This window comes from Paenibacillus sp. HW567 (assembly GCF_000374185.1).
GTDB lineage: Bacteria > Bacillota > Bacilli > Paenibacillales > Paenibacillaceae > Paenibacillus_AQ.
In genome coordinates this window covers 1,199,917-1,257,587 of the sequence record NZ_KB910518.1, presented here as the reverse complement: position 1 = coordinate 1,257,587, position 57,671 = coordinate 1,199,917, and the positions used below count along the sequence as shown (strand labels likewise).

45 protein-coding genes and 1 pseudogene (2 of these 46 only partly in view) are annotated in these 57,671 nt (G+C 48.8%); 9 read left to right on the top strand and 37 right to left on the bottom strand.

Features of this window, described 5'->3' with window-relative positions; translation table 11 throughout:
* The 6 genes from B212_RS30835 to B212_RS0105510 form a co-directional block, all read right to left on the bottom strand.
* On the bottom strand, positions 1-1,776 hold the 5' portion of the coding sequence (locus B212_RS30835) for a glycoside hydrolase family 95 protein (protein WP_019909465.1). It extends 537 nt beyond the left edge of the window; 1,776 of the gene's 2,313 nt are visible here — the first part of the coding sequence; its start codon is at positions 1,774-1,776; the stop codon falls past the left edge of the window.
* Between the two features lie 159 nt (positions 1,777-1,935).
* Entirely contained in the window at positions 1,936-3,912 is a 1,977-nt protein-coding gene (locus B212_RS0105530; RefSeq protein ID WP_019909464.1) for a hypothetical protein, read from the bottom strand.
* Positions 3,913-4,450: 538 nt separating this feature from the next.
* Positions 4,451-6,070, bottom strand: a complete 1,620-nt coding sequence (locus B212_RS0105525; RefSeq protein WP_019909463.1) for a response regulator transcription factor — start codon at positions 6,068-6,070, stop codon at positions 4,451-4,453.
* A 123-nt stretch (positions 6,071-6,193) separates the two neighbouring features.
* Positions 6,194-7,930 (bottom strand): sensor histidine kinase, encoded by a 1,737-nt coding sequence (locus B212_RS0105520; RefSeq protein WP_019909462.1) that lies wholly within the window; start codon positions 7,928-7,930, stop codon positions 6,194-6,196.
* Between the two features lie 104 nt (positions 7,931-8,034).
* Positions 8,035-8,880: a carbohydrate ABC transporter permease gene (locus B212_RS0105515; RefSeq protein ID WP_019909461.1), complete on the bottom strand. Its 846-nt coding sequence runs from the start codon at positions 8,878-8,880 to the stop codon at positions 8,035-8,037.
* The gene (locus B212_RS0105510; RefSeq protein ID WP_019909460.1) at positions 8,877-9,842 is read right to left on the bottom strand and encodes a carbohydrate ABC transporter permease; all 966 of its coding nucleotides are present in this window, start codon (positions 9,840-9,842) and stop codon (positions 8,877-8,879) included. Before B212_RS0105510 ends, B212_RS0105515 begins: the two co-directional genes overlap by 4 nt.
* Positions 9,843-9,979: 137 nt before the next feature.
* Here B212_RS0105510 and B212_RS33695 point away from each other — a divergent pair, with 137 nt between their 5' ends.
* Entirely contained in the window at positions 9,980-10,156 is a 177-nt protein-coding gene (locus tag B212_RS33695) for an AarF/UbiB family protein (RefSeq protein ID WP_084673392.1), read from the top strand.
* 32 nt (positions 10,157-10,188) lie between these two features.
* On the opposite strand, the gene B212_RS0105505 is transcribed toward B212_RS33695, so the two are convergent.
* Entirely contained in the window at positions 10,189-11,334 is a 1,146-nt protein-coding gene (locus B212_RS0105505) for a hypothetical protein (RefSeq protein ID WP_019909459.1), read from the bottom strand.
* Between the two features lie 286 nt (positions 11,335-11,620).
* Between B212_RS0105505 and B212_RS0105500 the strand changes: the two genes are divergently transcribed.
* Complete coding sequence (locus tag B212_RS0105500) at positions 11,621-12,457, top strand: class I SAM-dependent methyltransferase (protein ID WP_019909458.1); 837 nt, start codon at positions 11,621-11,623, stop codon at positions 12,455-12,457.
* Positions 12,458-13,255: 798 nt separating this feature from the next.
* Here the strand turns inward: B212_RS0105500 and B212_RS0105495 are convergent.
* Positions 13,256-13,690 carry a MarR family winged helix-turn-helix transcriptional regulator gene (locus B212_RS0105495; RefSeq protein WP_019909457.1) on the bottom strand — a complete coding sequence of 145 codons (435 nt, stop codon included), beginning with the start codon at positions 13,688-13,690 and terminating at the stop codon, positions 13,256-13,258.
* Positions 13,691-14,647 (bottom strand): quinone oxidoreductase family protein, encoded by a 957-nt coding sequence (locus B212_RS0105490; RefSeq protein ID WP_019909456.1) that lies wholly within the window; start codon positions 14,645-14,647, stop codon positions 13,691-13,693.
* 418 nt (positions 14,648-15,065) lie between these two features.
* Here B212_RS0105490 and B212_RS35875 point away from each other — a divergent pair.
* A pseudogene (locus tag B212_RS35875) lies at positions 15,066-15,194 on the top strand (hypothetical protein); the annotation flags it as partial.
* Between the two features lie 57 nt (positions 15,195-15,251).
* Here B212_RS35875 and B212_RS0105485 read toward each other — a convergent pair.
* From B212_RS0105485 to B212_RS0105470, 4 genes are all read right to left on the bottom strand, one after another.
* A complete protein-coding gene (locus B212_RS0105485) occupies positions 15,252-16,136 on the bottom strand; it encodes an SDR family oxidoreductase (RefSeq protein ID WP_019909455.1) in 885 nt (294 codons plus the stop codon).
* A 159-nt stretch (positions 16,137-16,295) separates the two neighbouring features.
* Positions 16,296-17,255, bottom strand: a complete 960-nt coding sequence (locus B212_RS0105480) for an AraC family transcriptional regulator (RefSeq protein ID WP_019909453.1) — start codon at positions 17,253-17,255, stop codon at positions 16,296-16,298.
* 216 nt (positions 17,256-17,471) lie between these two features.
* Positions 17,472-18,803: an ABC transporter substrate-binding protein gene (locus tag B212_RS0105475; protein ID WP_019909452.1), complete on the bottom strand. Its 1,332-nt coding sequence runs from the start codon at positions 18,801-18,803 to the stop codon at positions 17,472-17,474.
* A 137-nt stretch (positions 18,804-18,940) separates the two neighbouring features.
* Positions 18,941-20,263, bottom strand: coding sequence for a glycoside hydrolase family 30 beta sandwich domain-containing protein (locus B212_RS0105470; RefSeq protein WP_019909451.1), 1,323 nt, complete (start codon positions 20,261-20,263; stop codon positions 18,941-18,943).
* A 299-nt stretch (positions 20,264-20,562) separates the two neighbouring features.
* Between B212_RS0105470 and B212_RS0105465 the strand changes: the two genes are divergently transcribed.
* Together B212_RS0105465 and B212_RS0105460 are read left to right on the top strand one after the other, a co-directional pair.
* On the top strand, positions 20,563-21,417 hold the full coding sequence (locus tag B212_RS0105465; protein WP_019909450.1) for an AraC family transcriptional regulator: 855 nt from the start codon (positions 20,563-20,565) through the stop codon (positions 21,415-21,417).
* A gap of 57 nt (positions 21,418-21,474) precedes the next feature.
* Positions 21,475-22,293 (top strand): AraC family transcriptional regulator, encoded by an 819-nt coding sequence (locus B212_RS0105460; RefSeq protein WP_019909449.1) that lies wholly within the window; start codon positions 21,475-21,477, stop codon positions 22,291-22,293.
* A 23-nt stretch (positions 22,294-22,316) separates the two neighbouring features.
* Here the strand turns inward: B212_RS0105460 and B212_RS0105455 are convergent, their stop codons facing one another.
* The 12 genes from B212_RS0105455 to B212_RS0105400 all read right to left on the bottom strand — a co-directional run bounded on the left by B212_RS0105455 (position 22,317) and on the right by B212_RS0105400 (position 35,156).
* Complete coding sequence (locus B212_RS0105455; protein ID WP_019909448.1) at positions 22,317-22,478, bottom strand: hypothetical protein; 162 nt, start codon at positions 22,476-22,478, stop codon at positions 22,317-22,319.
* Positions 22,479-22,528: 50 nt separating this feature from the next.
* Positions 22,529-23,689: a glycoside hydrolase family 27 protein gene (locus B212_RS0105450; RefSeq protein WP_019909447.1), complete on the bottom strand. Its 1,161-nt coding sequence runs from the start codon at positions 23,687-23,689 to the stop codon at positions 22,529-22,531.
* A 179-nt stretch (positions 23,690-23,868) separates the two neighbouring features.
* Entirely contained in the window at positions 23,869-25,164 is a 1,296-nt protein-coding gene (locus tag B212_RS0105445) for an ABC transporter substrate-binding protein (RefSeq protein ID WP_019909446.1), read from the bottom strand.
* A 95-nt stretch (positions 25,165-25,259) separates the two neighbouring features.
* A complete protein-coding gene (locus B212_RS0105440; RefSeq protein ID WP_019909444.1) occupies positions 25,260-26,090 on the bottom strand; it encodes a carbohydrate ABC transporter permease in 831 nt (276 codons plus the stop codon).
* 11 nt (positions 26,091-26,101) lie between these two features.
* Positions 26,102-27,013, bottom strand: coding sequence for a carbohydrate ABC transporter permease (locus B212_RS0105435; protein ID WP_019909443.1), 912 nt, complete (start codon positions 27,011-27,013; stop codon positions 26,102-26,104).
* 62 nt (positions 27,014-27,075) lie between these two features.
* A complete protein-coding gene (locus tag B212_RS0105430) occupies positions 27,076-28,380 on the bottom strand; it encodes an ABC transporter substrate-binding protein (protein WP_019909442.1) in 1,305 nt (434 codons plus the stop codon).
* Positions 28,381-28,589: 209 nt separating this feature from the next.
* Entirely contained in the window at positions 28,590-30,182 is a 1,593-nt protein-coding gene (locus B212_RS0105425) for a helix-turn-helix domain-containing protein (protein WP_019909441.1), read from the bottom strand.
* On the bottom strand, positions 30,179-31,978 hold the full coding sequence (locus B212_RS0105420; RefSeq protein ID WP_019909440.1) for a sensor histidine kinase: 1,800 nt from the start codon (positions 31,976-31,978) through the stop codon (positions 30,179-30,181). Before B212_RS0105420 ends, B212_RS0105425 begins: the two co-directional genes overlap by 4 nt.
* A gap of 158 nt (positions 31,979-32,136) precedes the next feature.
* The gene (locus B212_RS0105415) at positions 32,137-32,634 is read right to left on the bottom strand and encodes a CcdC protein domain-containing protein (RefSeq protein ID WP_019909438.1); all 498 of its coding nucleotides are present in this window, start codon (positions 32,632-32,634) and stop codon (positions 32,137-32,139) included.
* Positions 32,634-33,170, bottom strand: a complete 537-nt coding sequence (locus B212_RS0105410; protein WP_019909437.1) for a hypothetical protein — start codon at positions 33,168-33,170, stop codon at positions 32,634-32,636. The genes B212_RS0105415 and B212_RS0105410 overlap by 1 nt, the downstream gene beginning before the upstream one ends.
* A gap of 124 nt (positions 33,171-33,294) precedes the next feature.
* The gene (locus tag B212_RS0105405) at positions 33,295-33,972 is read right to left on the bottom strand and encodes a response regulator transcription factor (protein ID WP_019909436.1); all 678 of its coding nucleotides are present in this window, start codon (positions 33,970-33,972) and stop codon (positions 33,295-33,297) included.
* Between the two features lie 20 nt (positions 33,973-33,992).
* Positions 33,993-35,156: a sensor histidine kinase gene (locus tag B212_RS0105400; protein WP_019909435.1), complete on the bottom strand. Its 1,164-nt coding sequence runs from the start codon at positions 35,154-35,156 to the stop codon at positions 33,993-33,995.
* 252 nt (positions 35,157-35,408) lie between these two features.
* Here B212_RS0105400 and B212_RS0105395 point away from each other — a divergent pair, with 252 nt between their 5' ends.
* From B212_RS0105395 to B212_RS0105385, 3 genes are read left to right on the top strand one after another with little or no spacing between them, the layout of a single operon-like run.
* Positions 35,409-36,326 (top strand): ABC transporter permease subunit, encoded by a 918-nt coding sequence (locus B212_RS0105395; protein ID WP_019909434.1) that lies wholly within the window; start codon positions 35,409-35,411, stop codon positions 36,324-36,326.
* On the top strand, positions 36,323-37,291 hold the full coding sequence (locus B212_RS0105390) for a carbohydrate ABC transporter permease (RefSeq protein WP_019909433.1): 969 nt from the start codon (positions 36,323-36,325) through the stop codon (positions 37,289-37,291). The genes B212_RS0105395 and B212_RS0105390 overlap by 4 nt, the downstream gene beginning before the upstream one ends.
* 41 nt (positions 37,292-37,332) lie before the next feature.
* Positions 37,333-39,096, top strand: coding sequence for a hypothetical protein (locus B212_RS0105385; RefSeq protein WP_019909432.1), 1,764 nt, complete (start codon positions 37,333-37,335; stop codon positions 39,094-39,096).
* A 115-nt stretch (positions 39,097-39,211) separates the two neighbouring features.
* On the opposite strand, the gene B212_RS0105380 is transcribed toward B212_RS0105385, so the two are convergent.
* Positions 39,212-39,994 carry an alpha/beta hydrolase gene (locus tag B212_RS0105380; RefSeq protein WP_198015832.1) on the bottom strand — a complete coding sequence of 261 codons (783 nt, stop codon included), beginning with the start codon at positions 39,992-39,994 and terminating at the stop codon, positions 39,212-39,214.
* Between the two features lie 32 nt (positions 39,995-40,026).
* Positions 40,027-41,544 (bottom strand): carboxylesterase/lipase family protein, encoded by a 1,518-nt coding sequence (locus B212_RS0105375; RefSeq protein WP_019909428.1) that lies wholly within the window; start codon positions 41,542-41,544, stop codon positions 40,027-40,029.
* Between the two features lie 278 nt (positions 41,545-41,822).
* On the opposite strand from B212_RS0105375, the gene B212_RS0105365 reads away from it, so the two are divergent.
* Complete coding sequence (locus B212_RS0105365) at positions 41,823-42,614, top strand: helix-turn-helix transcriptional regulator (protein WP_019909426.1); 792 nt, start codon at positions 41,823-41,825, stop codon at positions 42,612-42,614.
* A gap of 17 nt (positions 42,615-42,631) precedes the next feature.
* Here the strand turns inward: B212_RS0105365 and B212_RS0105360 are convergent, their stop codons facing one another.
* From B212_RS0105360 to B212_RS0105315, 10 genes are all read right to left on the bottom strand, one after another.
* Positions 42,632-44,146, bottom strand: a complete 1,515-nt coding sequence (locus tag B212_RS0105360; protein ID WP_019909425.1) for a glycoside hydrolase family 43 protein — start codon at positions 44,144-44,146, stop codon at positions 42,632-42,634.
* A 19-nt stretch (positions 44,147-44,165) separates the two neighbouring features.
* Positions 44,166-45,602 (bottom strand): glycoside hydrolase family 43 protein, encoded by a 1,437-nt coding sequence (locus B212_RS30830; protein WP_019909424.1) that lies wholly within the window; start codon positions 45,600-45,602, stop codon positions 44,166-44,168.
* Between the two features lie 164 nt (positions 45,603-45,766).
* Complete coding sequence (locus B212_RS0105350; protein ID WP_019909423.1) at positions 45,767-47,284, bottom strand: response regulator transcription factor; 1,518 nt, start codon at positions 47,282-47,284, stop codon at positions 45,767-45,769.
* On the bottom strand, positions 47,277-49,085 hold the full coding sequence (locus B212_RS30825; RefSeq protein ID WP_019909421.1) for a sensor histidine kinase: 1,809 nt from the start codon (positions 49,083-49,085) through the stop codon (positions 47,277-47,279). The genes B212_RS0105350 and B212_RS30825 overlap by 8 nt, the downstream gene beginning before the upstream one ends.
* A 24-nt stretch (positions 49,086-49,109) precedes the next feature.
* Positions 49,110-50,636, bottom strand: coding sequence for a response regulator transcription factor (locus B212_RS0105340; protein WP_019909420.1), 1,527 nt, complete (start codon positions 50,634-50,636; stop codon positions 49,110-49,112).
* A 121-nt stretch (positions 50,637-50,757) separates the two neighbouring features.
* Positions 50,758-51,669 (bottom strand): carbohydrate ABC transporter permease, encoded by a 912-nt coding sequence (locus B212_RS0105335; protein WP_019909418.1) that lies wholly within the window; start codon positions 51,667-51,669, stop codon positions 50,758-50,760.
* A 13-nt stretch (positions 51,670-51,682) separates the two neighbouring features.
* Positions 51,683-52,669: an ABC transporter permease gene (locus B212_RS0105330; protein WP_019909417.1), complete on the bottom strand. Its 987-nt coding sequence runs from the start codon at positions 52,667-52,669 to the stop codon at positions 51,683-51,685.
* 99 nt (positions 52,670-52,768) lie between these two features.
* Positions 52,769-54,436, bottom strand: a complete 1,668-nt coding sequence (locus B212_RS0105325) for an extracellular solute-binding protein (RefSeq protein ID WP_019909416.1) — start codon at positions 54,434-54,436, stop codon at positions 52,769-52,771.
* Between the two features lie 258 nt (positions 54,437-54,694).
* Entirely contained in the window at positions 54,695-57,118 is a 2,424-nt protein-coding gene (locus B212_RS0105320; RefSeq protein ID WP_019909415.1) for a glycoside hydrolase family 31 protein, read from the bottom strand.
* A 78-nt stretch (positions 57,119-57,196) separates the two neighbouring features.
* On the bottom strand, positions 57,197-57,671 hold the 3' end of the coding sequence (locus B212_RS0105315; protein ID WP_028530622.1) for a family 43 glycosylhydrolase. 953 nt of this gene lie beyond the right edge of the window; 475 of the gene's 1,428 nt are visible here — the last part of the coding sequence; the start codon falls outside the window, past its right edge; its stop codon occupies positions 57,197-57,199.

Here is a 57,671-nt window from a genome sequence, read left to right as displayed (position 1 = left end):
GAACAAATGCGAGATATGCCGGTGGCCCGGCTCCACTTCCTCATAGTCGATGCTCCACTCCTGGATTTGACCGTACTTCCCGATGGCGGGCTGTGGAATCCGCTCCAGCGCGCTGCGCAGGGTCTCCCCGAATTCAAGGTCGGCTTGCAGGATTTCTGTACTCTCTATACAGCGGGCAAAAAGCTCACGCGTGATCTGGCTATCCATAGAAGCGCCGTAGCATAATGCTCCCGACTCCCCGCTTGGCAGGACGTAATAGTTCTCAGGAGACGAGGAAGGACAAGTGACAAGCGCTCCGCTTGGATCTTCCACCAGAAAATCAAGCAGGAACAGAGCCGCCTCCTTCATAGTCCCGTAGATATCCTCAAGAAACTGGACATCTCTTCCGTATTCGTAGTGGTCCCATAAATGCAGGCACAGCCAAGCCGCCCCCATCGTCCAAAAGGTAGAAGTAACACAGACATCCTGCGGGGCGGTATCTGCCCAAATATCGGAATTATGATGGGCCATAAATCCCCGGCAGCCGTACATCACCTTGGCAGTTTCCCGGCCCCGCTCCCGCAGCCTCCCGATAAAATCAAATAACGGTTCATGACATTCGGACAGATTACAGCTTTCCGCAGGCCAGTAATTCATCTGTGTATTGATGTTGATCGTATATTTGCTGTCCCATATCGGGAGCATGTCCTTGTTCCAGATGCCCTGAAGATTAGCCGGCAGCGCGCCCGGACGGCTGCTTGAGATCAGCAGATACCGGCCAAACTGGAAATACAAACTGACAAGCTCCGGGTCATCCTTTCCACTGCGGATTCGGTCCAACCGGCGGTCCATAGGCAGCTCAGACACCGACGAATGATCTTCACTGCCCTGCAACGTTAACTTCATCCGGCTGAACAGCTTCCGGTAATCCACGATGTGATCCGCAAGCAATTGTTCGTAAGCTTTGGACGCCGCAAGCTCAATCCTCCGCACGCATTCAGCTTCCATTTGTTCCTTCGGAACCCGAAAATCCGTGCATGCCGAGACCAGGATCGTCGCTGCGTCCGCTTGATCCAGCACAAGCTGCCCCCCGCTATAGGAAAGGCGGCCGCCTTCTGCCAGCACCCGGATGGCGCAGGCAAAACGGATGCCCTCCTCTCCGCCGCTTCTGCCGCGAATAATCATGTCTCCTTGCTTATTTACACCTATCCGGTCCAGATAAGCGTGAAATCCGACAGGGCGCTTCAGGCTACCCGACCACCGCGAAGGCCCCAGGACCGAACCTCTGCCAAACAATAACTTGAAGGACAGATTACCCGGCACACTTGCGGTCAGGCGAACCGCAAACACCTGATCCGGGTAACTTGAGAAGTATTCGCGGCGGTATTCAACATGGCGGGCGGTATATTTTACACGGGCAACTCCTTGCTCAAGGTCCAATTCCCTCCGGTAATCGTCCATACTCTCCTCTGAATCGCAGCTATCCAAGTACAGATCGCCCAAGGCCTCATAATGGCGCTGCCCATCCGGCACCCCAATCAGGACTCTCGCTGCCAGTTCCTCCGCTTCCTGAATCTGTCCCGATAACAAGAGGCTCCTAATCTCGCTCAAATGCTCCTTAGTGTCGGGGTTGTTTCTGTCCATCGGTCCGCCGTACCAAAGACTGTCTTCGTTCAGTTGAATCCGTTCAATAGCCGGGTTCCCGAACACCATGCCCCCAAGTGTTCCGTTGCCAAGCGGCAAGGCTTCTTCCCAATGTTCCGCAGGCTTGTCATACCAAATTTGATTTTTGTTCATAATACCGCTCCCTTAAATCTCATATAGCGCTCCTTCGAAGCGCCTTTCTCCTCTCTTATCCTAGCAACAGAACGGGTTACAGATGAATATATATTTCTAACCTCCATTTGTATATTTCTTACTTTTTACCGAGTTAAAATGACTTCACGTGCAAACCGATTATTTAACGTTCGCCTCCCAGTAGTCACCAACCAGACCTTCCAATATACTGCCGCCGGCCCAGGGCATCAGGCAGAACCATGTGCTGGCCGGGGAGCCATCGCTGTACACCTCCGTGACTAACCCTTCAGAGTGGCAAAATCTCTCGGACATCCAGCCCTTTTTGCCATAGCCAAATTCCTTATCAAAGCGGTTATAGGTCTGACAGCCCCAGCCGACTGTATCCAGCAGCCGCTGCCGGACGTAATCATCCTCACGCTGCTGCACGAAGTAATACAGCTCGTCCACAAGGTTACCGGACATCGGATGGATATGCGGATTGGCGACAGATGTGACGCTTCCCCCGCAGCTTGACCAGCCGATAGTACTGAGCGGCGGCACCTTAACCGGTGAATTATAAGCGAATTTGAAGGTGAACTCATAGTCGAGCGCATCCCTCATATGATCGAGATACAGCTCATCGCCAGTGAGGGCATGCAGGAATCTGACAGCCTTAATGTATGCCAGAATCCCTTCCGAATCCACTGCCTTATCCGCATCAAGCGGAGCCCCGTAACATTCCATGTGCTTCACGTAACACTCATAATAATGCTTCTCGCTGCGTTTAACGCTGTCCAGATGGGCTTTGTCACCCGTGAGGAAGCTGTAGTATGCCGTAGCGGCCATGCACCAAGCTCCGCCGAAGGAATCATATTCAAGCCCGGCCCCCGTCTGCTCGGACAGGATAGCCGGATATTCATCATCCGAGTTTTTGCTCTTCTCCAATATGGGAAGAACCTGTCTCACAAATCCCATCCAATCCTCATGCAGGCAGTTTTTGAACCGCTTTTCAAATGCATAGGCCTTCATTATATAAAATAACGCCTGCGCGCACAGATAAGCAGAATGTCCAGGGGTGCGCATCCCGTCAAACCACCAGCCTTTAGTGCTCCAGCCCCCGTCCTGATACGCCTCATACGGCAGCCCCGATGCAGGGTTCAGGGAGGTCTCGATAATATTCTGGATGCAGGAAAGCGCTTGCTCGCGCATAGGCTCGTCACCAAGCCGCAGGGCAGCCATCAGCACCGGAGTTGCCACAGGTAATCCACCGGTCCAGCTAATTGAAATAATCTTATTGTACCGGTAGCCGCCCGTTTCCTTATCCTCATAGACAAAGGTGGAATAACTCCGTTCCCCGGGGAGCCATGCATAGTGATAGATCGCCTTGGACAAATCGCTTGCAGCCGTTGGAATATCGCTGCCCTGTCTTGGATGCTGATGGTAGCGGCAATAGATTTCTTCAACCGCCGCATTGATGCCCAGCTCGGATTCAGCAGCATATTCATATACATCCACAGTGAACTCCACAGACTCCGCGGCTGCCAGTTCAAAACAATTCCCGCCTAGAGGCGCCCGTTCCTTGACCAGACGCGATTTGATAAACAGCAGGGGAGCGTTCTCATATCCAAGCGTATATCCGACCGTTCCTTTGGCAAGCGAGCAGGAATAGCCGCCATATTGATAGAATTCACCCGGAAGGTCCGGCACCCACTGGGATTTGATCCCATCCCTGCTGATGAAATATGGACTGGCACTAAGGCCAACTATTTTGCCGTTGTCATATACAAGTGCCGCCGGATGCGACAACCGGTCGCTTCGCACCATCCACCAAGGAGAAGAAGGGCGTTCAGGACTTCCTTCTCTCAGTCTGGGGAACTCATTGGGAACATTCTGCGGAGCCTCCCCGCGGTTTCGGCCATACATAAATGCCGGCAGGAAAAAACGCGGATTGACCTTGGCAAACGGCAGCTCCACATGAATGACTCCCGACCACATGGTGCTGCTTAAATTCCGTACCCTTACCCTTGCCTGAAAGGGCTGCCTGGCACTGCCGTCCCCGCCTGTGATCTCTACTGACGCGCTTAGTCCATGTCTGTCCAAGATTGCATATTCCGTATCCTCTTGATGTTTGCTTCTTGCCGTTACAATCAGCTCCATGATCATATCCTCCAGTCTGCTATAGAACGCCTTCAATCCTCATCCTGCATACTAGTAGAGCGTCAGATTTACAATCGTGGAGTTGGGGTGCGGGATGCCCGAAGGACGGAAGGCGTGGAGCGATCCTCCCTCAGGTACACCCCTTCCCAGACGGGGTTCGTTCTTGAATTGGCGTTTGGCCCGGCGTTACGGACTGAGGTGCGCTTATTTCGGATGAAAGTCACGGCTTGGGTAAGTTACGGACACCACGGGCCTTATGATGAAATATTCCGCGCCTAAACGTTCCTTTGGGTGCCCCTAAGCGCGCCTCGGTCCGTTAAGCCGCAACAAGTGGCGTTTTCTTGAAAATAACGGCTCTCAGGTCCATAAGGAGCTGATTTCGCTGCTGCGGCTTCTCTTCACCAACCCCTGAGGGGATGACCTCACCCACAGATTAGCTCTGATGCAGGACTAGGATAATGACATTTTAGAGTAGTTCCAGAGAATAATCCTTGCACATTTCGCTATATTTATTGCGCGAACAGATCAGAAAGTGACACTAGTTTTTGATAATTTCTGTGGGGTTCATGCCGATTATTTTTTTGAACAGCGTACTGAAATAGGGGATGTTCTTGTAGCCGACCTGCTCCGCCACCTCATACACCAGCATATTCCGCTCCATAAGTAATTCCCGCGCCTTCTCAATCCGCACCCGGGTCAGGTAGTTATTGAAGGTCTCTCCGGTGAAATTTTTGAAAATAATTGAAAGATGGTTCCGCGAAATGTACACCTTATCGGAAAGCTCTGCAAGCGTGAGTTCTTCAGCATAATGCTCATGAATATAGCCGGTCATGAAATCAACAATCTGTCTGTGCTTGCTGCTTCCCTTCCACTGCCTGCTGCTGCAGATTCTTGTAATCTTGTCCAGCAGCCAGCTTTCCAGTTGGTCCGGCCCGCTCAGGCTGCCAATCTCCTTGGCAATTTGGTCATGCGTGAACAGGTTATCCAGTACAAGCCCGGATTCATATAACGAATAGGTTATAATTCCCCATAGCTCGCTCCCTAGCATTTGTACGGACCCCTGTGAAACTCCGTCATGCTGCTTCATTTCCGTTATATAGTCAATAACAAGCTGATGGGCCTCGGATTCCTGCGACGCCTTCATTGCAGTGGCCAGCTTATATGAGAATTTGACCGGGAAAAGAGTGGCTCCTACCTGATCGCTGCTGCTATTCTCCTGATATCTGTACACCTCAAAAGCCGGAGCAATCCGTAATGCTCTCTGATCCATTGCCCGGAAGGCCTCCTCCGTGGAGTCAGAAATCTTCGTCCATGTATCCTTAACCCCGCCAATTCCAATACGCGCCACCAGCTTAAGATAGCTGCCAATACTGTCAATCAGCCCAATCCCTAACTCCTCCAGCTTCTTATCCAATTCATCCGGCTTCACGGCACCCGGGTGAATGATCAATAACGCCCTGGTGCTGTGAAGCTCCGTGTATTCCACACCCGTAAATAGCTTACACGCAACTTCACAAGCGATATTGCTGACCGCAAACCGGAACAGATTCCAATCGGATAAGGAGAAGCAACAGGCCCGTTCATCTCGGACCAGTTCAATGCCAACCGTAACATGCTTACGTTCCAGCCAGTAATGATACGCCGGAGGAAGATGGGTACTGTCTTTGTAGGCATGGTCTAACGTACCGACGGCTGCAGAGCGAACCCACTCTTTTTCAACAAAAGGCTCATACAGCTTCATTTTCAGCTCACTTTCCTCCTGCCTGATTCGCTTCTCCTCTTCCTCCTCCAGCTCCCCGATAACTTTGCTTAAGATTGACTTTAGCGTGGGCACACTGATCGGCTTGGAGACATAGTCGCTCACCTGAAACCGGAGTGCCTGTCTTGCATGTTCAAAGTCCGAATAACCGCTCAGAATGATGATTTTGCCTTGAAAGCCCTCCTTCCTGAGCCGCTCCATCATATCCAGGCCGCTCATCACAGGCATATACAGATCAGTGATCACGATGTCCGGCTGGGCAGCACGAATCATCTCCAGTCCATCCTCTCCGTTCAAAGCCTCCCCAACCCATTCAGCTCCCAGCTCATCCCAGGGAATTACCCGCTTCATCCCCTTCAGGACTTGACGCTCATCATCAATGATTGCAATTTTCCACATTAGACCTACCTCCTAAAACTCTGTAAGCACGAAGCGCGGCGGTTACTGCCTTACGGCAATGGGAACGCTTACTAAACTGCCGTTTTCGTAGCTTGACTACAATTTGGAGCTTTCACCCGGGCATCATTCCTTTTTGGCAGGAGGTTCCGCCAGCAAAGGCAGCATAATTTCCACCCGTGTTCCGCCCTCTTCCCGTTCGCTCAGCGTAATTCCGTAGCAATCCCCGAAATACCCGGCGATTCGCTCTCTTACATTGCGTATACCGTAGCCACCTGTATGACGTTTATGCGGGCTGTCTTCAAGCTGCTTCAGACCGGCTCCGTTATCGTCAATGGTAATGTGCAGCGTATCGCCTGTTTGCTCCAGTAAAATAGATACGTAGCCGCTGCGTTGCTTGTTGAATCCATGAACCACGGAATTCTCCACGAACGGCTGTAGCGTAAGCTTCGGAATATATAACGCCTTTAAGTCGTCTGCCGCCTCAATCCGGTACTCAAGTCCGTCCCCCCAGCGCAACTGCTGGATTTCAAGGTAGCACTCTATGTGCAGCAGCTCATCGGCAATCGTGATAAAGCTGTTGCCGTTAGACAAGCCGATCCGAAACATCCGTCCCATCAGCTCCAGAATACGGCTAAGCTCATCCTGTCCGGCCTCAATCGCCATCCAGTTTAGCTGATCCAGCATATTATAGAGAAAATGGGGATTGATATTCGCCTGAAGCGCCTCAATTTCTGCTTTCCGCTGCTGCTCATAACGCCGCTCCAGCGAGAGATACAGCTCCTCAATCCGTTCCTTCTGCTTGCGGTAGCCCGAGAACAAATAACCGAATTCATTCTCATAATCCACCGGAAGCTCTACATTGCCGCCGCCTACGGAGTACACGCGCATAGCGGTTACAAGTTTTTTGATCGGCTTGGTAAACTGCTTACTCAAAAAATCGGTCAGGAGCAAGACCAGCAGCACTGCAGCGATACCAATCAGACCGATCCATTCCGCGAGCTTCAGGCTGCTGGCCGTAATCTGATTCCACGACGTGAATTCGATCAGCGTCCAGATTGAGTTATCCATCCTGGAATAGACAAGCAAGGTATCGCGGGAGCCGGTTGTTGCCGGGATACGGACGTACCCCGATTTGTTGCTCTTAAGATCAATCCACTGGGACCAGTCGTTCTGATCCAGCGTATCGCCAATCTTCATAATCTGCTGCCCTTCGGTATCCGCCATGATCCGGTTCGATCCGTCGGAATTGCCGGTTAACAGCTTCCGGATTTCGTTAGCCTTGATGTGGACGACAAGAACACCAAGATAGTCATTCTCATTGACTATTTTTCTGGAAAAGCTAAGCACAGGAATTTCACCTTGAGCGCTGGAGAAGTTGTACTCTTTAGACCAGCAGAAATCACTCTTCACCAGACATTTCGACCATTCCTGCTTATTTAGATCCCCTAGCTTACGGAACTGAATATAGTTCTGCCGTTCACTTAGGATGGGTTTATCCATATAGAGGTCAATCCCTTGTATCATCGGAATAGCATAGGTCAAATTCGCGAGTGCGCTCTCCACCCCTGCACGTCTGCGGTACCTCTCGAATTCATCCTGCCTGTTGAGAAGAAAATTAACCAGTTCGCTGTCGCGGGAGCTGGACAGTGAAATCTGCTCGATCATGACCAGACGGGTCGTGATTTCATTATTCAGTTCATCCAGCAGCAACTGCTGATAATGGGATGTGGTCTTCACAAGCGCTTTGGAAGAATTGCTGTAGCTTGTCCATGCAGTAACTACGATAACCGTAATAAGCACTATGGCAAAGCTATGAAAAAACAGGCGGTCGATTCTATATTTTTTGAAAGGATTGGTCAAAGGCTACCCCTGCCTCCTTCACTTCCGGTTCAAACGCAATAAACGGTAAAGCAACGAAAGTTATTCGACGCTTTACCGTTAGCAGACGGATGTTTTTTTACATTTTATCCTTTTATTCCTGTTGTTGCAATTCCTTCAACGAAGTATTTCTGCAGGAACATGAAGACGATAGTAGCCGGAACAATGGACACCAGCGACATGGCCAGCAGTTGTCCCCACTCCGCTGCCGATTGAGAATCGTTGATCATACGAAGCGCCAGGCCCACCGTATACTTGTCTACCGTATTGATGTACAGGAGATGCCCGAGGAAATCATCCCAGTTCCACAAGAAGCAGAAAATTGTGACGGTAACGATCGCGGGAAACGCAAGAGGCATGACCACTCTCCAGAAAATACCGAACCAGGAGCATCCGTCAATTTTGGCCGATTCATCAAGCTCTCTTGGAACACCGCGGATAAACTGAATCAGCAGGAAGACGAAGAAGCTGCCGCCTGCTCCGCCCGCAAGCAGATGGGGAATAATAAACGGCAGATACGTATTGACCCAGCCCAACTGATGAAACAGGGCGTATTGAGGGATAATCAGCACCTGTCCCGGCATCATCAGCGTCAGCATCAGAATGGAGAACCAGAAATTCTTCAGCGGAAAATCCAGTCTGGCGAATCCGAAAGCAACCAGCGTGCAGGATAGAAGCGTTGCAATAATTACAGCGATTTCAAGTCCAAAGGTATTGAGATAAAAATCCGTAAACGTATGTCCGGGAACCGAAGTCCACCCCTTGGTAAAGTTGCTCCACTGCGGAGAAGACGGGAAGATCGACGGTGAACTAAGCTCGGTGGGATGCTTCAGGGAAGCTCCGACCCACCAGATAATCGGATAAACCATAATAAGGCTGAAGAGAATCATGAACAGATGACGAGAGATCGGCTTCCATTTTGTTGTTGTCATTTACGTTTTCTCCCTCCAGTGTCTGTTTCATAGAATACCCAATATTTTGAGGTATAAGAGATCAGGACTGTCGCTGCAACAATTGCGATCAGCATAATCCAGGCGAGCGCCGAAGCATACCCCAGTTCATAGCGGCTGAATGCCCGTTCGTACAAATACATTGCATACACATAAGTAGAGTTCATTGGCCCACCGTTCGTAATGACAAAAGCAGAGGTGAACATCTGGAAGGCCCCAATGACCGCCATGATTAAGTTGAAGTAGAGGATTGGCGAAAGCATCGGCAGGGTGATTTTGAAGAATTGAGTCACTTTGTTGGCCCCGTCAACCGAGGATGCCTCATACAGATCATTAGGAATTTGCTTCAGCCCCGCCAGAAAAATTACCATTGTAGAACCGAATTGCCAGACTGTCAGCAGAATCAGCGTGCCAAGCGCCGTGTCGGGACTGGTAATCCAGCCTTTTCCTTCAAAGCCAAAGACACCAATCAGCTTGTTGAAAATCCCATCCACACCGAAGATGTTGCGCCAGAGCAGCGAGACCCCGATACTGCCTCCAATGAGCGAGGGAAAATAAATCGCCGTGCGGTAAGCGCTTATTCCTTTGACCGCCTTGCTGAGAATCATTGCGACAAAAAGCGCCGCTGCAAGCTTCAAAGGCACCGAAGCCAGCACATACGTAAAGGTCACTTTCGCAGATTGTATGAATTTCGGATCGGCGGTAAAAATCCGCTCGTAATTGCGGGTCCCGATCCACTTCATCGGCTGCATCAAGGTGTAGTCGGTAAACGAATAATAAAGGGATAGGAATAATGGATACGCTGTAAGCGCTAGAAACCCGAGCAGCCAGGGTGATATAAACAAATAGCCTGCAAGCGGAGCGTTCCATCTGCTTCGGAAATAGGAGCTTTTTTTCGTTTTTGCAGCAGAAGGGGCTATAGTGGTGGCTGTGGAACGGTTCATCTGTGGTCACCTCTTGTGGTCAATTTTTATACTTTAAGTATATAATCCGCTAACTCCCGGCTAAATGAGAGGAATGCTCGAATTCTTTCAAAATATAACGACAAAAAAAGAAGCGGCATTCACCGCTTCCTCATTTAATAACTCTCAGCGCATCCATATGCGACATTTTTGCTGACTATAGTACAACTCCTATCGCAGCGGCTTCCTTAGGACAGGTACACCGGGCGACACTACGAACAGGTGAAGAAGTTGCAGTGAAAGTTATGCGTCCCGGGGTCGAGGATATTATTGAAATGGATTCGAAATCCATATAATTCCGAATCATCCATCTTCGATTATCCATTGATCAGTTTACTATGAATTGCTGGGATGAAGGCATACCTTTATCCGAACCATGGCCGTTAGACAGATGGTATTCTTTTTCCACTGAACCGTCTGTTCTGGTATAACTGATTAAAAAAACCTGGCCTGTTTCGATTAGCATCGGGTAGTTATTGTAAGGGAGAATATTGTCTACCAGCGGCAGGTTTTTGACATCTTCATAGGCGTCCTCCACTCGCCAAAACTCCCGGTAAGCATAGCCCTTAAACCCGTTCAAATCCTGCTTCCCAAAATACGATGCTGCATACTCCTTGCCCCGTATGCTGATATGATCTACTCTGGACGGCTCAATATCTTTAGCAATCCAGCTTAGGTCTTCAGAGTAAATGTTACTGCCATAGTGAGTCTGTAATTGGTTGGCCATACAAGGAACAGATTGGTTTATAATATCCATTTCAAGCCCGGTATGCGCTGAGCCGTAGATACCCATGACACTCTCGCTGCCCAACTTTTCAAATTCACGGATAAAGTTTTCAGCCATCTTGTTTTCCCGGTATACGTCGTCATTGTGGCTGTAAAAAAACTTACCTTGGTGAATTGCTTCTGCGGTTAAAGTATAACTCTCCGAACCTGTCAAATCGTGTGCCGCAAGATAAGCTAAGAACCGTCTCCCGGTCGTATCATATTGATGCCCGACGTCAGTACCGTGGAAAATCGTCTCAGGACACTCTCTTTTTATTTTTTGGTAAAACGCCTTGGTGTAGGGATTATGAATCGCCGTTCCCTCCCAATCATCGTATAGTTCCTCCAGAATATCGTCATTGTCTGACTGCATCCATAGGTTCAGATATTCGGCAGTAAAAAAGGGCAACTCGACGAACAGATGCCTCATGCCCTCGTTATGGTAGTATTTAGACCACAATGCATATTCCTTATCCAGAATTTTGGCTACGCCGTGAGCTTCACCGTAGAGATAAATTCTGCCGGAAGCTTGCGTCGCCACAAGTGCTTCCTTGGACGGCTGCGTAGACTTGATTATTGCTTCACCTGTAGAGGAATTGCTGCAGGCTGCAAGACTGCTGACCATCATGGCAACGATCAGGGCAAGCAGCAAAGGATATACAACTATTTTTTTCGCTTTGCCTAAGCGGATGAGCTTATTGTCAATCATAATTAGAGATCAACCTTTCATATCACAAAATCCAGAATTAGGTATTTTTACTAATCATAAAATGCGCGCTACCCTTACGCTGCAACAAAACGCACAAGCCGCCGGCTTTGCGTTTGCTTCCTATAACTGCATTCGTTATGTTCTATACTTGATCAATACAAATTTTGGTATAATGAGTTGCAAGCGAAGAACATTCATATCTTTCAAGGAGGTGGTTGTATGATTGAAAGCGACATTAGTGATATTCCCCCGATGATCAAGCCAAAAATGAAAAGGAGATGCTTTTATGAGTTACAACCCCGAAATTCCAAGAAGCCGATATGATAACTATGGTGACCGTGAATGGACGCGCCTTGAAAAAGATGGGCATGGCGAACTTTTATATCAGGTACATCTTGATATTTTGAAGCGTTATCTCAAACTAACCGATAATGTGCTGGAGATTGGTGCGGGTTCAGGAAGATATACTAAAGATATTGTTCCAATGTGTGCAGAATTGACCGTTGCCGATATCTCTAGTCATCAAATTGAATTCAATCAGTCCAAAATGCGCGAGCTCTCACTAATTGACAGCATAAAGGCCTACCATGTTTTAGATGTTCTTGATATGAGTGTTTTTGAGGATTCCTCTTTCGATTGCGTGGTCTGTATAGGCGGTGTAATCAATTATCTTTTGGACAAAGAGACGGCGGGCATACAAGAACTTCTAAGAGTATTAAAGCCGGAGGGCATACTGATTGTAGGGGCTATGAGTTTCATTGGCGCTTCACTTTATTATCTTGAAGGCATACGGTATGAAAAGGACCAATTCGGGCTTGAAGCTACAAGGTGGCTTTTGGATACAGGGATTCAAGACGAAGAGCATTATCCGGTGGAAAGCAAGCATTACGTCCATATGATGAGAAGCACCGAAATGGATGCTTTGTTCGCTCAGTTTCCTGTAAAAGTTCGAGAGAGAAGCTCCGCCGGTCTCTTTACGCAAGCCGGAGACTCTGCTCTAGAAAATGCCCGCAACGACAAAGAATTATGGAAGCTAATTGTCGAAAAAGAAATTGCGTTTACCAAACTACAGGGCACTCTTGATTGTGGAATGAACCTCATCTACGTTGTGCAAAAGTTGTAATTTGCTCTACTATTCGGCATAAAGCAACACGCGGCCATGTTCCAGCCAGAACGTGGCCTTCCTGCTCTTATGGCATTCATGCTGTAAAAACTTGCCGCTACTTGTGATACGGTTCACCGCGATAGCTGAAGCGGTAAGTTTGTCGGGACGTCACGAGAAGCAATTTTAATGCGTATTCTCTTCCACTGAACAAACAGCAGAAGGGGCTTTTCCTATGACCGGAAAAGCCCCTGTATAACGTTGCACCTCGATTGATATTTAGTCGCGTTTCCTGCCTTTAACTTACCTAAGGTATCCGTAGTAATGGCTGTTTCCATCAGGATTCATCCAAGAACCTATTTAAAATGAAGAACATAGACTCCCCCCTATCACAGCACGTAACTTTCAGTCCATTGCTTCTATTCCAGCATCAGAGCTAAATCTGTGGGTGAGGTCATACCCTCAGGGGGTGGTGAAGAGAAATCGCAGCAGCCGATTCGGCCCTTACGGACTAGAGAGCCGTTATTTTCAAGCAAACGCCACTTGTTGCGGCTTAGCGGACCGAGGGGCGCTTATCGTCTCTCCAAGCAACGTTCAGGAGCGGAATATTTCATCATAAGGCCCGTGGAGTCCGTAACTTACCCAAGCCGTGACTCTCATCCGGAATAAGCGCACCTCAGTCCGTAACGCAAGGGCCAAACGCCAATTTAAGAACAAACCCCGTCTGGAAAGGGGGACACCTGAGGGAGGAGCGCTCCACGCCTTCCGTCCTTCGGGCATCTCAGGCCCCTACTCCACCTTTTTAATTCTGACGCTCTGCTAGTCGAACTTTTGCAAAGCTTCAAATAATCGTTTTAAGTAATTTAACAACCCATTTTTCTCCTCGATTGTCCAATCTTCCAACGCTTCTTGCATGATATGCTGTCGGGTGAGACTGATTATGGAATTGATTTCTTCCCCATGCTTCGTCAGTTCGGACATACGTATGCGAGAATCTGAATTTGATGGATAAGTTCGAACTAGCCCGGCCGCCTCCAGCTTATCAATTTGCCGACTGATACTCGAGTAGTTTTTCCCGAGTATCACAGCCAAGTCCCCAACACTAGTCTGTTGGAGATGGGCGATACCACCGAAAACACGGAAGGCTGCGGCTTCCAAATTAACGCCAGCAGCCGCAATCATTTTCTTATCACGGTCCGTCCGATTAATAATGGAAAATAAATCAATCAATGCTTTAAAAATATCATTTTCCATTTATTTGATTTTGACCACTGCACGAGGCATCAATGGCGCACTCCAGGCTTCTTCAATATCTTCCAGCGAAAACTCTGTCGTTGCAATAGTTATCTGTCCTTCAGCGACTAGTTCAAAAACATCCTTAACAGAGGATATCATTTCGAGTTTGGAAACACTCTTACTGCCGCTACCTACCAGTTCAATTTTTGACGACCGGAGAATTGATGAGGGCAACTCGATGTTTTCTTGTCCCGCTGACGTTCCAATGCTTACAAAACGGGTGGCGCGATCTGTACTGTTCTTTGCAATAGCAGACATGATGGCGATTGCGCTTTCGCCCCAAAGGTAATCCAATACAATATCAACGCCTTCAGCTATAACCGGCTGTAAGGCGTTTTCAAAGCTTGTTCCTCCATTGTTGACTGTCATATCAAAAGCAATTTTCTGATCAGCTTCAAGCGCTTGCAGCTTAGATTCGTTGCGTCCCGTTACAATAACCTTTTGGGCTCCAATGCTTTTAGCAATCTGAACAGCTAAGCTGCCGGATGAACCGGTAGCGCCATTAATCAAAACCGTTTGTCCCGGTTTTAAGTGGGCTCGAAATTTTAAAGCAGCCCACGATGACATAGCCGGATTGGCGATGGCTGCTGCGGTGACATCATCAATTCCATCTGGTAAACGGATAATCACCTTTTCACTGACCATTGTTTGCTCGGCCAAACTGCCGTAAGGTGCAGTAGTCATCGCAAAATATACGCGAGAACCGTCTTCAAGAGTCCCTACACCGTCAACACCGGCTACAAGAGGGAAGGTCAATTCGGATGAGTAATGTAAGCCCATAGATCGGAACTTGCTGAGTCGACTTAAGCCCGCTGCCTGCACGTTCACCAAAACCTGTCCCTCTGCTGCGACTGGCGAAGCAATTTCGCCAATAACGGGAAATGCCCCCTTTTCCTTCACAATTGCTGCCTGCATAGTTTTTAACCCTTCTTCCATTGAATTATATGTGCATATTGCACATAATTCATCATAACATAATTATGTGCAATATGCACATAAAATTCAAATCTCCTTTCTGCACCCCTTATTGGCGGACAACCCGAGATTAATTTATCGACATTTCTGACCCTTTTCTTTCCCGGCTTTGGGGAGCGTATCGGTTCACGATGGCCTCTCCCTTCGTGGGATATGATGAGAATGTTCCACTCAAAAACCGATAGTCCTATGTATCTTTTCAGCGTTTTCTTAGCTCGAAGCGTACACATATATACAAGTCCATGCCCATAAGAAATCTCGTAAAAAACTTGCCGCTACTTGTGATACGGTTCACCGTGATTGCTGAAGCCGCAAGTTTTAGGGCCATCCTACGTGGACGGCCCATTTAGAGGGGCGAAATGCAGAAGAATTTCAGATGCAGTTCATCCATCGGGATGATCTCGTTGTTCTAGGTATTTATTGGTCCTATACTACTTCAAAAGTGTTAATCATGGAGTTGTTGGAGAGTAGATGCAGGCTATTGTGAGACGTATAGGTCAAGCTTGTCTTGTCTCTGGACTCTTTTTTTGAACTTTCCGCTCAATTATTGTCCTAGAATGTCAGCGACAAGGGTAGGCTCTGCAGGTTCCCAAATTAGTCTCTTCCGTGTCCAGGCATTCGACGTCGGATTGTCCATTATAACGAATGGTGTAAGCCATCCGAAATGATCCTCAGCAGCTTCAGGGGAAATGCTGGACACCGGCAGGTTTAGATGCTGGCCGATTGCCTCAGCAATGTTCCGAAAGGGGATGGCCTCTTCACCAGCGCCATGTAACCGTGAACCAGCCGGAGCAGATTCCAGAGCCAACCGATACAGCTTAGCCGCATCAAGCCGATGTAGGGCAGGCCAGTGGTTCGCTCCGTCGCCTACGTATGCTGAAACACCTTTTTGACGGGCAATCTCTGCCAGAAGTGTAGCGAAGCCCTGACTAATGGTGTCATGTACACATGGAGCGAGCCTCACCGCAGATGACCGTACATTACGCTCAGCCAATGCAATTGCCATGTTCTCCGCTGTACTTCGTGATAACCCGGGCGACCCGTCCTGCCCCTGATCATCTTCTGTGGCCGGTCGTCCTAATGACGTAACCATAGTTGTTACTGACGTCATCACAAACGGTTTTCCAGAGCCGGCAAGGGTATCTCCAATTGCTTCAATGGCATGAAGATCGTCTGTAATTGCTCCGGCTACGTCCATGAAAGTATTGTCAAACGCTAAATGGATGACGCCGTCGGCTTCTGCAGCCCCGCTTCGCAGACGATCATGGTCCCCCAGACTGCCGCGAAGCGCTTCGGCCCCAATCGCATGGAGTGCGGCAGCGCCCTTATCTGAACGGGCAAGTCCGACAACCTCATGACCAGCATGTATAAGCTCCTTGACAACAGCAGATCCAATAAAACCAGTAGCACCTGTAACAAAAACACGCATAATTAAATCCTCCTAAGCACTTCATGATAGGATCATCCATACGCCATCGCATGGACTACTCAATCCCATTATTACTGAAGTCTCAAAAAGATTGTTGCCCGTTCCACGCAACTTATTGCCTGATTCTCCTGAGGTGAACGTAATATTTATTAGCTTCTATCATTGATGCACTTCACTTGTGAGTCTGCTATGCAATCTAGCCATATCCCTTCCTGGCGGATTTCCAAAATAGCTGCGGTAATCACGGCTGAACTGTGAGGCACTTGCATACCCCACCCACTGTGAAGCTGTAATTGCATCCATTTTCTTGGATAACATAAGGTTCCTGGCTTCCTGCAAACGCAGTTCTTTTTGGTATTTCAACGGACTCATAGAGGTAACAGCCTTAAAATGCTTGTGAAAAATAGAAACACTCATGTGGGAAAGACTTGCCAGTTCTGAAACTTTCATAGGCTGAATGAAGTTGCTGCGCAGCCACTCAATCGCCTTAGCGACCTGTCGAACAGATGTGTCGGCAAAACCCATTTCGGCGATGTTAATACCGATCGGGCTTAGCAGCAGCCGCATTAAAATCTCATCCTTAACAATGGGCGCAAGTAATTCCGTATCACTTGGATGGTGCAGGCATTCTATCAATCTCGTTACAGCATTGATTATACCTGCGTCAGCCTCAGCAGTATAACCTACACACCGTGTTGGTACAGAGGGCAGCCCCCGTGGATACACTTTTGGAACAAACTCCGCAATTTTTTCCGGGTCCAGGGTCAATCCAATGCCGATAAAAGGTTGCTGCGCAGTTGCCTGTATCGTTCTCAGCGAAACGGGTAAGGCAACCGGTATCATGAACATACGGGATTTGCCGATTTGAAAAGCTTCCTTATCTAACATAACAGTCTTTACTCCCTGCGCAACAATTAAGACGGAAGGCAAATAAAAAGCTTTCTCCCAGTCCACACCTGTTTTGGAATAGCGCCTGATATGCAGTCCCGGAATAGGCTGGCTAAAGATACCGTCACTCTGAACATTATTGTTGATTACGCGTACCAACTGACTTATTTCTGCGTCATGTACTGTCTTGTCATTCATTGTTCCGGATTGTTCAAAATAACCGTCTGTCAATTTAAATACCCTCTTTCCGGGATCTGGCCAATTCGAATTACATTCTTTTCAAACATTAACTCAAAGTGTAATGCAACTATATTCAAATAGCGAGCATTCCGATTTATTACTAATTATGATACGGTTCACCGCGAATGATCTGGAACTAAAAAAAAACAAAGGCTGCCCCAAGCAGCCATTTTACGGCTTTTTGGGACAGCCCCATACATCCTTGAATTATTTTTCGTAAGATTGAGCCGCCTCTTTTAACTGCTCATAGGCTTGCTCCGGGGTGACCTTTTTAAAGCTCAACTGATCCCGGATAAGCACCCAGTCTTTGTCAATAAAGTTCGTCCAGCCGCCTGCTCCGGGAGACCAGGCTTGACCATCCGGCTCTGTGGCGCGGAGAAGTCCTAGACCTACCTTATCCAGATCACTCATGCTGGCTTCCAGAGAAGCCGCTATTTCCTTGTTGGCCGGCAGGCCGCGGAAGGTTTGCAGAATGTTCCCTGCTTCCTGACTGTTCACGAACCAGTTAACGAACTTTTTAGCTTCCTCTGCATGCTTGGAATCCTTGGAGACGGCCAGGAACATGGATGGCTTCAGCCATCCGCCTGCTTCTTCTGCACGCGGCATAGTTACCAGCGCATAAGCGCCTGGCTTGATACTGTCCCAGGTACCCAGGTTATTGGAGAAGCTATACCGGAACAACACTTTGCCCGCTGCCATCAAATCCATTTGCGGATCATTTTCCTTATCGGATGCGTTGACGTCAGCCGGAGGAACCAGCCCTTCATTGCGAAGCTCCTCGAATTTCTTGGTCCAATCTAAGAACGTAGCCTGATCGACGTTGAAGTGGCCATCCTCCGTAATAACCTGCCCTTTACCCTTGGCGTATTGGTAGGCGGAATACATAAAATAGTTGCCCGCATAGTCCAAGGTAAAGTATTGTCCGCTTGGCAGCTTGGATTTGGATTCCTTGGCTAAAGCGAAGAAATCGTCCCAAGTCCAGCCATTTGCGGGATTTGCAATTCCGAGCTTATCCATCGAGGCCTTGTCATACACCATACCGAACGCTACCGAGCCTAGCGGAACAGCATATTGCTTGCCGTCACGTTGGCCTCCGGACAGCAGCTTCTCATCAAATTTACTCACATCAACCTCTGGCGCCAGCTCAATCAATTGCTTGCGTGACATCCAGTCCGGCGTCCAGCCCGGATCAAGCTGAACGATATCCGGTGCATTATTGGCCGCTGCCTGAGTCGATAATTTGTCCAAGTAACCATCCATACCGGAATATTCCGGTTCAAAGGTTACATTCGGATTGTTTTTGGTGTACAAATCCAGCGCAGCCAAGGTTGCCTCATGGCGTGGCTGGGAGCCCCACCACATAATACGCAACTTGACAGGTTCATTGCTTGGTGCAGCCGTTTTGGCAGTGTCAGTGCTGGCAGGCGCTGTAGCAGATCCGGCATTGTTTGTGGTCTCTCCGCCACCTCCGCAAGCAGCCAATGTTCCCAGCAGGGCTGTCATGGCCAAGACAGTAAGAGAACGCTTCCATTTCAACATCTTTAACCCTCCTACTTCAACTCTATATTGTCTAGCTTCAAAATTATAGTAACAATAATGAGTTGAAGTTTATATGAGGGCAATGCACGATTTATTTTAAAATCGCACGGAAATGAGATTGTGGAGCATTAGTGAAATTAATAGGCCAAATCCGTCTCTGCTTCATAAGTGACACTGGTGACGGTGCTGCCGCCAAGATTACCTACAAAGGTTGTGACACTTTGGGCAGGAAGCTGGGCTGTAAAGGAGCCATTCGACAAATTGATGGACGAACCGGCTGCAACCTTCCTGCTGGCATCCGTGATCCATGTGGATACGCTCGATGCGGTCCCGTTTTGCAGGACGAATTTTTGATTTACTGCTGAAGTTCCCTTGTTAATGGCAACAATAACAACCTTGTTGTCGCCTTTATAGGCGGAGGTGTAAATGTTTGTATCGGGATTCTTTGTTGCGTCAACCCTTACGTATCCGGGACGGATGAACTTCGAGAATTGAGCCATGCTGTCCCCGCGTTTGCTGATGGTTCCATCCTCATTCATAGGACCGTATTGTCTGCGGATGTACCACCACACATATGCCTGGAAATTGGCCTCTACCATGGAATTGTGCATATGATAGGCAACCTCCAGAGCCTCCGGCCAGAGATTGGCAGAGTTATTGTTGCTGTTCGGATAGTATACTTCCGTCATCCAGAGCTCTTTTCCTGCCCCCTTTTGTTCAAACAGCGGATATGGGAAATTATTAAACGAAGTGCCATAGGTGTGTGTACCCAGAATGTCCATATTGGCAAGAGCCTGCGGATCGTTCAAGATGGGGTCCGACATATTTTTCAGATAAGAAAATGACTCAGGCGCAATGACTCTGCAATTGATAGTCCCGGCATAATTTTTCATAAAGTTAAGCATTTCTGCTGGTGTCCACCAGGTCCAGGTATGGGCATAGTCCGGCTCATTCTGGACAGAAATCGCATACAGATTTACACCATTATTTTTCATGTATGTCACAAAATCATTCAGATGCTGCGCATACGCGGCGTACTTATCGTATCTCAGACGTTTGGCGGATGTATCGCCGTTGCGGTTGAAGGTCTCAGTCATATCACTCGGAGGATTCCACGGCGAAGCAAACACGATGGCTCCATGCGCAATTGCGCTTTTTGCAGTATCAACCTCTCTATACCAGTTATTTCTGTTGTCGTCCACATAGATTCTCAGTACAGAAAACCCTAACTGATTCGCGCCATTGCCAAAGGCCGTTTCTCTCTGCGCTGCTGTCAAATCTCCAATCCAAGCCGGAAGGTTGATTCCCCCAAATCCGCGGATCACTTGTTTTTGTGCCGATAAGTTGACGGTCACATTGCTTGCCGCTGAAGCTTCGGGAGGTGCCGGCACAAACATTAATGATAGCGTGGTTACACATGCCAATAATAGACTGATTGGTTTTTTCAAACGTGAAATCATTCATTCATCTCCTCATCAAATGATCTTCCCCATAGATAGAAATATTGAACATATGAATTCAGATGCCTGCTCTGACCACCCCCTTTCGTACCAAAAACAAAAAATGAAGCCTCCTCTTCAATAATCCTTTATACTTGGAATATCCATATTAAATCGCTTACATTTCATGACGGCTGCATACTTAATAATTGCAATAAGTTTCCTGCCGCGATAATCTAATGACATTTTAATGAAATTATGGAATATTTTCATTGCGTATTCTGATGTAACTATTGCGCGAACAGATCAGGAGGTTACTCATGAACGAGCCCTTTGAGCTTCGATATGATCCCATAAGAAAAGATCTTCTCTACCTTCACAGGATTACTACATTCAATATGGGAACTTTCTATCACCGGCATGACGCATACGAGCTGTACCTTTTTCTCCGGGGCAACGTCAACCTTTATATCGAGAATAGCTGCTACCATATGGAGCGGGGCGATTTGCTTGTCATGAATCCGGAAGAAATGCACCGTTCCTTCAGCCTGGATGAATCTGAATATGAACGGATTACCATTAACCTGCAGAAATCTTACCTGCATCGCCTTTCCACACCGGCAACCAATTTATGCGGGTGTTTCGACTTCCGTCCGAAGGGAAAAGGCAATATCGTCCATCTCGACGAATCCCAGTTGAAGCAGCTTTTACAATTAACCGGTGATCTGGAGAGAGTTCTTACATCAGATGCGTATGGATCAGATATCAGGGTGAATAGCTACGTCGCTCAGTTATTAGTGTTAACCAACACTATCTTTCAGAATGCCAGCTTTATCCCTACCGATATCATGCCGGAGCTGGTCCGCAAAACTATGGATTATATCGAAGCTCATCTCGCGCAGGACATCTCGCTTGAACAACTGGCCGCTGCATTTTATCTGAACAGCACATATATCAGCCGCCAGTTCAAAAAGCATACAGGGCTAACGCTTCGTTCGTATATATTGGACCGCCGGGTCTCCTTGGCTAAATCCTATCTCTGCGAGGGCCTCAGCATCACTGAAGCCTGCTATCAATCCGGATTCAGCGATTATGCCAACTTTATTCGGAGTTTCACCAAGATCGCCGGAATCTCACCCGGGAAATTCGCCAAAAAAAGCGCAAGTCTCTCATAAAGAAAGACTTGCGCGATAGTGTCTATCCAATAAATACGCATTACAGAGGTGCTGACTATGAATTCAATGTATTATGATTTCAGCGGACGTTCAATTTGTAGAGGGAACGGTTACAAGCCTCCAAATTCACATCAATGGGGACCGGGTGTCCGCGATGTTTATGCCCTGCATTATATTGCAAGCGGAAAGGGCTATCTGAAGACAGGCCAGGCCACCTTCCCGTTGAAGACGGGAGAAAGCTTTATTATTTTCCCTCATATGGAAGTGTATTATTATCCTGACCCGCAGGACCCGTGGGAGTATTTCTGGATTGAATTTAGCGGGGCAGAGGCATCGCGCCTCATGTCGATGATTCATATTGCGCCTGATCATCCGGTCGTGGCGGCCTCTCCGCAAGATCTCAAGCCATTGTTCCATAAGGTCAAGACCGCGGGAATAGAACCGTTCGAGCAAGAGCGTTCAGATGCAGGACTGCATCTTTTACTATCCTATTACATGGAGTACTACCCTAGTGACAGAGCCTTTCTCACAAAAGACTACGCATTATCCGCAAAGGAATATATCGAAAGCCACTTTTGGAAGCCTTCCTTATCTGTTCTGGATGTAGTGGAATTTGTGAAGATTGAGCGCAGCTATTTGTTTCGGTTATTCAAGGAAGAGAACGGCATATCCATTTCCGGTTATATTACCGCCTTCAGAATTCGGCGTGCCTGCGAGTTACTGGAACAATCTCAGTTGTCCATCAAGTCATTGGCTTATTCAGTTGGCTATAGGGACCCGCTATATTTTTCAAAAGCATTCAAAAAAGCAACCTCGTATACCCCAACGCAATATAGAACGGTACACGGCACAGCAAAGACCCCCTTGATTCTATAATGGAGCACCCTGCGGCAGGCAGGTTAGCGAAACAGCACGCAATTCCCGGATTCCCGGAAATATTTAATCAATTGCTCAATGGGGCCCCGGCCGCATTTCAGCTTCTCGCCAAGACAGTCTATGCATAGGAAATCTTGAGCGTTGCGCGTCACAAGCTTCAGGTAAATCGCCACATCGTCCGTCATTAAGGGAACTCCGCAGGTTCTGCATGTTCTATTCATGTTCATACTGATCTTTAGACCAGCTTAGCCCGAACAATCAGGCAATCATGGGCGGGAACTACAGGAGCGTATCTTTCTCTATAAACGCCGATTTCCTGCTGCTCCCAGCAGTCATAGAGCGACAGCGATTTACCTGAAGCATAAGGGATTCCCATATCCCAGAATTGCAGGGACATTTCCCGTTGACCATCACTTAGATTGAAGAAGCCGATAGCAAGGTCTCCGCCCGCTAACACCTTCACGAGCATAAAGACATCATCCGTATGGAACCACTGCGGTTCGGGCTTGATGCGGTAAGCGCCGCGGCCTTCCACATCCTGATTAATGGCAATCAGATCCCGGTTCTGCAGTATATTCTTCGTCTCCCGGCTGGCTTTGCGGATGTCGCTGCCAATCATGAGCGGAGACCCCATCATGCTCCATAAAGAAAAATGAGTCTTGTACTCCACATCACTGCAACCGCCGATTTGGCTGCCGATAAAGTCGCTGTTGCTGCCCCCGTACATGCCGACCACCAGCATATCCATATCATTATGGCAATATGCGCCTGTATAACAGGCTTTATCAAGCTGTGATAAGGCAAGCTTCTTGATCGAGTCCCAACTGTCCTGAATATCTTCCGTGGACCGGTACATATGCGCCCCGGATTCACGAATCCAATGATATACATTGTCCTCGCCCCAATTACATGCTGAGAACAGAATGTCTCTGCCGCAGTTTTTTAGCGCCAGGCTCATTCGTTTGTACAGCAGCTCCCCCGACATATGTCTGGGCTTAAAGCAGTAATCATACTTTAAAAAATCGACGCCCCATTCTGCCAGTAATTCCGCATCCTGAAATTCATGCTCGAAGCTGCCCGGATACCCTGCGCAGGTATGTGTTCCTACACAGGAGTACATTCCGAATTTGAGCCCCTTTGAGTGAATGTAGTCTGCAAGCGCCTTCATTCCGTTCGGGAACTTGATTGGATCGACGACTAATTTGCCCACCCCGTCCCTTTCCTTCAAGCTCCAGCAGTCATCAATAACAATGTACTCATACCCCGCAGCCTTGTACCCCTCTGAGGCAATGGCATCGGCGGCTTCCCGGATAAGCTGCTCATTAATGTCCCAGGTAAAGGTGTTCCATGAATTCCATCCCATAGCCGGAGTCAAGCCGAGTCGTTGTTCGTTCATAATTATGATTCATCCTTTCGTGTCATCCAGAGATTAGGTGCATGAACAACTGCTATATTCTTTATGTATTTAATCATACCCGGCTCCTTCGGGCTATAGCTTGACGTTGCTTTCATATAGACGTTTGTTGCTTTTCTCTTGAAGAACGACCACCGGCATTTTCCGCATTGTCACTCAGATTATTTCCCCCGCTTGGCAGCGGCCTCATCAATAGCTCGCTGGATATTGGCCAGAGCCGTTGCAAGCGGCTGACCTGCCAGATATTGATTGACTCCCTCCTGAATCTTCACCTGAAGCGATTCGGTAGTCACGGTATGCGGCCAATAGAGCGTTGCATCTTCTCGGGTTACCGCCGCTGCGATGGAGGACACGGAACCGGTTCGATCCATCGGCGCCGAGATCACAGAAGGCACGGCCAACGCACCTGCCGCCAGCTTTTCCTGTGTAGCCCTGCCGTTCATAAACGCCACAAACAGCTTGGCCTCCTCCGGATGCTCCGTTTTGGAATTGATAACCCGATATGTTCCGACATTGATGTTAGGCACAGTCTTCACACTGCCCGGCACCATCATAAACCGGATATCCTGTGCAATATTCCGCTCCCTGATGCTCGGAATGTCCCAAGTACCAGTAATAATCATTGCCGCTTGGCCCGTGCCGACCAAATCCTTAGCCTGCTCATGCTTCAGGTTCTTCCAATTCGGCGGCACAAACCCCCGATCAATAATGTCCCGGTGCTTTTGAATCGCATCGACAAACACCGGATTATCAATCCGAATTTGTCCGTTCTCCAGCTTTTTGGTCCAGGCGGCATCCGCCCCGTTATCTGACATAATGGAACCCCAGAAGAACTGGGCCGTGGACCACTCGGCATCCATCGCCACTGGTATGACTCCGGCCTGCTTCAGCTTCCGGCAGAGTATAAGGAATTCGTCCCAGGTTCGCGGAACCTCCAGTCCCAGGCGGTCAAACAAGGTTTTGTTGTAGAGCAATCCGTCACTGTGCATCACCTCCGGTGCACCGTACACCCGCCCCCCGACCGTAACCGGCAACAACGAGTTGGGATAGAATTCCTTGAGAAAAGGCGATCCCGTCAAGTCCAGGTACATATCGCTCCGCAAGGCACGGAATTCCTCGAATAGGCTGGGCGACCACGTATCGAACACATCCATCTGCTCGCCGCCAAGCAGCCTGATTTTGATCCCGGCCGTATAATTATTGTTCTGAATGAAGTCTGACTCTATTTTAATATGGGGATGAAGCTTTTCGAATTCGGCAATCGCATCGAAATACACCTTACCCGCCTGCGCCGTATCCAGCAGATAACTGGAGTATCGCAGCGTGATTTGGTCGTTCTCCCCCTTCTCTTCGCCGGTCAGAAGAGAGGCGTCCGTACGGCTCTGGGTATTACAGGCGGCAATCGCTAGCAGCAGCAGCATAGCACTGCCCCAAATCCCGAGTCTCCTCGTAATCATGACGCTTCCCCTTTCCAATTCTCCAACCATTCTGGAGACAATAATTCCTCATCCTTATATTCTGACGGATTGAGCTTATCTCCGTCAACGGGCAATCAGAGCTTGCCGCCCGATGTTGCGATGCCCTCGATAAATTGTCTCTGGAACAGGACGTATATCAGCAGCATCGGCCAAATTGCGAGCACGGAAGCCGCCATCAGCTCTGGATAGTCCACGGAAAAGGCGCTTTGAATCTTCGCCAGAGCCGAAGAGAGGGTCGCTGCGTTCGAGCTGGTGTTGACAATCATCGGCCACATCAGGTCCTTGAAGGAAAAGAGGGCCGTGAAAATTCCGAGGGCAACCAGACCGGACCGGACAAGCGGCAGCATAATTCTTGCAAATGTCTGTCCGATATTGCAGCCGTCAATTTTTGCAGCTTCTTCCAGCTCCTTGGGCAGTCCCATAAAAAATTGTCTGAGCAAAAAGGTTCCAAAGGCGCTTACAAGTCCCGGGAACAGCAAGGCAAAAATGGTATTGCGCAGTCCAAGCGCATCAACCATCAAATATTGCGGTATGATGAAAATCTGGGTCGGCACCATCATCTGGAACAAAACGAGACTGAAAAAGAAATTGCGTCCCGGAAATGTCAGCCTTGCAAAAGCATACGCAGCCATTGCGCTGAACATCACGGCACACAGCACACGCAAAGCCATCATCGCAAACGTGTTCCAATACAGGATCAAAAAGTTATTCTGACGCCACACCTCCGCATAATTTACGCCTCTCCAGGTCTTGGGAAAAAATACAAAGGGATTCATTGAGGTGGACTCGGTAACCGTCTTGAACGAGGTCAGCACCATCCAGACGAACGGCAGAATCATCGCAGCGGCTCCCAGGAGCAGCACAGTGTGGGCTAAGATAAGGTTAAAGCGTTTATGATTGACCATGTTGCCGCCTCCTACATGTAGTTGACCCATTTTTTTTGCATTCTCGTCTGAAAGAAGGTAATGATCATGATTAGTGCCAATAACACCATTACAATCGCTGAGCCATAGCCCTTATTCGAATACTTGAATGAGTTGTTATAGAAGAGATACACTAGCGATACGGTATTGTCATAGGCCGGATTGGCCACATCTATCATCATATAGATGACGTCAAATACTTGCATGGCCTGAATGACCGAGGTTACCACAACAAAAAATAGCGTGGGCGATACAAGCGGCAGAGTAATCATGAAAAATTGGCGCATTCTGCTGGCCCCGTCAATATCCGAGGCTTCGTAGAAGTCCTTCGGAATCTCCTGAAGACCGGCGAGAAGCAGCACCATATTATAGCCGATAACACTCCAGATGCCGATAATAGCGATGGAAAAAAGCGCTACATGCGGGTCCGTCGTCCAGTTGACAGCCGGAAGACCCAGCTTGGATAGCCCGTAATTAATCAAGCCGTAATGCTGATTGTACATCCATCGCCATACCATGGTGACTGCCGCAGGCGCGGCGACCATCGGGATGAAATAGATGGTGCGATACAGCGAGCGGCCCGAGAGCTTGCCGTTCAGCAAGACGGCAACAAGCATTGCGATGGCAATGCTTGCGGGCACAACCAGCAGTGTGTAGAGCAGTGTATTGCAGACAGCGTGCCATACCTGCGAATCATGAATCAGCTTGCCGTAGTTTTTCCACCCGACATAGATGTTACCTTTACCGAAATCTCCACTCTTGAAAAAGCTAAGGTAAGCGGTCTGTATAATCGGAATGAAGTTAAGGACAACAAGCCCGATCATCGTTGGCGCGATCAGGAACCAGCCCCAGAACCATTCATTCCAGATCTTGGCCCCGATTTTTCTCTTAACGGTATGATTCATCTGCTACCTCTCCTATCAAACTCACGGCAACCTCACGGTTGCCGCGGGTGTATGGCTCGTGCTTATTTCTCTTCCGCAAGACTTGCATTCATCACGTCCGCTGCATTTTTGGCCGCTTCCTCGACCGGCAGCTTACCTGAGAAGGCCGGCTTGAGCGCTTCATAAGCCTTATCCTCCCAGACAGCCGTCGTATTGGAGTACGGACGGATTACGCCATAGCTCACCATATCGACGAATGCTTTGATGTTAAAGGTCTTGTTCGAGTTGATCCAGAGATCAGCCGCGCCTTTATACGCAGATATTGCAACACCCAGCTCCGCCTGACGCTCCTGGCCCTCCTTGGAGCTAAGATATTCCACGAACTTCCATGCTTCGTCCGGATGCTTGGTCTTGGCATCAATTGCATTGCCGAGGCCGTTATAGATCGAGGCTTGTTTAGCCTTTTTAGGCAACACGGCCACATCGAAATTTTTAGCGATATACTCATTTTCTGTGAAGCCCGACAGGTTCCAGGAGCCGAACAGGCCCATCGCCACCTTACCGTTCTTCAGAAGATCGGCGCGCTCGGCATCTCCGTATACCTCAGGCGACAGTCCCTCGCGCACAAAGTTGATATAGAACTTAAGGGCTTCAATCGTCTTGGGATCGTCATAACCCGATTTTTTGTCCGCTGTAATAATAGTGCCGCCGTTCTGGTAGACAAAGTTGTAATACCCTTCCTGGTTATGCAGCGGCGCAAGAAAGCCGTATACCCCGTCCTTCGTGAGCGTCTTGGCTGCCTTGTGCAGATCATCCCAGGTCCAGTTCTCATCCGGATATTTAAGGCCGGCCTTGTCAAACAACGTTTTGTTATACCACAGCCCGATGGTGTCGAAATCCTTCGGAATCGCATATTGCTTGCCCTGCAGATTATATATCTGGTTAAGGCCTTCCGGGTAATTGTCCAGCTTGACGTCAGCGCTCTGGCTTATACGATCCGTGAGGTCAAGCAGCATACCGTTGCTCGCATACTTGTAGATTTCGTTGGAATGCATCCAGAACACATCCGGCAGCGAGCCTCCGGTGGCTCCCGCTTCCAGCATCGTCCAATAATCCGACCAGCCTGTCACTTCAATATTAATCTTGATGTTTGGATTCTTGCTCTCGAATTCATCGGCAATGGTCCGAATTCCCTTCTCCTGATTTGAATCCCAGATCGCGTAGGTCAGCGATACCTTCTCCCCGCTCGCAGCCTGGGTAGCCGCTGCGGCATTCGATGCGGCCTCCGTTGGCGAAGCCGCGTTGTTGCTGTTGCCGTTACCGCAAGCTGTCAGGGCGACCGCCGCAAATACGACGGACAATACTGCCGCTAAGCTTTTTTTCTTCACTAGAATTACCCCCAACTTCCATTTAGGATGTACTGCATCTGCTGCATCTGCTGCATCTCCAATATTAGGTGAAGAGCGCAGCCATCAAAATGGTTGTTTTTTACGGAACATTTCCCTTTTTTGACTGAATCGGCGGCGGCACAAAAAAAGTGCAACCGCACCGGATGCACTTCTTTTACAGCGTCTGTTCTTTTTTTGACAATTGTACTCTAGCCCCTATATTCCTCAGGACTCATTCCGCAAAGCTTCTTGAACAGCTTGCTGAAATAAGCAGTATTCGGATATCCTACGCGCTCTGCAACCTCATATACTTTGACGTTCTTTTCCTTGAGCATGTGCTTGGCCTTCTCCATACGGAGCCGGGTCAGGAAACTGACGAAATTCTCACCTGTCTCCTGCTTGAATACCCGGCTGAGATAAGAGGCATTCACGTTAATCCGGTCCGCAACCGATTGCAGAGAGATATCCTCCGCATACAACTGCATAATTAATTCACTCGCTTGCTCCGCATAGCTCCGAGAGGATTCCCGCCCCGACATCTGTGCCCTGCACCGCTTCAGATAATCGGCAACTGTCTGGTGAAGCCCCTCAAGACTCTCCTCATGGAGGATGCTTTCGTATACCGTAAGTCCGGCTTCATTGGGTTCGGGAAGCGCGGGGAAGCACGACAGAATCGCCGTAAGCATCCGGATATAGATCGAACGCGCAGTCTGCTTCGTGCAGCCTTCCAGCAGGATTTTATCTTTCAGACTGTTCAAAAACGCAATTGCCCCTTCGCTCCCGCTCTCCGTATCCTGCCTGAACTTCCGCATTGCTGACCTGTCGATGGACAGTTGGTCTCCGCTTCTCTGCCGGCTCCTTGTCTTATCATAGAATGAGAGGCCGGTTCCACTCTCAAAGAACAACGCGTCAAGCGCTGTATCCGCCTCCTGATATGCCCGCTTCAGCCCGTCGAAGCCGGGCGCCGGCCCGCTCACGCCAATCGACATTGTCAGCTTCAGAAAATCCTTCATTGCAGTTTGAATCTTGGCGACCGCCCGCTCAATGTCCCCGCGGACAATCCGTCCCTCCTGCCCAAGGTCCAGCAGCAGCACATACTCAGCGGAGTTCATAACAATAATCTCCTTCGCACGCTTGCGCGGAAGAATCTCTTCAAGAATATTGGCGACAGAATAGCGCAACAGCTTTTCATCCTGCTCCACATATTTACGTCTCAACTGTTCGAAATGATTAATCCGCAATTTCATGAGAACCATTGGCTCATCCGTCAAGCTGATACGCAAAGATTCGCGGCTGGTAAGCACATCCCCCGCGCTTTTAAAGCCGCTGATCAGCTCCTTGAAGAGCGTTTCCTTCAAATACTCGATACTCTCCTTGTAGGAGCCTGGAGGCATTTCGCCGGACCTGCTGCGGGAGAGGTGAACCGCCCGCTTCCTGACAATATCAAGCACGCGCCTAAGCTGCGCCGGCTTCATATCACTCTTAATCAGATAGTCCGTCGCTCCGAGCCGAACCGCCTCCTGTGCATATCGGAATTCCTCAAGGCAACTGAGGATTACGAACTGTCCGCCCATGTCCATCCGCCGGGCTTCCCGGATCAGCTCAAGACCATCCATTACCGGCATCTTGATGTCTGTAATAATCAGGTCGGGCAGATATGTTCCGGCCAGTTCCAGAGCCTCCCGTCCATTCGCCGCTTCACCCAGAACTGTAAAGCCTTCATCTTCCCACTGAATGATTGACTTGAGACCAATGCGCATCAGCAGCTCATCATCAACGATTAGAACACCTAACATGCTCATAATGTCTCCTTCCTGTCGCTTATGGGAATCCGAATCACGAATATCGCGCCTTGCCCCAGGCTGCTCTCGAACGATACCCCGTAAGGCTCGCCATACATGCGGCGAATTCGCTGATGTACATTGATAATGCCGATGCCGCCGCCTTCCGCCCCGCCAAGCCTGCCTTTCAGTTGGTCTGCCGTTGCCTCGTCCATGCCGGCGCCGTTATCTTGTACAGTGATGGCAAGCTCCGAATTCCCGATGTGTCTGACTTCGATGGCTAGAAGACCCTCCTCCTGGTCCGCAATGCCATGAAAGATGGCATTCTCCACCAGCGGCTGGATGCTCAGCTTGGGAATCTCCTGCTCCTCCAGCGATTCCTCTATTTCACAGCGGAAGTCGATGCGGTTGAAATAGCGGACCTTTTGGATGACGATGTAATGAGCAATGTGCTCAAGCTCTTCACGAATAGGAACAAGCCTGTTGTCTGTCCTAGCGGTATATCGGAGCATAGAGATCAGCGCCTCCGTCATCTCCACAATCTTCTCCGATTGTTGCATGGTTGCGATCCATTTGACTGAATTCAGCGTATTGTACAGGAAATGGGGACTAATCTGCGCCTGCAAGGCCCGGATTTCAGCTTCAACCTTTTGCTCCTGCTCATCGTAGATCCGTTCTACAAGCTGCTTCAATTCAGCCGACATTTGCTCGAATCTGCTTGCCATCACACCAATCTCGTCATTGGACCTGACCTCCGGCAGGTTGTCGAATTTCCCCTGCTCAACGAGCGTCATATTGCGTATCAATTGCTTGATCGGTCGGGTGATGAGGCTTGACATATACACAGAGCTGACCAAGGCAAACACAACAAGCACAACTACGATCGTCCACAGGTTCCGCTTAAGAATGTCGCCTTCAACAGCGAGTTCTTCAACCGGCATATACATATAGGTCTTCCAGTTATGCTGCTCAAACGGCGCCTGAATCAAAATATAATCCTTACCTGATGCGTGGACAATTTGACGGTTGGAATCGGCAGACAGCACATGCTCACCGATCGGAAACAGCGATTTGAATGGCTTGCCGATCAGAGTGTAATTGCTATTGAAAATAATCCTGTCGCCGTCATCCACGACCGTAAAGGCAGAGCGGTTTCCTGCCTGCATCCGTTTGTTCAGACGGTTGATGAAATCAATGTCCACGCTCACAACCATGATGCCGAGCAGTTTGCCGTTCTCCATGTCAAAAATCTTGCGCAAATTGTATATGGCCCAATTGTCCTCCCCCTTGGTCTGCTTATCACGTCTTGTCGGCAAATCTCGCGTAATATCGTCTGACCGCAGGAAATCGTTAAACCAGTCCTCATTTCTGGGATGGTAGGTATAGTCAATAGGCTTGTTCGGAGCAATATAGAGGTCGCTGCCTTTATTCAAATTGTAAACATAAATCGAGATGGCGCGATCCTTCATGGTAATGTAATTCATCAGCAATTGTGTGGCTTGCAGCTCGTTAGTAACGGAGCTGTCGTGCAAATAGTTTTGTACCGGATAATTCTCCTGCGAAACGGCGGAAATGTAGCTGTTGACCCCATAGCTGGAGATGAGGGAAATCTGCTTCGTATCCTCCAGGAATTCTTCGATGCGAATATCCGATTGCCTCGTAATATCCGCCAGCAAATCCGTATATTTACGCTCAAGCATTTGCTGAGAAGAGATGTAGGAATTGATAAACATGATTACGACCGGTATAAGAATGGCCAGCAGAAAAAAGAACATTATTTTGTTCTTCACACTAACAAAGCGGCGGGTTCGAACCAAGCGATTACCTCCGATGGCAGAGATGGTAGAATATCTATAATGATAATCTCCCGAACGGTTTCCCGTCACCTGGCTGGACATGTCTTTTTTTTACTCTTTTCCCTCACATTTTTACCTGCACGGAGCTGCATGGGCACCCGGCTTATGAGATTCCAAGTTCATCGCCTGCGGCTTCTTCTTGAATTTTGACTAAGAAACTCGCCAATATGTGGAAAACGCTTGTATAATATTAAGCTTCTCACACCAAAGGATATACCCATAGCTGCCCATAAAATCCACATGACATAATGAGTATCAGCAGTATTATAGCTCTTGAATATATAATTCACACCGAAACGGATAGCGATCAGTGCAAGCCATGCAATCAATGTGATGGTGTTACCCTGCAAATACAGTTTGTTGTCCTGATGGTACACCCGAGTATTTGCGGCTTGGATTATGCCTGCAATTAATGCGGCTGCTCCAATCAGAAGAAACTCGACGATTTGATATTGCGGTACTCCAGCAACAGGCAGACTTTTATAGGCCTGATAAAATGCAAGAAAAGGCATAATGACTAAAGGAAATCTCTTCGCCTCTTGGGGCCTAAGCTGACGTAAAATCGCATATATAACAACCCCCGCAATTAGTAGGGTAATAAGTATATTTGCTGACATCAATGATCACCGTCCATAAATGAGTTCACTTTTATTGCTGACATATTTCGTTTCTTCAACAGATTCAGACGGATCAAAAGACCAGCAAGCCTTACCAGCAGCATAACCAGCATCATTACAATAAAAGCAGTGCTGATTATGCCGGGATCTATGTGATTATTGTACATAAATTTGCCCATGGATTCAGGATAATGCTGTGCATAATATACAAAACCCAAGCGGGTACATAAGCTGAGAACAAGGATGATGGCATATGGAGCTCCGGCTTTTGTAAAGAATTGTCCCAAACCATCCTGATGGATGGCTGTCGCGGCAATCAATAATCCGCCAAATACGGCTCCCAGCAAAGCACAAAGGACGAGCACAGTGCCATTATTCCCATCAGTCGGAATTGAGGTCATATACTTCACCCCATATATTCCAGCTATTGCAACAGGTAAAACAAAGCGAAAGAGATTTATTTTTTTGGTCCCTACTTGGGTGTACAGCAGCACTCCGAAAATCACGGCTATCTGTATCCAGACTTGTGTGGTCATGTCTCAAATTTCCTCCTTGATATCTTTAACTTATAGTTCAATGATAAAGAATCTTGGAGTACTATTCGTCTACTCAGCGATTGATTTATACATGTCTCCCCTCTATCTGGAGATATACATCACTTTATTCTACCAAGCCCGCTCGAATGGCTATGACAACGGCTTGAGTCCGGTCTTCAACCTCAAGCTTCTGAAGGATGCGATGTATATGGGTTTTTACCGTACCTAGCGAGATATGGAGAATTTCAGATATTTCTGCATTTCTGCGTCCATAAGCCATTTGCTGAAGTACATTCAATTCTCGATCCGTAAGAAAGTCGGATAATTCGGAATTGAATGAAGGCATAGCCTGGAAGTTTTTTTCTTTATGCGCCACAGCCTTTGCAAGCGCTTGGCTGGCGGTCGGTGTTTTGTAAATAGCCTGCCCTTGACTTACCCAGCGTATTCCATCAAGAAGCTCTTTCATATCCGTATCCTTGAGCAAATACCCCGCAGCCCCCGCACGTATACCTTCGATAATATACTCCTGGACATCAAAGGTTGTAAGTAAAATTATTTTAGTCTCGGGGAGTTTACCAAGAATCTTTCGGGTTGCTTCCAGTCCGGAATCATTCGGCATTTGAATATCCATTAGAACGATGTCCGGTCTACATTCCAGTGTGAGTTGAAAAGCAGAAATTCCATCATTAGCCTCTCCGACACATTTCATATCCGCTTGAGAATCTATAATATACTTAAGCCCTTGGCGGACAATTGGCTGATCATCCGCCAGGACAATTCTGAGCTTGCTTGTATTCTCCATACCATCCTGCTCCTTTACTATTAGCAATCGGCTTGCTTCTCAATGGGAATTACAGCCTCAATGCAAAAGCCATGAGGTTCAATTAGAGAAAAAGAGCAATGACCGCCATATTCCTTACACCGATCTACAATCCCCTTCAATCCATAACCTGAAGTAAGCGGCGTCTGTCCTGTATACTGCCCGTTGTCTGAGATTGTTAAGTAAATTTTTTCATTAATTTCTTTAATGCTGACGAGAGCTGTGGTTGCCCGGGCATGCCGCAAAATATTAGTCAAGGCCTCCTGCAGCACTCGATACAGAACTATACTTGTCTGAATAGGCCATTCCGTGATATTCGACTCTTGCTTAAAATTAATTTTGATGGCGGCTCTTGCCTCTATTTGTGAAGCAAGCCCCTTCAGTGCAACAAGCCCCAGACCCATCTCATCATCTGCCCACTCTTTTACTGCAATGCGTACTTCCGCCATCGCTTGACGAGCAATTTCAATCGTTTGCTTAATTAGCTCTGCCGCCTTATCGGGTTGAGCAACTTGTATAATTTCCAATGCTTGCAATTGTACAATCAGAGAGGTTAATTGATGACCTAAACCATCATGGATCTCTCTGGACAGTCTTGTCCGCTCCTCCAAGGCAGCATATCGTACGGAATGAACACTTGCCTCCTGAAGTTCAGCGTGCGCAGCTTTCAATTCCTTGTGGGCTTGATCCAGCTCCTCCAAATGTATTTTTGTCAACTGATGTGCTTGCCTGCGAATCTTTAAGCTGCGAATAATGAGAAACAGGCCAAGCAGAGCCAGTAAAGTATTCCAGCTAAAAGAATACGTGATTAGAATGGCAATGAGTGTAATTAGCCCAATGGTTATGGACACCCTGCCATATTCTTTTCTAATCATCGAAATTATTATAAAAAGCGGCCACAAGAGACTCGAATGGATTGATCCATACACGAAGTGAAGGCATAAAGACACTATAATAATCAACATTGAAATTAAAAAGTACTTAGTTTCATTCCACCAGTTAGAGTCCGCCCAGATTAAAACAATGTACAATAGTAACACAAAGAACCCTGCCATAAAGCTGATCTTATGCTGACCGGCAAACTCATGATAGTAGGCAATGATCAGAAATAGGGTTCCAACTACACGCGCCAGGCTTTTATAAATTTTTTCTTCGATAAAAACCATCTTATTCTCCCCTTCACCCATAAAAAGCATAACGGTGCTTTTAAAAAATTTATTATTTACCAATAATAAAGTTTGCCCGAGGCAAAAACAATATCCACATTTATTACAGATATTTGATTGAACGGATGGGTCTCCAACCATCTAATAATAGATCAATAACTGGTGAGGATCGGTCATTGTTTCAATGAAAACGATAACTTATTATAGTTGCATAGATATGAAAGCGCTAACAATTAAACGAAGAGGAGTGAAATGATGCGCACTCACAGCATGAAAAGCAATTCGATCAAAAAGTTTCTTTATATTTCGCCCTTCATGGTTTTACTTGCCGTCTTTGCCTACTATCCGCTCTACGGATGGGTTTACGCATTCTTTGACTATATGCCGCCGATTCCATTGTCACAGGCGCCGTTCGTCGGCTTCAAATGGTTTCATTCCCTGATAGAGAATCAGGTGAAAGTGGATCAATTGCTTCAAGTCATCAAAAACACGTTTGGTATGAGCGGACTGGGTATATTGTTCTCCTGGCTTCCTATGTTTTTTGCCATCTTCCTGACGGAGATCAAGGCCGTGCGTTTCCGCAAATTTATACAGACGGTAACCACGCTGCCAAACTTTATCAGTTGGGTATTGGTATACTCCCTGGCGTTCTCTATGTTCTCAAGTGAAGGGGCAGTTAACGGCTTTTTGAGCCAAATGGGTCTTATTGATTCACCTGTACTCTTCCTCCAAAACTCGGACCATGTCTGGGTTACGATGTGGTTTTGGGCTACATGGAAAACATTGGGCTGGTCGGCCATTCTGTATATTGCGGCGATTATGGGAATTGATGAATCCCTGTATGAAGCAGCTTATGTAGACGGCGCAACAAGAATGCAGGTCATACGTCATGTGGTTTTGCCAAGTATGCTGCCGACTTATTTTGTTCTCCTGATGCTCCAGATTGCCAGCTTCCTCAATAATGGACTGGAGCAATATTTCGTTTTTCAGAATGCATTTAATAAGGACACCATACAAGTACTGGATTTATATGTATACAATCTGGCCATGGGCGGCGGCAGCTATTCCGTTTCCGTTGCCATCAGTATGCTGAAAAGCCTGATCAGTGTTGTGCTTCTCTTTTTTGTAAACGGGCTGTCCAAAATGTTAAGGGGAGAGGGCATCGTATGAGTGACAACCAAACAGGGCTTGCGCCGAATGCTAAAGAACATAACAGCCGCTTCTCCAAAAAAATTAAAATGCAGGTCAGTACAACCGACAAAGTGATTTCTGTAACGAACTATATCCTGTTCTCACTCTTTGCATTTATTTGTATCTATCCGTTTTACTCGATCATTATCAACACCATAAGCGCCAACGATCTCAGCGCCAAAGGTGAAATTGTATTCTTGCCGAAGCAAATCCATTTCCAGAACTACATTGATGTCTTTAAAATACCGGGACTGTGGAATGCATTTGTCGTTTCATTGGGGAGAACGGTTATAGGAACGATTTTGACGGTTGGAGCCTCTGCCTTTTTGGGATTTATGTTTGCTCAGGAGGATATGTGGGGCAAAAAATTCTGGTATCGCTTCACCATTATTACGATGTTTTTCAGTGCCGGAATTATCCCCTGGTATCTGACTATGCGCTCCCTGCATCTGACCAACAACTTCCTGGCGTACATCCTGCCATCCATCGTAGCTCCATTTTTCATCATTCTTGTGAAGACGTTTGTGGAATCCACGCCGAAGGAACTGCAGCAGGCGGCAAGTATTGACGGAGCCGGCACGATCACGATCTTTTACAAGGTTATCCTGCCCATCAGCAAACCGATACTCGCGACAGTCGCCATATTCTCGGCGGTCAACCAGTGGAATTCCTTTCAGGATACGCTGCTGCTGGTGACCGACAGCAAATTATACAGTTTGCAGTTTATTCTGTATAACTACATCAATCAGGCTAGCTCCTTATCCACCATGGTCAATCTGCAAAATGCCGGATCAACAGCTATGGCAAGTCTGGCCACCAAGCAAACCACCACGTCCATCCGCATGACAGTTACGATTATCGTAGTTGCGCCTATTCTGCTGGTTTATCCGATTTTTCAAAGGTTTTTTGTAAAAGGAATTATAATTGGTGCAGTCAAAGGTTAATTTGCACTATTATGATAAATTAATCATTTGGGGGGCTGTAAATGAATAAACACAGAAAGCTGGCCAACAATCCGATGCTGTTGCTTGGGATCTCCATCCTTCTGGGAACGGCCGCAATCAGCGGATGCAGCAGCAATTCAGGCAACGCGGGTACAGCAACCGGGTCATCCAATCCGGAGACAGGGATTGATCACAGCAAACCTCTGACAATTACCGTGTTTGACAATGCGGCGAATTACCAGGGAGAACAGACCGGATGGTACGGAAAGCTAATTAAGGATAAATTCAATATCACATTAAATATTCTTTCTCCGCAGGTTGCCGGTGACCAGTTATACAAGACAAGGTCGGCATCGGGAGATCTGGGAGACCTGCTGATTATCGACAACAGCCAGTTGGAGGAATTGATTCCGGCAGGACTAATTATGGATATTACGGATAAGATCAAGAATACCGAATACCTCTCCAAATATGTTGACAATCACTTCAAACCCTTCAATGCTGCATTCGAAGCTACAAATCCTGAAGGCAAAATTTATGGGCTGCCGACCTTTGTATCGGACACCTCCCCAACAACCTTCTCGGAAGAAATCCCTTACTCCAGTCCAATGCTGCCTTGGGATTATTACAAGGGGATAGGCTCCCCCAAACTGAACAATCTCACGGATCTGATGAACGCTCTGAAACAAATGCAGGCGAAATATCCCAAAACGCCGGACGGAAAACCAATCGTTCCAATTACTCTGTGGAAGGATTGGGACAACGGAAGCATGGAGAACGTTCGTTGGTTAAGCAACTGGTATGGCTATGAGCAGCCCACCGGGACCACAACAATTCAATTGAATGCAAAAGGCGATATCGTTCCGCTCATTGACGACAACAGTATGTACAAGAAAATCCTTAAGTTCTATTATGACGCCAATAAGATGGGGCTGGTTGACCCTGACTCGCCATCCCAGGATTGGAATAAGGTCTCTGAGAAGCTGACCGGCAAACAGGTTCTGCTCTTATGGTATTCATGGCAAAGGGGCTTCTACAATACCATTGAAAGAGGCAATAAAGGCGATGGCAATGTTGCCATTCCGATTGCCGATACCCATATTATTCAGAGCAGTGATGCCTACTTCGGGAACGGAAGAGTATTTGCTGTCGGCTCGAAAGCGAAGAATCCTGACAGAATCATTGAATTTATGGACTGGCTGGCCTCCCCTGAAGGTCTGCGCTACTACACCAATGGATTCGAAGGCTTCAATTATGAAAAAACGGCAGACGGCAAGTTCAAGCTGACTGAAGTGGGCCAGACCGCTTTCCAGAACAATACCCCCGTTCCTGAGGAGTATGGAGGCGGAGGATATCAAGACGGGCAGAGCAAGCTTAACACTATGATTATGAGTGATTTTGTAGTAGATCCCGAAACGAAGGAATTCTACAACAGCACTTATTGGAGCTCAACCATAGAGGCGAACAAGACTGTTCTGACTACGGAATGGCAGAAGGCGTATAATGCAGTCACACCTACAGAGTACTATCAGAAAAACAATATGATAGATATCGTACCCAACATTAATACAAGCCTAGGATCGGATTCGTCGGACATCAAGAATAAGCGAAGCCAGATTTCGGATTATGTTAAGAACACCTCCTGGAAAATGATATTTGCCAAGGATCAGGCCGAATTCGATCAGCTCTGGACCAAGCTGAAGACCGATGTGGTCGGTCTCGGCTGGAATGATGTCCTTGCGACGGATACGGAAAGAGCACAAAAAATCATTAAAATGCGTGCCGATGCGGTCGCGAGTAAATAAATCATTGCAGGAATAAGGGGCATTCCCAACAGCCATAGCCGGTCTGTTGGGAACGCCCCCTTTTTTTATCGTATTCAGTTGCAGCTACAAGCAGGGGATATCAGCAGGCGTTGGGCTAAAATATGAGCTTGGAGAACTGGTATAAGCCGTTCTTCCAGACCGGCCAATCGTGGTCACCGTTCTCTTCCACCCAGATATGCGGCACGGATTGCTGCGATAAATAGGCATGGGTCCGGTCACTGACATTCTTGAGATTGTCCAGGTCACCGCAGGATAGCCAGAGCAGGCTGAGCAGTTCGGCGGCCCTCTGCGGTTCCGGCACCAGCAGCTCGGGCAGCTTCGTATTGGGCGCCGGGGAGAACGCCCCAATCCAGGCGAACCGGTCCAGATTGTTCAGACCGATATTCAGGGATTGCCCTCCGCCCATGGATAATCCGGCAATGGCGCGGTGCATCCGGTCCGTCAGGACCGAATAATTCGCTTCGATATAGGGGATAAGATCATGGAGCAAATCCGCTTCGAAGGTCTCGAAGGCCTGTAGCTTGTCGGGAGCAAAAATATCTCCTTCCGCCCGGTCATTCCGCATCGCCCGGCCGTTCGGAAGAACGACGATCATGGGCTTCAGCTTACGATCGGCATACAGATTGTCCAGAATGATCTGGGGCTTGCCGTGATTGTACCATTCCAGCTCATCTCCGCCGATCCCGTGCAGCAGATACAAGACACTGTATTCCCGGCCGGCAGAATAGCCGGGCGGCGTATAGACCATTGCCTTCCGGGTGCTGCCTACCGTTGTGGAGGGATATTCTATAGTACTGATCTCTCCCCGCGCAATCCCTTCCCTCTCCGTGTCGTACCCGGCAGTGGGTATCGTATCCTTCGGACTGCTCTCGTTCATGCCGCTCATTCCTCTCTTAGATATGAATTGGATTAACGCTTGAAATGCTGCTCAACCAGAAATTGCATAACCTCACCCGGAGGCTCCTTCACAAATTCTGCCTTATCCGCAAAAACCATGCCGTAAGGCGCTTCCGGCGTACACGGCTTCCAGAGAGGCAGCTCCGCGCCGGTGGAATCTTTGCCGTTCGGATCGCCCGTCCCAATGAAATAAGCCAGATAATTGCACATCTGGCGGGCAAGATCGTAGTGTTTGCCCACAAAAGGCCGCCAGCATTTGGCCAGCGTTTCAAAGTGAAACCACAGATCCACCGAATGGAAGGTTCCCGGATTATCCCAGCCCGGAATTTCGGCAGCAAAGGTGTAATAATACATCGGGACACCGCTGCCGGAATCGCTGTTGGCCTTAACGGCAACACGGACTGCATATTCAATATTGCTCACGGAAGCCCTCTGAAGCATCTCCTCCAGCTTCCCTGCATCAGCGGCGCATAACTTAAGATACTCCTCCGCTTCTCCGCCGAACATTTCAACAGCCAAGGCTCTGAATTCTTCCACGCTGCCGGTATCGGGAACACCGAAAAATTCGGAGGAGGTATTGCCCAGCATGACCGGCACCTTATGGTGCTGCCCCTTCAGAAAAAGGTTATACGGGTTGCCCGGACAGTACTGATCATCTATGACCGTCCCCCAGAAGATGCCGTATTCCAGCATTTTATCGCGGATATAGACTGCATCCAGCCTGCGGGCCTCTTCCAGAGTCGATACCCCCATAAATTCAAAGAAGGCCGCTCCCTCTTCTTCGGCCTCAGTGAGAGTACGGTCCATCGGAGGCACCGGGTTGTTCGGGTACAGCGGCGTAAAAATCCCGCTCATAATCACGGCCCGCTGAAACAGCCCTTCATTCTGCGGCGAGGTCAATTGGCTCAGCACACTTCCGCCGCCGGCGGATTGTCCCCCGATGGTGATCAGGTCAGGGTCTCCGCCAAAAGAGGCGATATTGCGTTTCACCCACTGCGTACCCGCCTGCTGATCCAGATGCCCGAAATTCGCGGGAGCCCCGGGAGATTCGGCAGTAATCTCGGGATGACTCAAAAAGCCAAAGGCATTCAGACGGTAATTCACGGTCACTACGACAACCCCCCGGCGGGCAATGCGTTCGCCGTCAAACTCCATTTCAGCCGTATGGCCGACCTGAAGTCCTCCGCCAAAATACCATACAAAGACGGGAAGCTTCTCATCCGCGCTGACCGCCGGTGTCCAGACATTCAGGTAAAGACAGTCCTCTTCCATCGGAAGCTCCGGATCGACCGCCCATTCGCGGGAATAAATATTATTCACATCTATGACAGTCGGAGCCTGCATCGACATGGGGGCAAAATCAAACGCTTTCAATTCACCTTCCCAGTTTTGCGCAGGCTGAGGAGCACGCCAGCGGTTCTCCCCCACAGGCGGGGCCGCAAACGGAATTCCCTTGAAGCTGGTAATGCGCGGATCAGCCGCAGACAGACCTTGTACTATACCATTCTCCACACGTACTACTCTTAACATCGCTTTGCTCCTTTCAGAATATATACTTCTGCTTCTTGCAGCAGCCGGGTATAGCTAAGGATATAATTCCGATCTTTGTTTTGTTGTGGTATCATGAAGCACATAGCCCTCCTTCATATTGATAATTTCTAATGGCCAGACAATCGTAAATCAGTGATAGAATTCAGAGATATTCCCAGATGCCCTTTGTTTACAATATAAATTATAGAAAACCAGTGAATTCCAAACAATGATATTTCCTGTCCAATAATTGATCTATCCAAATAAAGGGGGAGCCAATGCCCACAATTCACTACGTAGAATATGATGCTGCTCATCCATACGACTTTGTATACAGCATACCCGAAGGGCTGGATGCCTGGCTTCTGGTACTCACACAAACTGCGGCATTGTTTGAAGTTAACGGAGAATTGAAGGAATATCCCGCACACTCTGTTGTTCTATATCCGCCTAAGCACACCATTTTTTACCGTGCTTGTTCCAATAAATACGTTAACGACTGGGTCCGTTTCGATGCGGACGAATCCTATATTACAGAAAATGCTTTGCCTGTTGGTGTGCCCTTCTCGCTGCCGGACCCCGGCTATTGCCATCAGTTATTTCAATTGTTGACCCTGGAGAACACTTTTCAGAACGACTACCGGGAGCTTACCATCGACTATCTGTTCAGAATCTTCTTCAACAAGCTGTGCGAAGCGTCCCAGGACAAGCTGATTCCGCAATATTATAATTTACTGAATTTGCGCAAGACTCTGTACAGTAACCCGGGCCACCCTTGGACTGTTTCATCCATGGCCGAGTATCTGCACATAAGCGCAGGTTATCTGCAAACCATATATAAATCAACCTTCGGTATTTCCTGCATGGAGGATGTCATTCATTGCCGGATTCGGCTGGCCAAAGAAAAGCTTGGCTTTGGCCCATACAAAATTTCCGAAATTGCAGCGCTCTGCGGCTATGCCAATGTGGAGCATTTCTGCCGGCAGTTTCGGCAGCTTACCGGCTATTCCCCCCGGGCCTACCGTGACAAGCTTGCCTACAAAGAACCGGAAACCCCGGCGGACAACTAATATGAAGCGGTCCACACCTAATTCTGCCGATGATAATGGAAATAATCGAAATCGGCATAGCCGCCGGACAGCCTGGTTGCATAATTGAACAAGCCCACCCGGTAGCCCATAAAATGATCCAGTGTATATACCATGTACAGCGTCCGGCCAATCGGCTTCCAATCGGTTCCGTCCTCCGAATAGAAGAAATTGGCCCGATCCAGGCCGTTCTCAAAATTGAAATCAATTCTAAAATAAACCCGGTCACCCGTGAACGCTATACTCTCCACGATCTCCTCGCAGCCGTCACCGCCGTTGACACACATAATCACGCGGAACATGCCTTGCTCCCCGGCGGCGATTCCGACTGTGCCAAATCCGCTTTGAAGCGCAACCATACCCGCCCGGTCGCCGGGCAGCAGGCCGGAGAGGTCCAGCACCGTCTCCGCGCTGCAGGCCGGGCCTTCCGTTCGCTGCGTCAGTGTATTGCGCGCCTGCAGGATGCTGTCCGCAGCTTGCCCGGTGCGCAGCCGCAGATGCCCCGGCCGCTCAGTGACAGACCATAACCCGTTGTCAGGGTTATGATTCCACTGCCAGTTCAACGCCAGCCGATTGACCGGATAATCGAACTCATCGCTGATGACAAGCGGCTTCGGCGCCGCAGCAGGAAGCTTCGTCGCAAAGATCTGCGGCGCCGTGCCGTTCTCCCCGATAACCGGCCAATCGTTCTCCCAGCTCACGGGGAACACGCAGGGAATCCGTCCGACGGCATTATGATCCTGGAACAGCACCGTGTACCAATCGCCACCCAGAGTATCAACAATGCCGCCTTGCGCGACACCGTTATTATGGTAGCCCAGCGCATCATCCAGAATGATCCGCCGCTCATAGGGACCCAGAAGCTCGCGAGAACGGTAGCATAGCTGGCGTCTGCGCTGATTGCCGGTTCTCGGCCATTCAATAAAGAATAAATAGTAATAACCATTCAGCTTATACGCATGGCAGCCTTCAATCCGCAGCCCGATTTCTTCCCGTTCGCCTTCAAGCAGCAACTGGTCGGTTCCGCCGGGCTTCACCGACGTCAGATCCTCCGTCAGCTCCTTGATTCGGATATCGCCGTTCCCGTAGATCACATAGCTGCGGTTATCGTCATCCAGCAGCAGACCCGGATCATGATGAAGCCCCGCAATTACCGAACGCTCCCATGTCCCATGCTCAATATCCCCTGTCCGGTAGATATAGCATTGATCCATGTCATTGGATGAGAAGATGACGTAGTAGAACCCGTCCCTGTAACGGAGGGATGCCGCCCAGGAGCCTTTGCCGTAAATGCCTTTACCGTCCTGCAGCCGGTGGGCCTCGTTATCCTCAAAGGTATCATATACATAATTAACGATTTCCCAATCGTTCAGGTTAACCGATTTCATAATCGGACAGCCCGGCATGCAATGCATGCTGGTGCTGACCATATAGAACACAGGCCCAACCCGGATAACGTCAACATCCGGAACATCTGCCCATATAATAGGATTGGTAATGATGGTGTTATTCAATGTATTGCCCTCCTTGGACTTAGCCCCGCTGCTCCGTAAATTGCCAGGACTCCAGCTTGAACAGGCCGGTCCCGCTTTCGCCCGCAAACACCAGGTACAGATGGTGCACTCCTTCTGCTCCCTTGACCTCCGTCTTCAGCTCCACCCATGCATCCGGCCCATTCGTCCCGGGTATAGACAGCTTGCCGACCAGTATGCCGCCCGGTTCATCCAGATGCAGCTCAAGGGTACCGCCGCCCTCAAGGACCATAACCGAAGCGCTGAATGCTTCAGCCCCATGGCTTCCGAAGTCTACTCCGGACATCCCGATCCAGTCGCCATTGTCAATATCCGTTACAATCCATTCTTCCCGGGCTGCCTTGAATTCCGTCTTCACACCCGCACTCCACCCCATCGTAGATGCCTGTACACGTTCATATGGATTCAGGGCTTTGGTCTGCTGCACGCCCTTGTAGTCGGCTTCAATATCCTGAATGGTGCCATCCTCATGATGGGAGAGGCGGTTGAGATGCGTCGAACGGTAGCCGTTCGCAATGCCCTGTGCCTTGGACAAGGTCTGCGCATGATAAGCGATGTACCATGCATCATGAAATTGGAAAATTGCATGATGATTATTGCCGGATACTCCGAAGAAATGGCCCGGATTCTTCAAAATCGTCTCATGATATGTCCAGGGGCCCATTGGCTTGCCGCTCGTCATATACGCAATCTCTCCCGCAGGCGGACAACCTTCCGGACGCTCCCCGTCATAGAAGTTCGAGCAGTACGTATAGTAGTAGACACCGTTCCGCTTATGTATCCCGGCATCCTCGAACATGAAGGGGGCCGGGATAACCTCAGCAGTACCCGTTACACTGGTCATATCATCCCCCAGCATCATGACCCTTGCTGTGCCAGGCTCCGCGAACTGTCCTTCCGGGACTCCGCCTCCGAAATAAATGTAGCCCTTGCCGTCGTCATCGACCAGAACCGCCGGATCGAACAGCCAGGTTACAGCCTCGACCCCCGGGGTGGAGCGCAGAATCAGCGCCTCTCCTATAGGGTCAATCCATGGCCCCACCGGACTGTCACTCGACAGAACGCCGATGCCGCTGGCATTATTGGCAAAGTACAGGAAGAACTTATTCTTACCGTCGATCACTTTGTGGGCTGCCGCCGGCGCCCATGATTGGGTAGCCCACTTGGCCGCCCCTTCAGGTCCGGCCACCGCGATCTCGCCGTGATCGGTCCAGTTGACCAGATCACCGGAGGAAATTACCGCAATCTTATTGATGCTGCTGTAGGTGTTCTCCTTCACCGTGCCGTTCCCGTCGTACTCCAGCGCGTCATTGGTCATGTACAGATAGACCCTGTCCCCGAATACCAGTGCATAAGGATCAGCTCCGTATCTGTGTGCAACCAGCGGATTTCCGTTTGCCGGGATCTTTCCAACAGCCTGAGTCAGTTGATTTGTCATTTGATTCCCTCCATGATTTTGTTGCGCTTGACAGGATCGGTCTCGTTATAGCCGTTGTAGAGCCTCCAGTCTCGCGCTTTCCAATTCAATCATTCAGACAGTTCAAGTTCATGATATCGTTTTTGTATGCGTTTTCCATTACCAAGATTAAAGAAACATACCCATCATCCTTCACCTCGTACCTGGTTGCGGTAAGCGACGGGCTTCAGCGCATTCCGTTTCTCGAACTCTCTCAGAAAATGATGGTAATGCATATAACCTACATTATCCGCAATGCTTCGAACGGTGTCGTTTGTTTCGATCAGCCACTTTTTGGCTGCTTCTATACGCAAATCATGAATATACTCCAGAATGCTGATTCCATGCTTCTTGATAAAAGCCTGACCCAAATACACCGGATTGATATAGAATTGCTCCGCAATCTCTTTTATCGTCAACGGCTTGGAATAATTGTCCTTCAAGAAGTATTCCACCCGTATAAGCGGATGCTCGGAGCTGCGGCCCTTGTGCTGCCGGATATATTCCATACAGGAATTCAACACTACCTGAAGTGTGTCTTCCAGAGCTGCAAGCGACTTTGGCTCTGTTCTAAAAAAATCAAAAGAGTCGCTCCACTGCTCAGCCGTCCCTCCGAACTCCTGCACCAGCTCTATACTTTTCAGCACGATATCAATGCTGGTCATCTGAACAACCTCAGGAGCCGTCCTATCCTGTCTGAACATCCTGAACATTTCCTTTAATTTATCGCTGGCCTTCTGGTCCTGCAATCTTTCTACTGCATTCATCAGCTCCTCTGTCAGACCTGCGGCAGGAAGAGTATAACTAAGCTTGCTCCGGGCATCCGTGGCCGTATCAATGGGGCCGCCTCCCTCCGAATAGAACAAGTGACGCGCAGCGGCCCCCGCAGCCACCCTATAGGAGACGGGCAGCTCCCGAAGAGAATGCACACTCGGCCCGATACTCACATACCCTTTCAGGCTGTTTTTTGACAAGTCGGCATATATCCCCTCAGCGAGCTCCGCCGCCCGGGCTGAGCTCTCCACAACAAGCCCCGCCTGATCGCCGGATAAATCAATGAACAAGGCGCCCACCGAGCCGGCCAGCTCCCGGCAGATTTCCGTGATGTTGCTTTTGGGGCCATCCACATGTATATAAGTCCATCCCGAAACTGTCTCGTCCAGACGATCCATTTGTTCGGCAAGCTCCTCTTCCGGCTCCGCCCATTGCCCTTCAAGCATACGGGCAATGGCAACGGGAAGAAGCCGGTTCGCCAGCATGGCCTGCTGCAGCTTCTGCTTGACGCGCGCTTCCAACTCGTCCGTAATGGAGGCCAGCGCCTTCTCCCACTCCGCTTCAACGACAGGCTTCAACAAATAGTGTCTCACACCATAACGGAGTGCTGTCCGTGCGTATTCGAACTCGTCGTAACCGCTGAGGACAATGAAGACAGGCTGCTCCATATGCATCTGACGGATGCGCTTGATTAGCTCAAGGCCATCCATACCGGGCATGCGGATATCTGTAATCACAAGGTCCGGCGAACACTCAGCAGCCGCGCTTAACGCTTCTTCCCCGTTCTCGCATGCTCCGCAGATCTCAAAGCCCAATTCCTCCCAATCCGTCAACGTTCTTAATCCCTCTAATGAAATCGTTTCATCGTCTGCCAAAACAACTTTATACATGTGAATCCTCCACTTTGGGAACCATTGTCAGATCCATGGGGATTTGAATTATGATAGACGTCCGTTCATACTCAGTGCTCTCTATGGTGAACCGGGCTCTGCCGTCATAATACATCATCAGGCGCTTATAGACATTTCGGAGCCCGATATTTTTGCCGGAGTCTTGCTCCGATTGCAGGTGGGACTCGATCCATTCCAGCTTCTCCTTCCCGATTCCCTTACCGTTGTCAGTCACAACAATCATTAGACCAGCGTCGTTCTTAGTCGCATATACGTGAATCTTCCTTGGACCTTTGACCGACTGCAGGCCATGCTTGCAGGAATTCTCCACCAGTGCCTGGACGCTCATTTTGGGAATCCTGCAATTCAGCACGGCGGGGTCAATATCAATATCGTAAGTGAACCGGCTCTGAAAGCGAAACTTTTCAATCTGCAGATACATTTCAACAAAAGATATTTCTTCCTCGACGGTGATCAGATCGTCCTTCCAGCTTAGTAGTCTGCGCAGAATTAGGGCCAGATTCTGAATCACATAGGTGACCTCTTCATACTTGTATTTCTTGCAAATGACCAATATGGCGTTCAACGTATTAAAGAGGAAATGCGGGTCCACCTGACTTTCCAGATAGTTCAATTCAGCTCTTACCCGTTCTAGCTCAAGGTCCTTTTTCTGAATTTCCAGCTTATACACATCATTGATCAAGTCGCGAATTTTCTCCGTCATTAGATTGAAGCTGCGGATCAAACCGCCGATCTCGTCCTTCCCCTCATACATATCAATGCTCTCAAACTGTTCGTATTTGACAAGCTTCATATGCTTATAGAGCAATCTGACCCTCAGATTATACGATTGTAAAATTACAATCATCAATAGAGTAGGGATAATTATCGTCAGCAGCGCAAAAATCAGCGAGACTCGAAGCGCACGGCTCATTTCATGATTAACCTCTCGGCCCTCCGGGGTTCCGATCAGCCTCCAGTCCTTCGTATACCCTGCATTGCCCAAAGTGCGGACAATTTGCTTGGACGACTGGCTATCGTCCGTATCAACGTTTAACAAGACGTTTTTATCCAGTGAGTAGTAGGAATGATCCGATTCCAGCACAATGCGGCTCTGATCATCCAGAAGCTTGAACCGCAAATAGTCGCGTTCTTTCTGAAACAGCTCCTGCACACTGCTTAACCGCAGATCAATTCGCAGATATTTATGGTAAGGCTGTCCTGTAAAGCTGTCCAATTTGCGGATAAGGCTGACAAACACCTCCTGCTGAGGCGGATTGAGCGGGTTGATTCCCTGATATGAGGTTAACAGCACCTTATCCGTGCCACTGGAAATTTTGCGGTACCATTCACTCTCCTTGTCGCTATCGGACAAAACAAAATAACTGCCGCCGCTCTGGATAGTCGGATTCGTAGTATACACCCCCATCCAGTAAATGTAGGAATGCAGATTGCTGTATTGCCTCAGCTTATCCCTCAGAACATTGTTGTAGGCCTCATAATAAGCCTCGTTATCTGGATAAGTATAATCCATAATTTCATTATAGGAACGGTCTGCGGCAACCGTATTGCTGATCGCCACACATTCATTCACGATTTGCATGAAATCATAGACCACCCGCTCTGCAGAAATCTCAAGATTCTCCCTTTCACGGGCATCCACATTACGGCTGATCTGAACATAGAAGAGAGCGTTAATGCTGAGTATGGGGACAAGAACGCATAGCAGATAGATAAACAGAAATTTATATTTGAGCGGGATATCATTTACGATGGCAGATGGTTTGCGTGTACCCTTCATGCCGCTCCCCTCCTCCCCCTTGAATTAACCCTTCTTATACACCGAAGGCGAGACACCATTCAGCTCTTTGAACTTGGCAGCGAACAAATCAGCGTCTGAATATCCCACACGCCCCGAGATATCCGAAATACACATATCCGTCCGGCGCAGCAGTTTCTTGGCTTCTTCAATACGATATTCATGGAGGAAATCATTGAAGGAGATGCCATAGCTTTTTCTGATTCGTTGTCCCAGGTAAGCAGCATTCACATGCAACTGCTTTGCAATGTCCTGCAGCTTCAGCTTCTCCTGATAATGCGCCCGGGCATAGTCCATCGCCGCCGTAACAAGCAGGTCCTCCTGATTGTTGTCCGCTGAGGCGAACCATTCTGCAACTTCGTGCAGATCCTCCTCCGTCTGCCGCTCAAGCAGCGGTAAGCTACAGGCGGTTACCCGGGGCGGAAACCATTTAGCGGCCCAAATTGCCGAGTCTCCTCCTCTGGCGTCGATTTCACGGAGCAATTCAGCTTTAATGCTGCTTAGAAAAGCATCAATCCATGCACTTGAAGTAGTGTCCGCCGAGAAAATTTTAATTATATCGCTTAATTGGGAGCTTAATAGGTCAAACTGCCCTTCGGTCACCGATTGGAGCAGCGACTTCTTCAGCCCTGCCGGAAGCATTGCCATTTGATCCTTGTCCTGCTTCTGAAAGAAGCCAATTTCGCGGCTGTTCAGATCATGCCGGCATAGTTCGGCGGCCAGCGCTTCATGATAAGCTGCATTCAGAAATTCTGTCCCATGATGCTCAAGGCTTGCCGAGAATAGAACCTCTCCATTGTATTGAGTCCGCACTTCATTGACCCAGCTTGCCAGCAGCCTCGGTTCAAGCGCGGGGCCTTCCTGCGGGGAGACCAGCAAGTAACCAATCTTATGGCTTCCGGCCATAAAAGGATACACCGTTAGATTGCGGAACATTTCCTTGACATTCCTGGAATACACTTGGCTTCGCAAGTATGAGTTGTCGGGCGAGTCCCCTTGGGCCAGTACACAGCATATCCGGGAGCCAGGATGGATATCAAGCGCCTTAAGCGCATCTCTCACTTCTTCCGCAGTATTCTGACGCATCAGAAGGCGTGAAACGGTTTCCGCCTGCATGAAGGCGGAGAGCATTTCCCGTCTTGAAGCAAGCTTGCGCTCAGCGTGGATTTGTTCGGCTACAGTCTGCAGAGCCTCTGTCAATTCTTTTTCATCCAAGGGTTTGGTCAAATAGTTCGACACACCATATCCAAGAGCTTCCTTGGCATACCCAAAATCGGCATAACCGCTTATAATGATGAATTTCGGCTGGAAATCGCTTTCATGAAATTTTCCAATGAGTCCAAGGCCGTCAATCACAGGCATCCGTACATCGGTTATAACCAAATCAGGCCGTGTGCTATGAATAAGCTGCAGCGCATCTTCGCCATCCAGGGCTTCTCCGCACACTTCAAAGTCCAGCTTCTCCCAGTCTACCAAGAATCGCAGCCCTTCAAGCATCAGCGGTTCATCGTCGGCAAACAGTACCTTAAGCATTGGCATCACCATCTTTATTCCTAAATTTTGATTCCGGCAAGCTCACAGTTATGGAACGGGAGAAACCGCTCCGGTCGATGCCGAAACGGTTTTTACATAGTATCTATATATAACACTTCAGTTATTCTTTAACACTTCCTAAATTCAATCCTACCACGAAATATTTCTGCAAGAAAGGGTACACGAACAAAATTGGCACGGCGGTAACAATGGTGATGGCTGCACGGATGGAAGCCGGTGTCACCATTGCCTGCACCTGATTGTTCTGATTGCCCGCCAGCAACGAAGGATCGTTGTTCGTGCTCATGGTGGACCCGAGCAGCTTCATCATTTCATATTGCAGCGTGCTAAGCTTGATATCTGAGGAAGCATACAGGAACGTGTCAAACCAGGAGTTCCATGCGCCTACGGCGATGAACAAAGCCACGGTTGCCAGTACGGGAGTACACAGCGGGAAGATGATTTTCCAGAAGATCTTGAAATCCCCCGCCCCGTCGATCTTCGCCGATTCCGTAAGGCTGCCTGGAAGGGAGCGGATATACGTCCGGATGATAATCAGGTTGAACGCGCTGACCAGGCTTGGCAGGATATAGACCATGAAGCTATGAAGCAGACCCAGATTTTTAATAAGGAAGTAGTTCGGAATCAGGCCGGCATTGAAATACATGGTCAGGATGAACAGCATACTGATTTTTTTACGGAAAATGTATTGCGGCTGCGCCAGTGTATACGCCAGCATGGTGGTCAGAAACACGCCGAACACCGTCGAGAGCACCGTACGGGACACGGAGATAAAAGCGGCATGGTAGATCGTTCCTGAAATAAAGACGGCTCTATAATTCTCCAAGGTCCAGGCACGGGGCCAGAAATAAATTCCGCCAGCAAGAGTGTCGCTTCCGTCATTTAATGAAACAGCCAGCGTGTGGAGAAATGGATAGAGCGTGATGGCAACCACAAAGAGCATAAATATCGTATTTATCGTATGAAATATGATCGGCTCAAAGCGGTCTGAGCTTTTCGTCACAGCTTTCATATGGCTTCCTCCTCTATACTAACCGCTCTTCGCCGAGGCGTTTTGCGATATAATTTGCAATGAATACGAGAACGACACTGACGATGGTTTTGAAGATCCCTGCCGCCGTAGCCAGAGAGTAGTTCCCCATGGAGATACCATACTTCAGTACAAAGATATCAATGGTCTGCGACCAGTCCACAACAAGCCCGTTGCCAAGCAAATATTGGATTTCAAAGCCGGCATCCAGAATATGTCCGATATTCATAATTAGCAAAATCACGAAAGTGGCTTTAATCCCCGGAAGAGTGACATAGCGCATTTTTTGAAAACGTTTGGCGCCGTCCATGGACGCTGCCTCATAGAGAGAAGGATCTATCGAGGTAATGGCCGCCAGATAAATGATGGTGTTCCAGCCCACCTCTTTCCACACGTTCGAGGCCCCGACAATGCCCCAGAAATATTTCCCTTCACTAAGCCACATTATCGGTTCTTTAATTAGGTGAAGCTTCATTAGAATTACATTGACAATTCCGTCGTCAACCGACAGCGAAGTAGCAACGATGCCCGCTGCGATGACCCAGGACAAGAAGTGTGGTAAATACGAAATCGTTTGAACCGTACGTTTGAAAAGCTTGACTCTGATCTCATTTAGCAGCAAAGCGAGGACAATCGCCGTAGCAAACCCAAGCACAAGGTTAATAAAGCTCATGGCGAGCGTATTGCGCAGCACCAGCATAAAGGTATCATCCGAAAATAGAAATTTGAACTGCTGTAAGCCTGCCCATTCCTGCTTGCCGAAGGGAAGCGCCGGACGGTAGTTCTGAAAGGCCATCAGCCAGCCCCAAATGGGCGCATAATTGAAGATAATCAGATAAATGGCAATTGGCACGGACATAAAAATAAGCTGCTTCTGCATTTTCAGCGTCTTCCAGCTAAGGCTCACACCGATTTCCGGATCGACTTTGCGTTTTCGGGTCTTCTGTGTTTTGACCTGTTTGTCCAGTACGGTATCAGACATGTAGTATTCCCCTCCTGTAAAATCATTCTCTCCACATTATCCAGATTCATGAAGAGCGGGAAATACGATTTCCCGCTCTGTTTCCAGCTTTGAATTACACTACTTCACGCTCCAGTTTTTGATGCGCTGCTGGATGCCTTCATTCATCCGGTCTTCATATGCCTTGATATCCAGTTTATGAATCTGGTTGACATAATCCGTCCAGACACTTTCAAATTCGGCCGGACTGGCCATTATGGCCTTCGGCAAATACTTGACTTGAAGGTCATTGAGCTTGGACTGCGCCAGTTGAGCCGGTGAACCGTCCTTAAGAACGATGGAGTAGGCTGGGAAGTAGATATTATTTTCTTTCGGTTCCTTGAAGAACTCAGACCAAGATTTCTTGTTGTAAGCCTTCAGGATTTTCTGATCGTAAGGCTTCAGACTGTCGAAGAATTCCTGCGGCTGGGTTCCGGGATCTGCTGAATTCCCGTCGCTGTAGGTACCTTGAATCTTAGGCATATAACCGTGCATGGTTGTGATTTTGTTAGCCAACTGCCAGCTTGTTTTATCTGCGTTTGCCCGTTGCTCCGGCGTCCGGTAGAACGTACCGTCATCCTTCACCTCATAGTCCTCGCCTTTGATTCCCCATTGGATCGTTTTCTGCCAATCTTCCGTAATCATCTGATCCCAGAATTTGATAATCCGCACAGGGTCCTTGGCATTGATCGAAATCCCGAAGCCGCGGTTGGTGCCGACAGCTCCACGGTCACGGTACCATTCCTGGGCGCCCGGATAGAGCAGCGGAAAGCCGATATACGTATTCTGAATTTTCCCTTGGGAGATCAAGGATGTTTCGCCATCCTGGAAGTTCCAGTGCTGGTCAAACATACCGATGACCTTGCCGCTTGCGATCTTTGCCAGATACTGGTCATAGTTCTGTACGAAGGCTTCTTTGTCCATCAGACCCTGAGCGTTAATCTCATTGAGCTTCTTATAATAGGTCTTGGCAATATCCTTATCAGCAAAAATTTGCGCTTTGTTGTTGTCTACAATAACCGCTCCGTCATTGGGATGGCCGGATAAATGCTCAGGAGCATTCTGGAGCGGGAATACACGCCAATCGAAGTTGAGCGATTCAAATCCGATCATATCCGGGTGCTTTTCTTTATATTTTGCGATGATATCGAAATACTCGTCCAAGGTCTTTGGGGTCGGATATCCCATCTCCTCAAGCACTGCCTTTTGAAGCCAGAAGCCGGGTCCCTGGTAAGTCGGTTCAGTAATTTTTCCTTGATATACGCCATAGCTTGGCAGAACGTAAATGTGGCCGTCGCTCTCATCCTTGATCTGATTCCATACTGCGGCATAATGCTTTTTCAGGTTGGGTGCGTACTTCTCAATCAAGTCCTCAAGGGGAATATAAGCTTTGGCATTGATTAATTTGTCATCCCCCGACATAATGTCCGGGTAGTCGCCTCCGGCAATCATTACCCCCAGCTTTTGCTGCAGGTCACCCACCAGAAATTCCATATTGAAGCTGACGCCGGTCTTTTCTTTAATCAGTTTCAGAATCTTGTTGTCCGCCGTAGGCTGCTGCCCGGGACCACTCATAAATACCGAGAATGTTGCCGGTGAATTGTCGTCCCCGTTCGCCGCTGGACTAGCGGTTCCTCCATTGGCTGTCTTGCTGTTCGTGTTGTTCGAGCTGCAGCCGGTCAGTGCCAGTGCAAGCGCTAATACACCGGTTGCTACTGCCTGGGCGGAACGTTTTGCCGTTTTATGCATTTTGTCAGGCCTCCCCTTTTTGGCTAGTTGCTTGTATTTACTATAATCACCTGGTGACATTTTTAATTATACTTTTTGAGAATGCGCTTACAATTCATAAAGTATAGTTCTACCCCCCATAAAATGCGATACAAAGAAAACGCTTGCTACTTACCGGCAATAAAGGGCTGGCGTGATTACGCCAACCCCTCTTGGTACAAATTTATAGAACGGACTAACCTCCTGTTTATGATCTGACAGATCAAATTGAACAACGGCTCATGGCATTCGGCGGCAATCTACGGCTACAGAGTCACCCTGATAAGAAACCATGGACCGGCCTGCATAACCGGCGATCTCCACAGTAAAGGATCTGACCGCCTGCATACCAGTGTAACACCCGCTCCGTTTTCCTATCGTCAAGATACGTTCTTCTTCGCACCAGCGCAGCTCTATTGTGGAGTACGAACCGCTCTCATAATTATAGTTATCCCCTTCATCTTCATACAGGGTAAATGTAGCATCCTTGCCGGCATACACCTTCAGCCCAATCACCCCTTCCGGCTGTTCATCCGCATATTGGATATCCGGGCCTAACGGAATAATCGAACCGGCACGGACAAAGAGAGGAAGTGTCTCCAGGTCGGCTTTGGCCTCAATCGTCAAGCCGCCCTCAAGCCGTTCATCGCTCCAGTAATCGTACCATTCACCGGCAGGCAGGTAGACGCTGCGCAGCTTGTCGATACCTTGAAGCTCACGGGAGCCGGGACCATAATACATTGCAGTTGTAACTGGCGCAACCAGAAAGGCCGGGCCGAACATGAATTGATTGTCAATATTATGGACGAGCGGATCATTACGGTAATCGAAGGCCAGTGCGCGAAGCATCGTATAGCTATGATGTGTGACGGCCCCGGCCAAAGAATAGATATAGGGCATCAGCCTGTACCGTAGCTTCAGATACTTGACCAGTGTATCATACATCAGCCCGCCCTCTTCACCGAACCGCCACACCTCCCTTGGTGTATCTGTTCCATGGGAACGGAACATTGGCAGAAAGGCCCCTACCTGGAACCAGCGGACATACAGCTCGCGATACCCGAAATCAGCAACTCCTTCATCATAATCCCCGTTCCAGAACCATTGCTCCTTATGCCCGCTCACGAAAAAAGCGCCGATATCCAGTGTCCAGTAAGGAGAACCCGTTAAGCAGAAGTTAAGTCCGTCCGCAATCTGCTTTGTAAGTGTCTCCCAATTGGCGGATATATCTCCTGACCATGTGATCGTGCCATAACGGTGCTGCCCTGCAAAAGCCGACCGGGTCAGATTTACTACCCGTTTGTCTGAAGTCGCTGAACGCTGGCCCTCATAGATGCCCTTGGAATGGAGCAGCGAGTAGGCATTAATAAGCCCCGGATCGAGATAACGCTTGGATTCTGCCGTGTTAATCCGCATGCGCTGCTCCGGTTCCGGCTTCACCGCTCCCTTCCAGTCAGCCTCAAACGGCTCGGTGCAATCGCACCACCAGGCGTCAACCCCGTGGGAGAACAGTCCGGTCCCGGCCTGCTTCCAGTATAGCTCGCGCGCTTCCTTGCGGAAGGCGTCATATGTGGACTGATTGCCAAGCAAGAAGCCGTGCCCGCTCATCTCCTGGTGGTTATCACCGCCGGCTCCCATAATCGGCCATATGGATACCATAAGCTTGGCATTCATTGCATGCAAGCTGCGCATCATTTCTGAGGGGTCCGGGAAACGTTCGGCATCAAACGTCTTTTGTCCCCACAAATTCCCCGGCCACGATTGCCAGTCCAGAACAATGCAATCGAGGGGAAGCGAGCGGTCGCGATGCTCTTGTACTGTGGCAATCAATTCCTCTTGTGAAATGTATCGTTCCTTGGATTGTACATACCCGTAAGACCACTTAGGAAGCATTGGCGCTTCTCCCGTCAGGTACCGGATTCCAGCTATAATCTGATCAGGCTCCGGGCCGTAAATAACATAATAATCCATTTCCTCATCCACGTCTGTCCAGAGATATGAACCAAACGCATCATCATGGAAGGTCATGTACGAATACGAGTCTACCAAAATCCCGTAACCGCGTGTAGATACAAGGACCGGAACAACCGCTTTCATATTTTGCTGGTACAAATATTGATGATTGCCGCGAAGATTCATCATTCCCTCTTCATGTGAGCCCAGTCCATAGAGCGCCTCGCCCTCCTGCCATTCGAATTCCAGCTTCGTATGATAGGCTAATCTGTCGAGCTTGCGGTTGATCCCTTCCACGCTTGCACGCAGGCCATCCGCCCCCTGAGCAGCTTCAACCTTATCCGCCGCAGCATCGAAGACCGTATGGTATACCTCGGTTCGCTCCAGCGTTTTGCCGCCTCTGGACGGTTCCTTTGTCAGCAGCTCGCCAGCCGCATCCCGATAACTGAATGCACAGGTTAACTTGTCTACTTGAATAGTCAGGAGCTCTGTGGAAATTTCCAGGTGTCCGGGATGATCCGCAACCGTCCATGGAACATCCTCTGCCTCTGGGCGGCTCACCACCACAAGACTCTGCTTCCCGCTTAGCTCCGAATCCAGGGTATAACGAATTCTGACAATTCCCGGTGTGCAAAAGACGATATGCATAATGCCTTCTGCAGTCTCCAGTCTCACGCCATCCGAACCAGAGTGCACATGCTTCAGTTTCACAGCTTATCCCTGCCCTTCCTCAGGATTTGTACGAGTACCGTACCGATACCTCAAGGTCATACTGCACATCTCTCTCAGTTATTCCAAAGTAAATGAGGCCAGACTGGCGCTTCCGTTGCCGGTATACGTAAAATACAATGCTTGTACGCCGTCCGGAATAGCCGCCTCCGTAGCATATTCTGTCCAGACATTCGCAAAGCCTACCGGTATCCGTCCAAGTGCCGGTCCGTCCCATGACGTTTTGACTTCAAACTCGCCATGGCAATATCCACGCACCTTGATTTTAACTTTGGCGACTCCCTCACACGCGAAATATTTAAAACCGGCGGTAGCCGAATCCGTCATATTGGCAATATAGCCGAGTTCCTCGTCGCCGTCCCTGCCGTCCTGGGTAATTTTCGGGAACCGGCTGTCCATCCATGCTCCCATAGGCCCGAAGCCTCCGGTGTAAATTTCCTGATCTTTGCAGAACAACTGACAGGCCAGGTATGCCGGATATTCTCCCCGGCCTTCGAGCGGCCCGCCGTTCGGACCGCAGGATGTAATCTCCACC

Coding starts and splice junctions, on each gene's coding strand:
- B212_RS0105530 (WP_019909464.1), bottom strand. CDS start 3,912: ATGGAGCTGATTGTAACGGCAAGAAGCAAACATCAAGAGGATACGGAA.
- B212_RS0105525 (WP_019909463.1), bottom strand. CDS start 6,070: ATGTGGAAAATTGCAATCATTGATGATGAGCGTCAAGTCCTGAAGGGG.
- B212_RS0105515 (WP_019909461.1), bottom strand. CDS start 8,880: ATGACAACAACAAAATGGAAGCCGATCTCTCGTCATCTGTTCATGATT.
- B212_RS0105510 (WP_019909460.1), bottom strand. CDS start 9,842: ATGAACCGTTCCACAGCCACCACTATAGCCCCTTCTGCTGCAAAAACG.
- B212_RS0105505 (WP_019909459.1), bottom strand. CDS start 11,334: ATGATTGACAATAAGCTCATCCGCTTAGGCAAAGCGAAAAAAATAGTT.
- B212_RS0105500 (WP_019909458.1), top strand. CDS start 11,621: ATGAGTTACAACCCCGAAATTCCAAGAAGCCGATATGATAACTATGGT.
- B212_RS0105495 (WP_019909457.1), bottom strand. CDS start 13,690: ATGGAAAATGATATTTTTAAAGCATTGATTGATTTATTTTCCATTATT.
- B212_RS0105490 (WP_019909456.1), bottom strand. CDS start 14,647: ATGCAGGCAGCAATTGTGAAGGAAAAGGGGGCATTTCCCGTTATTGGC.
- B212_RS0105485 (WP_019909455.1), bottom strand. CDS start 16,136: ATGCGTGTTTTTGTTACAGGTGCTACTGGTTTTATTGGATCTGCTGTT.
- B212_RS0105475 (WP_019909452.1), bottom strand. CDS start 18,803: ATGTTGAAATGGAAGCGTTCTCTTACTGTCTTGGCCATGACAGCCCTG.
- B212_RS0105470 (WP_019909451.1), bottom strand. CDS start 20,263: ATGATTTCACGTTTGAAAAAACCAATCAGTCTATTATTGGCATGTGTA.
- B212_RS0105465 (WP_019909450.1), top strand. CDS start 20,563: ATGAACGAGCCCTTTGAGCTTCGATATGATCCCATAAGAAAAGATCTT.
- B212_RS0105460 (WP_019909449.1), top strand. CDS start 21,475: ATGAATTCAATGTATTATGATTTCAGCGGACGTTCAATTTGTAGAGGG.
- B212_RS0105455 (WP_019909448.1), bottom strand. CDS start 22,478: ATGACGGACGATGTGGCGATTTACCTGAAGCTTGTGACGCGCAACGCT.
- B212_RS0105450 (WP_019909447.1), bottom strand. CDS start 23,689: ATGAACGAACAACGACTCGGCTTGACTCCGGCTATGGGATGGAATTCA.
- B212_RS0105445 (WP_019909446.1), bottom strand. CDS start 25,164: ATGATTACGAGGAGACTCGGGATTTGGGGCAGTGCTATGCTGCTGCTG.
- B212_RS0105440 (WP_019909444.1), bottom strand. CDS start 26,090: ATGGTCAATCATAAACGCTTTAACCTTATCTTAGCCCACACTGTGCTG.
- B212_RS0105435 (WP_019909443.1), bottom strand. CDS start 27,013: ATGAATCATACCGTTAAGAGAAAAATCGGGGCCAAGATCTGGAATGAA.
- B212_RS0105425 (WP_019909441.1), bottom strand. CDS start 30,182: ATGAGCATGTTAGGTGTTCTAATCGTTGATGATGAGCTGCTGATGCGC.
- B212_RS0105415 (WP_019909438.1), bottom strand. CDS start 32,634: ATGTCAGCAAATATACTTATTACCCTACTAATTGCGGGGGTTGTTATA.
- B212_RS0105410 (WP_019909437.1), bottom strand. CDS start 33,170: ATGACCACACAAGTCTGGATACAGATAGCCGTGATTTTCGGAGTGCTG.
- B212_RS0105405 (WP_019909436.1), bottom strand. CDS start 33,972: ATGGAGAATACAAGCAAGCTCAGAATTGTCCTGGCGGATGATCAGCCA.
- B212_RS0105400 (WP_019909435.1), bottom strand. CDS start 35,156: ATGGTTTTTATCGAAGAAAAAATTTATAAAAGCCTGGCGCGTGTAGTT.
- B212_RS0105395 (WP_019909434.1), top strand. CDS start 35,409: ATGATGCGCACTCACAGCATGAAAAGCAATTCGATCAAAAAGTTTCTT.
- B212_RS0105390 (WP_019909433.1), top strand. CDS start 36,323: ATGAGTGACAACCAAACAGGGCTTGCGCCGAATGCTAAAGAACATAAC.
- B212_RS0105385 (WP_019909432.1), top strand. CDS start 37,333: ATGAATAAACACAGAAAGCTGGCCAACAATCCGATGCTGTTGCTTGGG.
- B212_RS0105380 (WP_198015832.1), bottom strand. CDS start 39,994: ATGAACGAGAGCAGTCCGAAGGATACGATACCCACTGCCGGGTACGAC.
- B212_RS0105375 (WP_019909428.1), bottom strand. CDS start 41,544: ATGTTAAGAGTAGTACGTGTGGAGAATGGTATAGTACAAGGTCTGTCT.
- B212_RS0105365 (WP_019909426.1), top strand. CDS start 41,823: ATGCCCACAATTCACTACGTAGAATATGATGCTGCTCATCCATACGAC.
- B212_RS30830 (WP_019909424.1), bottom strand. CDS start 45,602: ATGACAAATCAACTGACTCAGGCTGTTGGAAAGATCCCGGCAAACGGA.
- B212_RS0105350 (WP_019909423.1), bottom strand. CDS start 47,284: ATGTATAAAGTTGTTTTGGCAGACGATGAAACGATTTCATTAGAGGGA.
- B212_RS30825 (WP_019909421.1), bottom strand. CDS start 49,085: ATGAAGGGTACACGCAAACCATCTGCCATCGTAAATGATATCCCGCTC.
- B212_RS0105340 (WP_019909420.1), bottom strand. CDS start 50,636: ATGCTTAAGGTACTGTTTGCCGACGATGAACCGCTGATGCTTGAAGGG.
- B212_RS0105335 (WP_019909418.1), bottom strand. CDS start 51,669: ATGAAAGCTGTGACGAAAAGCTCAGACCGCTTTGAGCCGATCATATTT.
- B212_RS0105330 (WP_019909417.1), bottom strand. CDS start 52,669: ATGTCTGATACCGTACTGGACAAACAGGTCAAAACACAGAAGACCCGA.
- B212_RS0105325 (WP_019909416.1), bottom strand. CDS start 54,436: ATGCATAAAACGGCAAAACGTTCCGCCCAGGCAGTAGCAACCGGTGTA.